47 protein-coding genes, 2 tRNA genes, 2 other RNA genes and 1 pseudogene (1 of these 52 running past the window's edge) are annotated in these 57,671 nt (G+C 54.7%); 33 read left to right on the top strand and 19 right to left on the bottom strand.

Annotated elements, in window-relative coordinates; genetic code table 11:
* The 4 genes from BL249_RS10365 to glyQ all read right to left on the bottom strand — a co-directional run.
* A partial coding sequence (locus BL249_RS10365) for an IS1 family transposase (protein WP_342633895.1) occupies positions 1-131 on the bottom strand: 131 nt, incomplete at its 3' end.
* A 9-nt stretch (positions 132-140) separates the two neighbouring features.
* Complete coding sequence (locus BL249_RS10370; RefSeq protein WP_099705719.1) at positions 141-2,039, bottom strand: pentapeptide repeat-containing protein; 1,899 nt, start codon at positions 2,037-2,039, stop codon at positions 141-143.
* Between the two features lie 756 nt (positions 2,040-2,795).
* Positions 2,796-4,865 carry a glycine--tRNA ligase subunit beta gene (gene glyS / locus BL249_RS10375; RefSeq protein ID WP_099705720.1) on the bottom strand — a complete coding sequence of 690 codons (2,070 nt, stop codon included), beginning with the start codon at positions 4,863-4,865 and terminating at the stop codon, positions 2,796-2,798.
* Positions 4,866-4,874: 9 nt separating this feature from the next.
* Positions 4,875-5,783 carry a glycine--tRNA ligase subunit alpha gene (glyQ, locus tag BL249_RS10380; RefSeq protein WP_099705721.1) on the bottom strand — a complete coding sequence of 303 codons (909 nt, stop codon included), beginning with the start codon at positions 5,781-5,783 and terminating at the stop codon, positions 4,875-4,877.
* 225 nt (positions 5,784-6,008) lie between these two features.
* Here glyQ and BL249_RS10385 point away from each other — a divergent pair, with 225 nt between their 5' ends.
* Both BL249_RS10385 and BL249_RS18995 read left to right on the top strand, forming a co-directional pair.
* A complete protein-coding gene (locus tag BL249_RS10385; protein WP_099705722.1) occupies positions 6,009-7,001 on the top strand; it encodes an acyltransferase in 993 nt (330 codons plus the stop codon).
* A gap of 138 nt (positions 7,002-7,139) precedes the next feature.
* Positions 7,140-7,234 (top strand) — tRNA-Sec (locus tag BL249_RS18995).
* 214 nt (positions 7,235-7,448) lie between these two features.
* Here the strand turns inward: BL249_RS18995 and BL249_RS18760 are convergent.
* From BL249_RS18760 to BL249_RS10425, 8 genes are all read right to left on the bottom strand, one after another.
* Positions 7,449-7,958: a hypothetical protein gene (locus BL249_RS18760; RefSeq protein WP_143354783.1), complete on the bottom strand. Its 510-nt coding sequence runs from the start codon at positions 7,956-7,958 to the stop codon at positions 7,449-7,451.
* Between the two features lie 995 nt (positions 7,959-8,953).
* Positions 8,954-9,319, bottom strand: a complete 366-nt coding sequence (locus BL249_RS10395; protein WP_099705724.1) for a reverse transcriptase domain-containing protein — start codon at positions 9,317-9,319, stop codon at positions 8,954-8,956.
* A gap of 42 nt (positions 9,320-9,361) precedes the next feature.
* Entirely contained in the window at positions 9,362-11,938 is a 2,577-nt protein-coding gene (locus tag BL249_RS10400; RefSeq protein WP_158233094.1) for a fimbria/pilus outer membrane usher protein, read from the bottom strand.
* Positions 11,939-11,943: 5 nt separating this feature from the next.
* Entirely contained in the window at positions 11,944-12,795 is an 852-nt protein-coding gene (locus BL249_RS10405) for a fimbrial biogenesis chaperone (protein ID WP_099705726.1), read from the bottom strand.
* A 131-nt stretch (positions 12,796-12,926) separates the two neighbouring features.
* Positions 12,927-13,640 (bottom strand): fimbrial biogenesis chaperone, encoded by a 714-nt coding sequence (locus BL249_RS10410; protein ID WP_099705727.1) that lies wholly within the window; start codon positions 13,638-13,640, stop codon positions 12,927-12,929.
* An 11-nt stretch (positions 13,641-13,651) separates the two neighbouring features.
* Entirely contained in the window at positions 13,652-14,227 is a 576-nt protein-coding gene (locus BL249_RS10415) for a fimbrial protein (RefSeq protein WP_099705728.1), read from the bottom strand.
* Positions 14,224-14,949: a fimbrial biogenesis chaperone gene (locus BL249_RS10420; protein WP_099705729.1), complete on the bottom strand. Its 726-nt coding sequence runs from the start codon at positions 14,947-14,949 to the stop codon at positions 14,224-14,226. Before BL249_RS10420 ends, BL249_RS10415 begins: the two co-directional genes overlap by 4 nt.
* A gap of 76 nt (positions 14,950-15,025) precedes the next feature.
* Positions 15,026-15,574 (bottom strand): fimbrial protein, encoded by a 549-nt coding sequence (locus BL249_RS10425; RefSeq protein WP_099705730.1) that lies wholly within the window; start codon positions 15,572-15,574, stop codon positions 15,026-15,028.
* A 715-nt stretch (positions 15,575-16,289) separates the two neighbouring features.
* Here BL249_RS10425 and BL249_RS10430 point away from each other — a divergent pair.
* Together BL249_RS10430 and BL249_RS10435 are read left to right on the top strand one after the other, a co-directional pair.
* Entirely contained in the window at positions 16,290-16,565 is a 276-nt protein-coding gene (locus BL249_RS10430) for a hypothetical protein (RefSeq protein ID WP_099716804.1), read from the top strand.
* 164 nt (positions 16,566-16,729) lie between these two features.
* The gene (locus BL249_RS10435; RefSeq protein ID WP_099705732.1) at positions 16,730-17,359 is read left to right on the top strand and encodes a transporter; all 630 of its coding nucleotides are present in this window, start codon (positions 16,730-16,732) and stop codon (positions 17,357-17,359) included.
* An 87-nt stretch (positions 17,360-17,446) separates the two neighbouring features.
* Here BL249_RS10435 and BL249_RS10440 read toward each other — a convergent pair.
* Together BL249_RS10440 and BL249_RS10445 are read right to left on the bottom strand one after the other, a co-directional pair.
* Positions 17,447-18,379: pseudogene (locus BL249_RS10440) on the bottom strand (GlxA family transcriptional regulator).
* Positions 18,380-18,381: 2 nt separating this feature from the next.
* Entirely contained in the window at positions 18,382-18,924 is a 543-nt protein-coding gene (locus tag BL249_RS10445; RefSeq protein ID WP_099705733.1) for a cysteine hydrolase family protein, read from the bottom strand.
* A 218-nt stretch (positions 18,925-19,142) separates the two neighbouring features.
* On the opposite strand from BL249_RS10445, the gene BL249_RS10450 reads away from it, so the two are divergent.
* The 7 genes from BL249_RS10450 (at position 19,143) to pqqF (ending at position 25,965) form a co-directional block, all read left to right on the top strand.
* Positions 19,143-20,165 (top strand): dipeptidase, encoded by a 1,023-nt coding sequence (locus BL249_RS10450; protein WP_099705734.1) that lies wholly within the window; start codon positions 19,143-19,145, stop codon positions 20,163-20,165.
* A 188-nt stretch (positions 20,166-20,353) separates the two neighbouring features.
* Positions 20,354-20,425: a pyrroloquinoline quinone precursor peptide PqqA gene (gene pqqA / locus BL249_RS10455; protein ID WP_099705840.1), complete on the top strand. Its 72-nt coding sequence runs from the start codon at positions 20,354-20,356 to the stop codon at positions 20,423-20,425.
* 55 nt (positions 20,426-20,480) lie between these two features.
* Positions 20,481-21,392 (top strand): pyrroloquinoline quinone biosynthesis protein PqqB, encoded by a 912-nt coding sequence (gene pqqB / locus BL249_RS10460; RefSeq protein ID WP_099705735.1) that lies wholly within the window; start codon positions 20,481-20,483, stop codon positions 21,390-21,392.
* Between the two features lie 8 nt (positions 21,393-21,400).
* Complete coding sequence (gene pqqC, locus BL249_RS10465; protein WP_099705841.1) at positions 21,401-22,156, top strand: pyrroloquinoline-quinone synthase PqqC; 756 nt, start codon at positions 21,401-21,403, stop codon at positions 22,154-22,156.
* Entirely contained in the window at positions 22,156-22,434 is a 279-nt protein-coding gene (gene pqqD / locus BL249_RS10470) for a pyrroloquinoline quinone biosynthesis peptide chaperone PqqD (RefSeq protein WP_099705736.1), read from the top strand. The genes pqqC and pqqD overlap by 1 nt, the downstream gene beginning before the upstream one ends.
* On the top strand, positions 22,427-23,569 hold the full coding sequence (pqqE, locus tag BL249_RS10475; protein WP_099705737.1) for a pyrroloquinoline quinone biosynthesis protein PqqE: 1,143 nt from the start codon (positions 22,427-22,429) through the stop codon (positions 23,567-23,569). Before pqqD ends, pqqE begins: the two co-directional genes overlap by 8 nt.
* Positions 23,566-25,965, top strand: a complete 2,400-nt coding sequence (gene pqqF, locus BL249_RS10480; protein ID WP_099705738.1) for a pyrroloquinoline quinone biosynthesis protein PqqF — start codon at positions 23,566-23,568, stop codon at positions 25,963-25,965. Before pqqE ends, pqqF begins: the two co-directional genes overlap by 4 nt.
* On the opposite strand, the gene BL249_RS10485 is transcribed toward pqqF, so the two are convergent.
* Positions 25,962-27,245 (bottom strand): MFS transporter, encoded by a 1,284-nt coding sequence (locus BL249_RS10485; protein ID WP_099705739.1) that lies wholly within the window; start codon positions 27,243-27,245, stop codon positions 25,962-25,964. The genes pqqF and BL249_RS10485 overlap by 4 nt on opposite strands.
* A gap of 320 nt (positions 27,246-27,565) precedes the next feature.
* Between BL249_RS10485 and BL249_RS10490 the strand changes: the two genes are divergently transcribed.
* The 11 genes from BL249_RS10490 (at position 27,566) to arnF (ending at position 40,377) form a co-directional block, all read left to right on the top strand.
* Positions 27,566-28,102: an isochorismatase family protein gene (locus tag BL249_RS10490; protein ID WP_099705740.1), complete on the top strand. Its 537-nt coding sequence runs from the start codon at positions 27,566-27,568 to the stop codon at positions 28,100-28,102.
* Between the two features lie 317 nt (positions 28,103-28,419).
* Positions 28,420-29,181 (top strand): LamB/YcsF family protein, encoded by a 762-nt coding sequence (locus tag BL249_RS10495; RefSeq protein ID WP_099705741.1) that lies wholly within the window; start codon positions 28,420-28,422, stop codon positions 29,179-29,181.
* 3 nt (positions 29,182-29,184) lie between these two features.
* Positions 29,185-30,795, top strand: a complete 1,611-nt coding sequence (locus BL249_RS10500) for a 5-oxoprolinase subunit B/C family protein (protein WP_241898876.1) — start codon at positions 29,185-29,187, stop codon at positions 30,793-30,795.
* A complete protein-coding gene (locus tag BL249_RS10505; RefSeq protein WP_099705742.1) occupies positions 30,792-32,534 on the top strand; it encodes an acetyl/propionyl/methylcrotonyl-CoA carboxylase subunit alpha in 1,743 nt (580 codons plus the stop codon). Before BL249_RS10500 ends, BL249_RS10505 begins: the two co-directional genes overlap by 4 nt.
* Before the next feature lie 475 nt (positions 32,535-33,009).
* A complete protein-coding gene (gene arnB / locus BL249_RS10510) occupies positions 33,010-34,155 on the top strand; it encodes a UDP-4-amino-4-deoxy-L-arabinose aminotransferase (protein WP_099705743.1) in 1,146 nt (381 codons plus the stop codon).
* Positions 34,152-35,135: an undecaprenyl-phosphate 4-deoxy-4-formamido-L-arabinose transferase gene (gene arnC, locus BL249_RS10515; protein WP_099705744.1), complete on the top strand. Its 984-nt coding sequence runs from the start codon at positions 34,152-34,154 to the stop codon at positions 35,133-35,135. The genes arnB and arnC overlap by 4 nt, the downstream gene beginning before the upstream one ends.
* Positions 35,135-37,117, top strand: a complete 1,983-nt coding sequence (arnA, locus tag BL249_RS10520) for a bifunctional UDP-4-amino-4-deoxy-L-arabinose formyltransferase/UDP-glucuronic acid oxidase ArnA (protein ID WP_099705745.1) — start codon at positions 35,135-35,137, stop codon at positions 37,115-37,117. The genes arnC and arnA overlap by 1 nt, the downstream gene beginning before the upstream one ends.
* Positions 37,114-38,010: a 4-deoxy-4-formamido-L-arabinose-phosphoundecaprenol deformylase gene (arnD, locus tag BL249_RS10525; RefSeq protein ID WP_099705746.1), complete on the top strand. Its 897-nt coding sequence runs from the start codon at positions 37,114-37,116 to the stop codon at positions 38,008-38,010. The genes arnA and arnD overlap by 4 nt, the downstream gene beginning before the upstream one ends.
* Positions 38,011-38,012: 2 nt before the next feature.
* Positions 38,013-39,671 (top strand): lipid IV(A) 4-amino-4-deoxy-L-arabinosyltransferase, encoded by a 1,659-nt coding sequence (gene arnT / locus BL249_RS10530; RefSeq protein WP_099705747.1) that lies wholly within the window; start codon positions 38,013-38,015, stop codon positions 39,669-39,671.
* Positions 39,668-39,991, top strand: coding sequence for a 4-amino-4-deoxy-L-arabinose-phosphoundecaprenol flippase subunit ArnE (gene arnE / locus BL249_RS10535; protein WP_099705748.1), 324 nt, complete (start codon positions 39,668-39,670; stop codon positions 39,989-39,991). The genes arnT and arnE overlap by 4 nt, the downstream gene beginning before the upstream one ends.
* A complete protein-coding gene (arnF, locus tag BL249_RS10540; protein ID WP_099705749.1) occupies positions 39,988-40,377 on the top strand; it encodes a 4-amino-4-deoxy-L-arabinose-phosphoundecaprenol flippase subunit ArnF in 390 nt (129 codons plus the stop codon). The genes arnE and arnF overlap by 4 nt, the downstream gene beginning before the upstream one ends.
* 7 nt (positions 40,378-40,384) lie before the next feature.
* Here the strand turns inward: arnF and BL249_RS10545 are convergent, their stop codons facing one another.
* A complete protein-coding gene (locus BL249_RS10545; protein WP_099705750.1) occupies positions 40,385-40,972 on the bottom strand; it encodes an HD domain-containing protein in 588 nt (195 codons plus the stop codon).
* Positions 40,973-41,035: 63 nt separating this feature from the next.
* On the opposite strand from BL249_RS10545, the gene BL249_RS10550 reads away from it, so the two are divergent.
* The 6 genes from BL249_RS10550 (at position 41,036) to BL249_RS10575 (ending at position 44,433) form a co-directional block, all read left to right on the top strand.
* Positions 41,036-41,494, top strand: a complete 459-nt coding sequence (locus BL249_RS10550; protein ID WP_099705751.1) for a MarR family winged helix-turn-helix transcriptional regulator — start codon at positions 41,036-41,038, stop codon at positions 41,492-41,494.
* Between the two features lie 103 nt (positions 41,495-41,597).
* Complete coding sequence (locus tag BL249_RS10555; RefSeq protein WP_099705752.1) at positions 41,598-42,026, top strand: organic hydroperoxide resistance protein; 429 nt, start codon at positions 41,598-41,600, stop codon at positions 42,024-42,026.
* Between the two features lie 183 nt (positions 42,027-42,209).
* Complete coding sequence (gene eptB, locus BL249_RS10560; RefSeq protein ID WP_099705753.1) at positions 42,210-43,910, top strand: kdo(2)-lipid A phosphoethanolamine 7''-transferase; 1,701 nt, start codon at positions 42,210-42,212, stop codon at positions 43,908-43,910.
* A gap of 124 nt (positions 43,911-44,034) precedes the next feature.
* Positions 44,035-44,111 (top strand) — tRNA-Pro (locus BL249_RS10565).
* Between the two features lie 33 nt (positions 44,112-44,144).
* Positions 44,145-44,272, top strand: a non-coding RNA gene (locus BL249_RS10570) — RtT sRNA.
* A 33-nt stretch (positions 44,273-44,305) separates the two neighbouring features.
* A non-coding RNA gene (locus tag BL249_RS10575) (RtT sRNA) lies at positions 44,306-44,433 on the top strand.
* Between the two features lie 83 nt (positions 44,434-44,516).
* On the opposite strand, the gene BL249_RS10580 is transcribed toward BL249_RS10575, so the two are convergent.
* Complete coding sequence (locus tag BL249_RS10580) at positions 44,517-45,149, bottom strand: DsbA family protein (RefSeq protein WP_099705754.1); 633 nt, start codon at positions 45,147-45,149, stop codon at positions 44,517-44,519.
* 726 nt (positions 45,150-45,875) lie between these two features.
* Between BL249_RS10580 and dppA the strand changes: the two genes are divergently transcribed.
* From dppA to dppF, 5 genes are all read left to right on the top strand, one after another.
* Positions 45,876-47,486, top strand: a complete 1,611-nt coding sequence (gene dppA / locus BL249_RS10585; RefSeq protein WP_099705755.1) for a dipeptide ABC transporter periplasmic-binding protein DppA — start codon at positions 45,876-45,878, stop codon at positions 47,484-47,486.
* A 258-nt stretch (positions 47,487-47,744) separates the two neighbouring features.
* Positions 47,745-48,764, top strand: coding sequence for a dipeptide ABC transporter permease DppB (gene dppB, locus BL249_RS10595; protein WP_099705757.1), 1,020 nt, complete (start codon positions 47,745-47,747; stop codon positions 48,762-48,764).
* A 9-nt stretch (positions 48,765-48,773) separates the two neighbouring features.
* Positions 48,774-49,679: a dipeptide ABC transporter permease DppC gene (gene dppC / locus BL249_RS10600; protein ID WP_099705758.1), complete on the top strand. Its 906-nt coding sequence runs from the start codon at positions 48,774-48,776 to the stop codon at positions 49,677-49,679.
* Between the two features lie 10 nt (positions 49,680-49,689).
* Entirely contained in the window at positions 49,690-50,673 is a 984-nt protein-coding gene (gene dppD, locus BL249_RS10605; RefSeq protein ID WP_099705759.1) for a dipeptide ABC transporter ATP-binding protein, read from the top strand.
* Positions 50,645-51,667 carry a dipeptide ABC transporter ATP-binding subunit DppF gene (dppF, locus tag BL249_RS10610; RefSeq protein ID WP_099705760.1) on the top strand — a complete coding sequence of 341 codons (1,023 nt, stop codon included), beginning with the start codon at positions 50,645-50,647 and terminating at the stop codon, positions 51,665-51,667. The genes dppD and dppF overlap by 29 nt, the downstream gene beginning before the upstream one ends.
* Positions 51,668-51,708: 41 nt before the next feature.
* On the opposite strand, the gene BL249_RS10615 is transcribed toward dppF, so the two are convergent.
* Both BL249_RS10615 and BL249_RS10620 read right to left on the bottom strand, forming a co-directional pair.
* On the bottom strand, positions 51,709-55,902 hold the full coding sequence (locus tag BL249_RS10615) for a two-partner secretion domain-containing protein (protein ID WP_099705761.1): 4,194 nt from the start codon (positions 55,900-55,902) through the stop codon (positions 51,709-51,711).
* 133 nt (positions 55,903-56,035) lie between these two features.
* Positions 56,036-57,671: the 3' portion of a ShlB/FhaC/HecB family hemolysin secretion/activation protein gene (locus BL249_RS10620; protein WP_446717693.1), read on the bottom strand. 101 nt of this gene lie beyond the right edge of the window; the window shows 1,636 of its 1,737 coding nt (coding positions 102-1,737); the start codon falls outside the window, past its right edge; it ends in the stop codon at positions 56,036-56,038.

The raw sequence follows: 57,671 nt of genomic DNA on the forward strand, positions 1-57,671 counted from the left end.
TAAGCGTAAGTGAGTTGAAACACGCGGTGGCAGTCACGGCAGCGAAATCTGTCATAGCCTTTAGGGTTCTGACCATGGCGGTAAACCTGAACAGACTGACAACGGGGACAATGAACGTTAACGCTGGCCATAAGAGAACCTCAAAAGCCCGCATTATACATCAGATTCAACCAATTAGAGGCATCACCAAAAATAAGATCGGAACAAGTGAAAGCATCGTTTAATCCAAGCAGCCGGGCTTTCCAGTCAGAAAAATTTTCGCCAGCCACATCTACATTTAATTCATTGGCTTTACTCATTAATGCATAGGCATAATTTCTGAGTACTTGGGGTGAGTCATATTCGGTTCCAAAACAGCTGCTGGCAGAGTATTTTGAAAAGACAGTAGCAAGACTAAACAATGTTTGCGCTTTAACCTTATTGCTGGTATCTGAAAGATAAAATGCATCAATGATGTCTTCATAGTGCTCAGGCTTTAGCATAGGCTCTTTATCATTTTTATCTGATTTAACCAGCACTTTGGAAAATATTTTTTCAAGATTTAATTGGTCATCGATTCCGACCAGTTTCATTTTTTTTGTTACTGATTCCCCTGACAAGACTGCTGTGAATTGGTCTTTGTAACTACCCAGTTCCAGCGTCGCGAGTAGATTAGAAAAACGCGAGCCTTTATTACATTCTATGAAGCTATCAGCAAAAATCTTAAAATCATCTATGAAGGTTTTTTTGTAATTAATGCTTCCTGTTGGCTGACACTCATTATTCTGATAAAGGTAAAAATGATCCCATTTCACATCATTATTATCATTACTCAACTGAAGCATTTTTGAAATGTTTACATGATCAATAATCATCGCTTTTTGATCATTTAAAAGAATGTAGTTAAGGTTTGTTTTATCGCCCCAGTAAGCTTTACCCTCACTGTTACCAAATTCGAATTTATCCACGTAAGGCTTAACTGCGTCCAGACTCAGATATCGATTGTATAAATCCCGGGCCTGTTTTTTTACACTCAATATATTATGATTGACACAGACAGTCATTAGCTGAATAAATGCCCCATTAAACTTTAACATATCATCATTTGACTGAGAAAATTTGTCTAAAAATAAAGACAGTGTTTTAGCGCTGCACTCATCCATGCTGACTTTGCTATTTGCATAGAGCATTTCACTTCTGACGAGTGCTTCAATAGTCTTACTTATTTTTTCATCTTGCTGATAGATATCTTTTGAAACAAAACTATTCAATAGAGCTATTCCTGGGATAGAACCCTGGAGCGCATGATCATTATCAAAAACAGAATCGATTACCTGATGCATAAGTTTGACTTTGATATCAGCATAGGTGTCATCTATAGAGTCTATAGTATCAAAAATGGTATTGTTTTTGTTTGCATCGTTTAACAGCCTTTCACTTCTTCTGCTATTCCAGTGAGAGGGTAAATCGAGTGTAATTACTGCATCATCAAGTTTTGCAGCTGTAAAATTCGCATTATTTACGCATATCTTTGCTCCGGCGAGGCTGCAATTAGAGAAATTAGCACCTTCAAGCATAGCGGAACTTAAATCAACTCCATCTAAATTTGACCATGAAAAATTGACAGGTTTAGAACATCGATAAATTACATCGACAGGTGAAAAATTTGCATCTGAAAAATTACATCTTCGCAAATCTTTTCTGGCGAGATCATAGCCAACTAACAATTTATTGCTGTAATCCTTTTGCTTAGGCTCATACAGGGTTGGTGCGCCAGTTCTATTTTCTACCAATCCCTGCGCCTGGTTATCTCTCACATTCTTTATGGATATTATTTTTTTCGACAACCGGCAATATTTCTTTATTGAATATTCGAAATCTTCAGATAATTCAGGATAACGTTTAAGCGTTTTCTCTGCATTAGCCATTTTTGCACGTAATAATTTCAGAGCAAAGTTAATATTATTATCTGATGGTTTTTTTTCAACCAATTTTATTGCTGCATCTGAACTATTAAAAAGATGAGATCTGAATTTATTATAAGCTATCGGGATGTTCATATATACCTTATTACTTATATACAGTTTATGTGGCTTCGTATCTGTCTGAAAAAAGCTTTATTCCAGACGATAATACCCCAGAAAAATATTTCGTGAAGAGAACTCGTGATAACCTGCAACAGCATTAAATATTGGGAGTGGTAGCGGAAGCGATCGCCCGTGTCGGCAATCACGCTCAGGTATTAAAACCGCTGAGCCATGATGCCCCCCATGATGATCACCGACCGTCATTACTTTCCCGCCAACAACGCATTGGATTATTAAATTTTTAAAATATTTATACCCTTTCTTTTCCTGGTAATCATTCCAGTTAACACAACATATGTTTTTCGTTAAAGGCACCAATGCCTTTCTCTTCACGCGCTACCGTGCGAGGGAAGCAGCGAGTTGTGCCGGCCAGTTTTTTGCCAGACACCTTGAGTACTGTAATGGTGATGGATATTTACAGGAGGCGCTATATTCAACCAATTATTTGTTGAAAGATATAAAAAAACGCGCCACTTTGCCTGGCAGGCATCGGGCGGGGGTTTAGTTTAGCAGCCCGGTTTCAGGCGGTGCGCTCCTGTTTGCCGACAGAAGAGATTTCCGCTAGTTATCCTCTGGACAGGATGCGTCGGCTGAGTCGGGTCTTTGACATGAGAGTGCACTGGACAATATTGAAGGCTGGCTTTCCACAATCATTGCTGCAGTGGCAAAAACCCCATGCCGGCGGGCATGGGGTTTTAAGCTGACGAGCCAAAGGGCCGTGGAAAGCGTTTACTGCAGAAGTGAAATATCGGCAACCTGTAAGAAAAGTGCGCGCAGTCGGGCTAGCAGCGTCAGACGATTAAACCGTATTGCCGGGTCTTCCGCATTCACCATGACATTATCGAAGAAGTTGTCCACCGCCTCACGCAGCTGAGCCAGTTCGTTGAGGGCTTCCTGATAGCGTCCTTCAGCAAATAGCGGTTCCAGCTTGCTACTTAACGCCGTGACGTAGGTGGCCAGAGTGATTTCAGCATTTTCTTTTAACAGAGAAGCCTGGACTTCCTCATTCAGCGGCTCGGTCACTTTAGCCAGAATATTGGAAACACGTTTGTTGGCTGCAGCCAGTGCCTGTGCTGCTTCCAGCGTGCGGAAGTGCGACACTGCTTTCATGCGGGCATCAAAATCTGCCGGTCGGGTGGGGCGCCTTGCCAGCACCGCCTGGATGGTATCGACGCTGTGGCCAGCTTCCTGGTACCAGCTACGAAAGCGTCCCAGCATAAAGTCGATGACATCATCAATGACCTGTTTATTGCTTAACTTATCACCGTACAGGCGAACCGCTTCTTCCGTCAGCGTCTGCAGGTCGAGAGGCAGATTTTTTTCCACAATAATACGCAGTACCCCCAGCGCGGCGCGGCGCAGTGCAAAGGGATCTTTATCGCCTTTAGGATGCTGACCAATACCGAAAATGCCGGCCAGCGTGTCCATTTTATCGGCTACCGCCAGGGCACAAGCGACCGGATTTGAAGGCAGGGCATCGCCGGCAAAGCGCGGTTGATACTGTTCATTCAGCGCCACGGCGACATCTTCGGCTTCGCCATCAAAGCGGGCATAGTGCATACCCATTACGCCCTGCGTATCCGTAAACTCAAACACCATATTGGTCATCAGATCGCATTTGCACAGCAGTCCGGCGCGGGTGGCATGATTGACGTCTGCGCCCGTTTGCGCTGCTATCCAGCCGGCCAGTGCCTGGATACGGTCGGTTTTATCGCGCAGGGTGCCCAGCTGTTTCTGAAACAGCACCGTTTCCAGTCGCGGCAGATTATCTTCCAGGCGTTTTTTACGGTCGCTATTAAAGAAGAATTCGGCATCTGCCAGCCGTGGGCGAACCACTTTTTCGTTGCCGCTGATAATTTGCTGAGGATCGGCAGAGGCAATATTAGCAACAAAAATAAAGTGCGGCAGCAGCTTGCCATCTGCATCATAAACCGGGAAATATTTCTGGTCGCCTTTCATGGTATAAACCAATGCTTCGGCAGGGACGGCGAGAAATTTCTCTTCAAATTTTGCCGTCATCACCACCGGCCATTCCACCAGAGAGGTGACTTCTTCCAGCAGGCTGTCGCTTAAATCGGCGACGCCACCAAGCTGGCGCGCGGCGTTTTCGGCATCGGCTTTTATTTGCGCTTTGCGGGCGGCAAAATCGGCAATGACGTTGCCACGCTGTTGCAGCAGCTGGGGGTATTGGTCGGCATGTTCAATGGTTAAGGTTTGTTCGCCCATAAAGCGATGACCGCGCAGGGTTCGGCCGGACGCGATGCCGAGGATGGTGGCCGGAATCAGCTCATCACCCAGCAGCAGGGTCACCGTGTGGACCGGACGAACAAACTGGACATCACTGTCGCCCCAGCGCATCAGTTTAGGAATGGGCAGCTTAGCCAGCGCGCCAGCAACCATCTCTGGCAGCAGTTTTTGTGCCGGCTCACCGTTAATTTTCGCTCGCCATACCAGCCATTCGCCTTTATCGCTGTTAAGGCGTTCGGCCTGGTCAACGCGAATGCCACAACCGCTCGCCCAGCCTTCGGCGGCTTTTGTCGGGGCGCCGCTGGCGTCAAAGGCAGCGGCGATAGCCGGACCGCGTTTTTCTACTTCGCGATCTGCCTGGGCTGCACTGAGTGCAGCGACTTTAAGCGCAAGGCGGCGTGGTGAAGCAAACCAGCTCACTTCACCGTGTTGCAGACCGGCTGCATCAAGTTCAGCCGTAAAATTGCTGGCAAAGGACTCGGCCAGATTACGTAGCGCTTTCGGCGGCAGTTCTTCGGTGCCAATTTCCACCAGGAAAGTTTTTTCAGTCATGGCTGTCTCTTACTTGTTATTGCACATCGGGAAGCCCAGCGCTTCGCGCGAAGCATAATAAGCTTCGGCTACCGCTTTCGTCAGGGTCCGGATGCGCAAAATATAGCGCTGGCGCTCGGTTACTGAAATGGCTTTACGGGCATCCAGCAGATTAAAGCTGTGCGCGGCTTTCAGAATGCGTTCATAGGCGGGCAACGGTAAGGGTTTTTCCAGCGCCAGAAGCTGCTGTGCTTCTTTTTCGTACTGTTCGAAACAGGTAAAAAGAAAGTCAACGTCCGCATACTCAAAGTTGTAGGTTGATTGCTCAACTTCATTCTGATGGAACACATCACCGTAGGTGGTTTTACCTAGCGGGCCGTTGCTCCAGACCAGATCATAGACGCTGTCGACGCCCTGAATATACATGGCCAGACGTTCCAGACCGTAGGTTATTTCACCGGTCACCGGCTTGCACTCCAGACCACCCACCTGCTGAAAATAGGTAAACTGGGTGACTTCCATGCCGTTCAGCCAGACTTCCCAGCCAAGACCCCATGCGCCCAGCGTTGGGTTTTCCCAGTTATCTTCAACAAAGCGGATATCATGCACCGTCGGGTCGATACCCAGTTCTTTTAACGATCCCAGGTAAAGTTCCTGAATATTATCGGGTGACGGTTTGATGATGACCTGAAACTGGTAGTAATGCTGTAACCGGTTGGGGTTTTCGCCATAGCGTCCGTCAGTAGGACGACGGGAAGGCTGGACATAGGCGGCGGCGATTGGCTCGGGGCCGAGTGCCCGCAGGCAGGTCATCGGATGGGATGTTCCTGCCCCTACTTCCATATCCAGCGGTTGGATGATGGTGCAGCCCTGGCGCGCCCAGTAATCCTGCAAGGTCAGGATCAGGCCCTGAAAGGTTTTAGTATCAAACTTTTGCATTTTGAATTCGCACGCGATACGGGTGGATAAAAAAGTGTGCGTCAGTATACCCTTTGAGCGGCATGTTTACCAAAGGGGGATGTTGGCGATGCAGAGAATGCCGCTGAATGACAAAACAGACCATGACCACCAGGCGCGCAGCCCGGCGGGGCCTGCAATGTTGTCGCCCGGGCGTTTTCAGGCCAGGATATGATGCAACGCAGCGGGTGGTGAGATGAGGATGACATGACGCAACGGGTTGGCTGGATTGATAATTTACGCGCGGTGGCGTGCCTGATGGTTATTATGATTCACACCACTGCCTGGTATGTCACCCAGGGGGTGAAGGCGGGTGGACATGTCTGGGAGATCGCCAATCTGCTCAATTCCGCCTCGCGGGTCTGCGTGCCGCTGTTTTTTATGATTTCCGGCTATCTGTTTTTTGGTCAACGCGGCGCCGGTCGACGCCATCTGATCCGGATTGTCTGCTGCCTGCTGTTTTATAGCATGGTGGCGCTGGCGTATATCAGCTGGCTGACACCGATCAGTGAACGCCTGGCCCTGGAAAACCTGTTGCAAAAACCGGTGTTTTATCACCTGTGGTTTTTCTTTGCCCTGCTGGTGGTTTATTTGCTGTCGCCATTGATTGAGGTCAGGCCGGCCCATGCGCGTTATCTGTTTCTGATTGCCCTTATTTTGGGCGTGGCGGCTAATCCGAACACTGTCAGCGTTTCGTTGGGACCGGTGCAATGGTTACCGCTCAACCTGTATATTGGTGGCGATACTTTCTATTATCTGCTGTATGCCTTGCTGGGGCGGGCGCTGGGTGATCTGACTATCATGTATCGGGGTTACGGCTGGCTGGCGGGCGGTATTTTTATTCTCTGTGTGATGGGTATTGCCCTCGGTACGAAACATCAGAGCACCGTAAACGGCGCGTTTGCTGACACCTGGTATGTCTACTGCGGTCCGCTGGTGTTTATCGCTGCCTGCTGTCTGTTTCTTTGCGTCAGAACGGTGTTGCCTGATGCGCTGCCTGGGCTGGCGCTGATTTCGCGTTATTCTCTGCCGGTTTACGGCTTTCATGCCTTATTTATTCACTTTTTGCGCACGCAACACTTTGATTATATTCAGCGCCCGTGGCTGGACATTCCCTGGGTGTTTATCACCACGCTGCTGGCTAGCCTGCTGCTGGCCGCAGGGCTGAAGAAAATCGACAAATATCACCTGGTCAGTTAGTCGGTTTCAGGCTGACCGCTCTTGCTGCCTGTTATGGCCGCCAGGCTGGCGCGGACAACCGCAGGATAAGGGCCGTTGGCCGCAACGGTTTATCCCGGTTGGGTTGGCGCAATCCGGCTGCTATACTGGCGTCACGATGGAAGATCGTCGTCTCCGGTGAGGCGGCTGGATTTCAAATCCGGTTGGGGCCGCCAGCGGTCCCGGGCAGGTTCGACTCCTGTGATCTTCCGCCAGTTCGCCTTGCCCTTGACCTCAACAAAACCCCGGTATTACCTGATAAATCAAGAAAAATGCCCCACCAGGTCGCCTGAAGGGAATCAGTATCCCGTCCTTGTGGGGAACATTGGAGTGATCCCTTGCCTTTATCTCTGCGCTGATAGTGGGAAGGGATTACCAGCAAAATAAACGCAATAGGGGGCATGCGCGCCACGCCCCGGCACGCCGCATTTATTGAGCGACAGCATACAGTTCCACCGTGGCATGCGCCGTGGTGCGCCCGGGGGTGACTGCCGGCGTTAACTGAACCGGTTCGGCCGATATAGATGCCGAGATAGTTGCCTGATTGTTCACAGCCGTTTGCACTACACCAATCGTTTCGGGGATGTTGAGGGGGATGGGCGTATTGTCCGTCGATGAAGTGAGTGCGAACCCGATCGATTCGTTATCGGACCCGAGCACGTTGGACGTCGCGCCGGCAACGTGCTCCCCGTTGATTACCATGTAGGGTTGATACTGGCTAATCACCCCCGAGCAGTGGGCGGTGACGACGACCTGCCGGGCCGGCGCCAGCACCCCGCCGACCTGTCCCCCCGCCTGCGGGGCTGGCACGGTTTCCCAGTCCATTGTGTTAGAGGGCAGATTGGATGACAAGGTGCAGGACGCGAAGCGTTGACCAGGGTCGGACCCCATACCCGTGAACATACCTAGGGGTTGGATCAGCAGGGTCCGTTCATGCATATCCGTTCCATAGTAGACAGACGGTGTGTTTGTCAGAACTACGCTCCCTCCAATTAAAACGTCCATCACCATATTTGTCGGTGTGGTAGAGTACGGGGTGACCGGGGCATTGCCATTATTGTAGCTCAGGCTGGTGGTGTCTGCGCCATTCGATGGAATAGATACCTGTACTATTCCGCCCCCGCTCTTCGTGAGGATCACACCGTTGTCCCCGTCGTTTTCGCACGGGATTGTGATGACAATTGCTGCCCCGACTCTTCGCGCCGATGAGTCCAGCGAGGCGGAATGGGTCCCCCCGGCGCCCGTGCACGTGATCGTCGGAAAGTTTTGGATGGTATATCGCGCGTTAAACATGCTTTGGATCCCATTGTCTGGGGCTAGCCATTGGGGCTCCACGTTGATCTCCCACGTGTGATCGTCGATCATTTTCCCGTTAATAATTGAGTTATTACTCGGCGACGCCAGCAGACCAACGATCAGAGACGCATATTTCCTTCCCTCCGGGGCCATGCAATGCAGAGTGAACCCATTATCGCCCATCAACACCGCAGTCGGCGTACCTGGAGGGAGGCTGCCATAGGTCGATTCGCCCCAGGGCGCGGTCCTACTGTACTTCAAATGTACGGTGTTGCCGTTAGAGCCGGCGCAGGAATCCAGGCCTGTCGCGCTACTGCCGGCGGAATACAGCAAGCCCGCGGCCAGCAGCAGTATCACAAGGGCCGCGTGGGGGAGGCGCCACCGGCACTGTCCATCAGGTTGCGCATTTCCCTCCCGGGATCCGTCAGCGGCCTGAGCCACGGTCCCGCCACACCCGCCACGCTGCTGCCTGCCCGGCACATTTACTGTTCCCAGCATACTTTCTCTCCAGATTGTCCATCGCTTCACATACGCTGCCACCCGCGCCCGGGCTGTCGTTTTCCCGTTCCGCAGAGCCTGCTCATAAAGCCGGCGCGCACGCTGACGATGGTTGGTCCGGGCACGGGGCGCGATGCCCGTCATGCCTGACCGGTTGAACCCTGTTCCCATCCCGTCAAATCCCTTCTCCGTTCTTCCGGTAAAGGTCTTCTGTGGATGCTGACCGTATCCCCCTGATGCAAAAAAACATTCAGGGCCCGCACCGCACGGCGAAGAGACCAGCGTGTGCGGGTTAATATCACGATGTCATCCCTGTATCTGACGTACCTCAGGTGCGGCTGCGCCTCAAAGTACGTGTCCATCCCCCGCAGACAAAAGCCCGCCAGCAGCGGACTGAGTGCACAGCCGCGACGGATGCCTTTCTCCGGGGTGTAAAAACCGTTGCCGTCCTCCACGCTGTAGTGCAGGTACTGATTTACCCGCGCCAGCAGAACCGGGTCATCCACCTACCGCTTCAGCTGACGCAGCAGCGGCCGGCGCCGCCTTGATTAACGGCAGTCCGCGTTCAGCTGAGAGAGCAGCGCACGCTCCCCGCTGACCCGGTAGGTGGTGCTGCACTGCTGGTCAGCCCCGTTACCCCACTTAACCCGTATGCGTCCTTCCGGCGGCATGCCCGCCATATACACCCGTCCGCCGTCCCCGACGATGCCACTGGCCTGTCTGTCGCGCTCATCAAGCGTCGCCATCGCCCCGAACGGCACCGGCTGACCGTGACGCTGCAGCGTCATCAGCAGCTGCTCACCCGTGGTCACCTTATAGTCCGCCAGCACCACCGCGCCGCGGGTCGGATACAGGTTGAGACTGCTCTGCTCAATATCCGCCCCCTCAGGCAGCGTGGTCGGGTCCACCGAAATACTGTTTCTGCGGTACGGCGACACCGACGGCACCACCGCATACCCGCGCCAGTCGGTGGCCACACCACTGCTGTTGACATTCACCCCTCCGGCACCCGGCGCTCTCACCAGAACGGCACCTTCCCCCAGCGAGCGGGATAACGTCACGCCATAAGGGTGTGCCATCAGCGCACCGCTCGCCCCGTAGCTGAAGTTCCTGTTGCTGCCACCATTGCTGTAACCCATCATGGCCGTGCCCTGACTGCCCATGTAGTTCAGGTACAGTGAACTGCTGTCCGGCATGCCGCCATTCCCCCAGCCCTGCTGGGCGCTCCAGCTCAGGCGGTTATCCAGCACCGACCCGCTTACCGATGCGTTTTGCGTCACCCGGCCCTGATTGTCATGGGTCATGCCATAACCGGCACTCATGCCCTGCAGCACCGGCTGCGGTCCGAAGAGGCTGAACGGTATCTGAACGTTAAGGGACAGCTGCCGGTTCTGCGGGTAGCTGCCGTGCTCGCTGATGCGGTCCACGCTGTAGTTCAGCCCCCAGGACACGCCCTTTGTCGTGACGTTATAGCCGGCATTCATGTTGGTATCCGCGCGCTGACTGTCCCAGTAACGGGTTTTCGACGCGCTGAGATAAACACTGCCCCACGCCCCCAGGCTCTGGTTCAGTGAGACCTGCGTGGTGCTGCGGCGCCTGTCCAGCGCCCAGGGAACCTGCCACTCGTTCAGGGCATAGCCGGTGCTGTTCACATCGCTGAAGCTGTAGTAGTTACGGGTCGAATAGCGGTACATGGCGAGGTCCACGGAGGTGCCGGTACTCATCAGACTCTTCGAGTAACGTACCCGCCAGTACTGCCCGGTCTTCCATTCCTCCGGTCCGGTAATCAGACCCGGCAGTTTTGCCCGCGACTGTGTGACGTCCGCCGACAGGGAGCCCAGGTCACCGAGCGAGAAGCCGGCCCCCAGCGCCGCTGACTGATAGTTGCTGGCCAGCAGCCCGCCGCCGTAGGTGGTCATGTTATACGGCAGGCCGTAAATCAGCGTGCCCAGCACAAAGTTCGGTTCACGGCTGCCCTCCGTCAGGTTGCCCCCGTGATATTTGCCGGTTGAGACTTCGTACTTAAAAGCCCCCTGACGCAGCATGACCGGCAGCGATGAATAGGCCACCGTGGAGAGGTGCGTTGTCCCGTCCGCCTCTTTCACCCGCACCGTCAGGTCACCGGCTCCGCCGGTGGCATACAGGTCAGTGATACGAAACGGCCCCGGCGCCACCGTGGTCTGGTACACCACGTAGCCGTTCTGGCTGATGGTGACCTGTGCATTGGAGTTCGCCGTCCCGGTAATCACCGGCGCAAAGCCCTGCATACTGTCGGGCAGCATGGCGTCATCCGAGACCATCTGCACGCCGCGAAACGGAATGCCGTCAAACACATCGCCGCCGGTACTGGTCTCACCGAGGGTCATCTCCCCGCGCAGAGCCTGCACGTCGCGCTGCAGATAGGTGTTTGACGTCCGCCACGTCTTCTGAGCCGGCATATCCCGCATCAGGCGGTTGTCATAACGCATGTCGCTGTAGGACCAGGTCTGCGTGCTGCGAAGACGCCAGGCACCCAGGTTGACGCCATCGCGGAAGGTGGCAAACAGACTGCGCGAGCGGGCGCCGTTTATCTGACTCTCATAGCGCCCCTCATTACCGTTCACGTTGTAACTGAGCATCAGCGCGGGGATACCCTCATCCCACAGGGACGGGTCAACCCGGCCGCGCATTTCAGGCTGCATCGACTCCTGCGGTACGCTCAGGTCAAGCCGCAACGACTGAAAGTTAAATTTGTCTGACGCCTGCGGTATCAGTGCCCCGAGGTCCGTCACTTCGCTGCTCAGCGGCCTGCCCTGCATTGAGGCAATGGCTTTCACATTCACCCCCCACTCGCTGAGCTGTGCCAGGGTCAGCACCGGTACGGTTTTGCCGCCGAGTTCCTTAAAACTGATATCGCGGGTTTCCACATGGTTCTGGTTCATAAACACATCAACCATGTAATGCCCCGGCGGGATATAACCGGCATTATCAAACGCCGACAGGTCGACACCTGCGCCGGCCGCCCCCAGAAATGCCGGGTTAAAGTACTCCCTGGCCGCGGCGGACTGCGCCCCCGCGAGCAGACACACCACGCAGGCTGCCACCGGCGTCAGTCTGAGCCTGAGATGATTGCGGTTGTTTTTCATTTTCATTAGCCTTTACTGGTGTAAATTGCCGCCCGGCAGGCGGGGCGGTGCGAACTGGCGGCCATGCTGTTATCACAGCGCTCCGGCGTGGCGTGATACACGTCTTTTTTTCCGGAGAAGGTCCACTCCACCACGCCGCTTACCGGCGCCGTGGTGGTAAAGCGGCGCGAGCCCTTCGGCACGATATAGCCCTCATACTCTTCCCGTTTCAGCGCCCGGCCGCCGATGGACAGGGTGCTGAAATGCACGAAGTACGGCGTCGGGTTGTTCACCACCAGCGTTCTGCCGTCACTGCTGAACGTCAGCTGGCGGGCCAGTACCTCATCCTTACGCGGTGCCACCTTCGCCGGGCGGTAAAAAAGCCGGATATTCATCTTCATTGCCAGCTGTAACGCCGGCGTCCCGGTGGCGGCTTTTGCCTCGCCCCCCGGGGAAGGGCGGAGCGGGGTCTGCGTACCGGGAATGGCCGTCACGGAAATAATGCTGGCGGATTCACGGTCATCGGGCAGTACGCCGCCCAGCTGGCGGATGCGGAACTGATAGCGGTCATCGCCCGCCAGCCGCACCAGGGGCGGAACGGTGACAAAAGGCGGCAGGGCCTGTCTGCCGGCCGCAATACGTCCGGTATCCGGGTCCATGGCGCTGACATTCGCTTTCAGCAGAAACGCCTTTTTCGTGCTGTTAATCACGCTCAGCGCCACCCCGCCCTTGTTGTCTGTCGCGCTGTAGCTGAGCTGCATCGGCCAGAATGTCAGGCCGTCCGCGGTGCCGGCAAAAACCGGCCCGCCGCACAGGGCGGAAACAGCAAGGCAGCAGCGGGCGAAAAAGGATGCTGAACGACACCGGTTCATGTTCATGAAATACCTTTTCTGTCTTACGCCACCCGGTATGGCGGCGCGGGTTATCCCCGGAAATGATTCCGGTACCTGTAAGTCGGTGGATTCATCTGTTGCGGCTCGTCCCTGTCCGGCGTGATATTTACGCCGGTTTATGCCGGCGCTGGCGTCACGCTGGCGTCATACCAGCCGGAGTCACCGCCATAATCATTGATGACGGACCAGCGCACCTGCCTGACCTCACCGGCCTCCGGGTAGCGTTCGCAGCTTCGCGGTGCCAGCATGGAGGGCGCGCGGTTGAGGCTGATAAGGCGGCCGTCAAACATCAGGCGGTTAAAGGACAGGTAGTACGGTGAAGGATTGCAGGCGCGGAGCACGCCGCCACGCCGGTGCCAGGTCACCGACTTCCAGTCAGCCGCTGCCGGCTCCGCCAGCGAAGCCGGACGCCAGAACAGCTTGATACGCATGCTGACCGAAATGGCCAGCGCAGAGGATGACGCTGACGTCATGGCGGATGCCGGCACGGCGCTGACCTCGACATAGCCGAGAGACTCCCTGTCGCGGGCAAAGCCGTCACCGTCACCGGTGGACAGAATGCGCAGGGTGTTACTGCCGTAAGGCTCCACTCTGAACAGGGGCGGCGTGGCAACCATACCGGCAGAGACCTTCCCCTGACTGTCCAGCGGACGCACCTGAACCAGCCACGCCGACTCCGCGCTGTTGCTGACGCCAAGCTGAACGCTTCGTGCGCCGGCGCTGAACACCACCCTTGTTTTATTCAGTGAAATGCCCGCCGCCGTGGCCTGCAGAGAGAGCAGCACCAGGCCGGACAGGGCCATCCGCGACCATCGCTTCAGCATCATCATGCCCCTCCGGCTCAGTGATAGGCGAACTGAAAGCGGATGTTTGCCTGCAGCATACCGCTTGTCACCTGACCGCCTGCCGGGTCATACAGCATGTCAACCAGGAAATGCATGTCCTGGTCCTGCGCATCAAGGCCGGTGGCGGTGGCGGCGTCGACATAACTGCCACTGGCCAGATACGCCCCGGGCTGCCCTCCCGCCAGCACCTGACGCAGACCAAACCCCACCCCGCCTTCTGCGGCAGAGGTGTAATCACGGAACAGGGTGCTGTTGCCGCTGAGCGGATTGTTGCCGCTAATCTGCACCGCCGGCATGGCGCCGTCGCGTGCTGACCCGGCGCAGTTTGCCAGATTCAGCGTGACGTTTTTCTCGCCGGCATAGGTCACATGCCCGGCCTGCGGGCCAAGCATTGCCACGCCGACGCCGGGAAAGGTGAGGGTGGCCGGGGTCTTCAGTGACAGGTCACAGGTTGACTGCTCCATGACCAGGGTCAGGGTCAGCGGTAATCCCGCCGCCCGGACCTGTTCCCCGCCGGTCGCCAGCAGCACGGCGGCCAGCGGCAGGCAACGAAAAAACAGCCCGCGCATCATATGGCCTCCCCGTTGTATTTCAGTTCACCGCCCAGGTCGTTAATGGCCGACCAGGACACTTTTGCCGGAAAGACCAGCCCGGCCTGTTTCATCACGGTGTCGGAATACGGCGCCACCATGTTAACCATCTGCCTGTTATTCAGCAGCTGCACCCCGCCAACCCGGAGGGAGGCAAAGCTGACGTAGTAAGGCGAAAGATTGCTGATTTTTATCCCCCCCGCGGCGCGGGTGAAGCGCAGCATGCCAAACCCTTTTTCCGGTGTGACCGGCAATCCCTGCGGGCGATAGATAAGCTTAATGGCCGTTCCCAGCCCAATCTGCGTGCTGCCCTTCAGCGGAGCAGACTGTCTGACCTGGTCTGTCACCTGCGGAATGGCCTTCAGGGTGAACCAGTAAAGTGACTCCCGGTCTTTCGCCAGCGCGGCCCCCGGGGTTCTGACAATGCGCACCTGATTGTGGGTCCCGGGCTCACTGCGGAACAGGGGCGGGGTGGCGACAAACGGCGCATCGCCGCCGGACGGCGTCGCAGTGACCGCCACCTGCATCAGATACACCGCGCGGGTTTCCGTGTTGCGCACGGCGGTCACCACGCTCTTTTCCTGCGCCGGGAAAATCACCCGGGTCGCATCAATACCGACGCCATCGGCTGATGCCAGCCCCGGCAGCACCGCCAGCGCCACCACCACCCGCCGTACATACTTACGAATGAATGCCTTACCCATGATACTCACCCTTACTCAGTCCGGGCCTCCCTGCCCGGCCATACCTCAGTCCCTGAGAGCCTTCACAACGTGCTGATTAGTTGTACACGTACGTAAACGTGATGGGCGCCGATACCGCGTGACCGCTTGTAATGGTCGCGGTGCTGGAGATAACGCCCGCGGTCAGCTCAAGCTTCTGGCCATCAATCGCATTGGCCGCATCGTTTGCGGCAGAAACATGCTGTACGGAATTGTTTGACAGCAGAGTGGTCGGGGCGCTTTTTAACGCCAGGCCGACAGCCACCGGGCTGCTTGCATCGTCAGAAAAGTACGTTTCACCGGTAGCGGTGGTGGGGCCGGTAATCTGCAGGCGCGCCAGAGAGGTGGTATCGTTAGTGCCTGTGCAGTTGTTCAGGGAGACTGAGAAGTCAGTGGTTTTGCCGGTGGCAAACGCCCCGACAGCCGCCACGTCAGCCGGTGTCATGTTCGGCAGCTGGATGGTCTGCTGGCTGGCTTTCACATCACAGGTCACGGTGTTAATCGCGCCTTTAATTGTCACCACCGCGCTGGAGGCGGCGTTCGCCACGTTTACCGAGCCAGCCGTCAGAGCCACAAGCATGGCGAGCTGTGCAATTTTCGCTTTCATGTTTTTTTCCATCCTTTCGTTTATCAGAGATACTGATGATTATTAAAGACATAGGTGATACTCATGCCCGCCGGATAACGAACAGGCTACCGCCTGGCCCCTCACTCACTTTGTCTTCGGTGAGTTTTACACTTAGGACCATTTTGACAAGCGCGGGGGGTAAAACAGAATTACCGGCGATAAATAGTGGTAATGACAGGTTTTTAAGCCAACATTTTCTGCTTAATGGAATTAAATGCTTTCATAAACGAGGATTTTATTGTCGGCTAAATGTAAAAATGATTATCAATAGAAAATATGTTTTTTAACAGCAGCTTGGCGAGGAAAGGTGGTGAGAAAAATAACAATATTTACATCACGATACAGAGGATTAAGAATTTTCTTAAAGAAGATATGGACAGTTTTTTACGGATATGTATAATTGTTTACAGTTTGGTCCTAATTGTAAACAATCCCGCATCTTTTTTAACCAGCCTGTTCCCTTAACGTATTGCTCATTACCCGCCGTGTGGCGCACCCTGTGGCGGATATCAGGCTGTTGCGGGCAGTGCTGTTTCAGCCGCCTGTCCCTCTCTGAGCGCCCGCGTAAAGCCGCCGCCATCACCCGATATGCGCGGATACGAAATCCGCGAAAGTCACGGGGCGTTACCGGGGCGCTTAATCCTCTGCCAGGCACCGATGGTCTTAACCTCATTATCCAGCAACAGATGGCAGGTTGAAGCGCTCATTACAGCAACTGGACGCTATCTCAACGCTGACTCACAGTATCGGCGATAACATTGACCTTGACTGGGCCATTACGCAGGACTTTGGTTGTGGCTACGGGTTGATGGAAAAAAGAGCAGTGGCGATCAACGCCATTAGCCGCAATGCCGATTGCGCTATATGGCATGGTGTGATGAAGAACCCCGCGATGCTTAACCTGATGGACGCTCAGGTTGGTAACCCGCGCTACAGAAGATGGGTTACAACCCCAATGTGGCGCCTGTGATCCCGTAACATGAATATCCCGCTTATCCCTCTGTTTCAGATGGCGTATCTGTGCTGAAACAGGCAGTTTGTGCCGCCGGTGCGCAAGGTCGCACAAAGTGGTCACTGAGGTGTGAGCGGGATTTTTATCCTGTTGCCCTTTCTTATCCTCTTTGAGTGGTACGCATGATTGTACTCAGGCGTTTTCTGTTTTTTCTTGCCGCCGCAGCGCTATCGGCCGTCACGATGCTGTGTCTGTGGATAGATGTTGGCGTATTTAAGGACGGCGTGAATGAGATCTCCTGTACTGAAATTACCCAGGAGCTGACGCTGGCGGTTATTGTGTTTCTTCACGCCCGACTGGCGAAAAAACACCCCGAGCTGCGTTATTGTAATATGCTGATTGCCGGGCTGTTTCTGGCAATGCTTATCCGGGAGCTGGATGCGTTATTTGACCTGCTAGCCCATGGTAGCTGGGTCTGGCTGGCTCTGTTTTCAACGCTGTGTACGGTTGTCCTTCCGCTGCGTCATTTTCGTCACACGCTGTGTCAGCTGGAGCAATACAGTCGCACACCTTGGTACGGCATGATAATGAGTGGCTTGCTGACCATCCTGGTTTTTTCGCGGCTATTTGGTATGCACCAGCTCTGGCAGACTATCCTGGCCGACGGGTATGCCAGAGTGGTAAAAAATATCGTTGAAGAGGGCAGCGAACTGTTTGGCTATCTGCTTTGTCTGACGGCGACTATCGGCTACTGCTGGCGATTTCCGCGTGCAATAGACAAATATAGCCATGATGCGCATCCCGTTAGCTGACGTCATCATCAACTATTCCCCTTGCGTTTTATTTCGCCGGCCTGTTCAGCGCGGTATGGGTCATGACGTTGTCGATCTGAGCATCGGTTATTTTGCTGTCTGTGATCGATCGCGTTTCTGTGCCTGACGCAGCTGGCGCGCGGAGGAAAAACCGGCGGCCAGTGCGGCCCGTTCCAGCGACTCACCCTGGGTCAGCCGTTGTTGTGCCAGCGCCAGGCGCAGTGATTGATGATAGTCATGGACGCTGATCCCCAGATGCTGACGAAAAAGGCGTGACAGATGGCGTGCGCTGACATGCACCTGGCAGGCCAGGTTGCTGACCTGCCAGTCGGCCTGTGGTTGAGACAACATCAGGTCCTGGGCACGATGAATTGCCGGATGCTGATGATTACGGTATTTCAGCCAGGGAGAAAGCTGCGGATCGTCGCCCGCGCGACGAAACCACACCACCATTTACTGAGCCACCGCCAGCGCCTTTTGCGCGCCACACAGCCGGTGGACAAGATGTAACGCCAGGTCGATGCCGGTGGTGATGCCTGCGCTGCTCCAGATGCCGCGATCCTCAACAAAAATGCGATTTTCGCGGACTCTGGCCGTCGGGGCTGCCTAGCGCAGCCGGCCAATCACCTCATGGTGGGTGGTGCATTCCACGCCGTTTAAAATGCCGGCCTGTGCGGCCAGCAGGGCGCCGGAGCAAATGCAAATCAATGTGATGTTGCCCGCGTGAATATCCGGCTGCAGGCGTGCCAGCCAGTGGCGCGCACGCTGCGCCGCTTCACTGTTGAAGTGGATTCTTGAGTCACCGACGCCAGGCACCACTAACAGACTGCCCGGCGGCAGGCGTTCAGGAAGTGGTTCTATCTCGCCAAAGGTCAGGCCGGAGGTGCCTTTGACGGCGCTGTCTGGCCCGGTATAGCGTAGGGTAAATGCCTCTCCGGCCAGCGCCAGCGTTTCTGCCGGCCCGGTAAGATCGAGTGTCAGCACGTTCGGCAGCATCAGAAACCACACCGGAATGGCCATGTTTACTCTCCACAATGAAAACAGTCTTCGACACTACAGATATCGGCAAAACGGCCGGCCAGAACAGCGCATGTCCGCTGACGTAACTCTGCCACGCTGAATGTTTGTTCACCATAGCGCAGTGGTGTGGTCAGAGTCGCTTCGCTAACAAATTTGACCCGATAGCCGAGATCGCTGGCTACCCGTGCGCTGGTTTCACAACATTGCTCAGTGCGGATACCGCTGATAATCACCTGATTGATGTCACGTTCGCGTAACCAGCGGTCCAGCCCGCTATCGGTAAAAGCATTATGCACATGTTTATGGACAGTCAGCGCGGGCTGGTGCTGCAGGAATGGCAGACGGGAGACCATGCCGGAGGCCAGTGAAAAAGGGCCTTCTGCTTCAACATGGAAAATATCCACCAGCGGAATTTGGCGCTGTTCACAATGGGCAACTAAGGCCAGCAGTCGCTGTTCAAACAACAGGCGTTCGGGTTGTTCGGCATAGCCTCTGAGTAAAAATGAACGTTGTACATCAATTAACAGTAATGCGCTACGGAACATGGCGGTTATCCTGTGTTGTCTGGCGAGGCGTTAAGTCTGCCGGATTCAGGCGGCGGGCGGCAGGTCAAAAGCGGACATATTGACAGCGTTAACGGACAGGATGTCCGGCAGGGCGGTGGCGCGTCTGACTGTGCGCGTTGGACTAATTTGTCGCCTGATGGTTGTGGCGCTGGTGATAAACTGCCAGAGTATTTGCTGGTTACAGGTGGATTCATCGCATGTTTTCTTCTTCCGTTCGTCCCTGTTTTGATGGCCATAACGATCTGCTGCTGCGCCTGTGGCTAATGGATGATCCCACGGCCGGCATTGATGCTTTTTTTCATGGTCTTGACGATGGACATATCGACTATCCACGTTGCCAGCTGGGTGGTTTTAGCGGCGGGCTGTTTGCGGTGTTTGTGCCGCCGGCCAGTTATTTCAGCGCACATGGTAACATTTCGCCGCCACAGATCGTGGCGCAACAGATTGCGCTGGCACACCGCCTGGCCGCAGGTTCTGCAGGCCGCCTGCAGCTTTGCCGCAGCGTTGCTGACATCGAATGCTGTCGTCAGAGTGGGGCGCTGGCTATGGTTTTACATATTGAAGGCGCTGAGGGCCTCGACCCACAGTTAACGTGTCTCAGTCGCTGGTATCAGGAGGGCGTCCGCAGCCTGGGGCCGTTCTGGAACACGCCGAATGCGTTCGGTGAGGGCGTCAATGGCGCCTTCCCCGGGTCGCCAGATACCGGCAGCGGATTAACCGACGCCGGAAAAGCACTGATTACTGCCTGTAACCGCCAGCGGCTGATGATTGATCTCTCACATATGAATGAAAAAGCGTTCTGGCAGACGGCTGCGCTCAGCGATGCGCCGCTGGTAGCCAGCCACTCGAATGCGCATGCGCTCTGCGCGCAGCCGCGTAACCTGACGGATGCCCAGTTAAAAGCAATTGCCGCCAGTGGCGGATTAGTCGGCGTAAATTTCGGCAATGCCTTTTTGCGCGCCGATGGCCGCCGTGATGCTGATACGCCAATAACCCGCATTGTTGAGCATATATGTTATCTGGTTGACCGGCTGGGAGAAGACGGGGTGGCGTTCGGTTCCGATTTTGATGGTACTGGCGTACCGCAAGCGTTGGGTGACGTCAGTGGTTTGCCGCGACTGCTGGCGGCGCTGTCTGCAGCCGGTTTTAGCGAAGCGCTTATTGAAAAACTGCGCTGCAATAACTGGCTTAGCCTGTTACGGCGCACCTGGGGTGAATGAGGCCGGGTGGCGTTGAAAGGGGAAGAAATTTGCCGGGTCGCATTTCTTTACCTTTAATTGATTGTTTCCCGACAAACAATGTTGCAACATTTTATCTTGAATGATGTCACAATTTAGCCTTGTTATTGTTGAACATCTGCCATCATTGCGGTGAAAGATGCCGTCGCATCCTGAAGAGGAGATAAGTTATGTGGACCAAACCTGCTTTTGAAGATCTGCGTTTAGGGCTGGAAGTAACGCTGTACATTTCTAACCGTTAATTGCGGCCTGGCCCGCCTCTGGCGGGCTTTTTGTTTTCTGCCGTTCGGGTAATTCATGTTTATCAAAGTGCTTGGCTCCGCCGCTGGCGGTGGTTTTCCGCAGTGGAATTGCAACTGTAAAAACTGTCGCGGGGTACGTGACGGCAGTATGCAAACCTCCCGACGAACCCAGTCCTCCATTGCGCTGAGCGATGATGGTGAAAACTGGATCCTCTGTAACGTTTCACCCGATATCTGTCATCAGCTGCTGGCCTCACCGGAGTTACATAATCCCCGGGTACTGCGTGGCAGTGCCATTGGCGCGATAATTTTAACCGACAGCCAGATAGACCATTGTGCCGGTTTGCTCAATCTGCGTGAAGGGTGCCCGCATCAGGTGTGGTGCACGCCGGAAGTACATGACGATCTGTCCAGCGGCTTTCCGCTGTTTACGATCCTCAGTCACTGGAACGGCGGGCTGCACTATCATCCGCTGACACCTCAGGAATCTTTTAATCCGGGGGTCTGTCCGGCCATCAGTATTACCGCCATTCCACTGCTCAGCAATGCGCCACCCTATTCACGTTTTCGCCATAAACCCCTGGCTGGGCATAACATCGCGTTATATGTGGAAGACGGACGCAGTGGTAAAAGCCTGCTTTATGCGCCCGGTCTGGGCGAACCGGACGCCGGCTTACTGGCATGGATGCGCCGGGCAGATTGTCTGCTGGTTGACGGGACGCTGTGGACGGATAACGAACTGGAGACCAGCGGTGTTAACGGCCACAGCGGCAAAGAAATGGGCCATCTGGCGCTGGGTGACGCGCAGGGGCTGGTTAGCGTGCTGACATCACTGCCTGCCGCGCGCAAAATTCTTATCCATATTAATAACACCAATCCGATCCTTGATGAGGCTTCCTGTCAGCGTCGCAGCCTGATGCAGCGCGGCATTGAAGTGAGCTATGACGGAATGATGATTACACTTTAGGTATGCCAATGACATTAACACAGCCACTGACAGCGCAGGCATTTGAACAGGCGCTGCGCGATAAAGGGGCGTTTTATCATATCCATCACCCTTTTCATAAAGCGATGCATAACGGTGAAGCCACCAGAACGCAAATCCAGGGCTGGGTTGCTAACCGTTTTTACTACCAGACCAGTATTCCGATAAAAGACGCGGCTATTATGGCCAACTGCCCGGATCCTGAAGTACGTCGCCAATGGGTACAGCGTATTCTGGATCACGATGGTTATGGTGACAGTGAGGGGGGGATTGAAGCCTGGTTGCGTCTTGGTGAGGCAGTAGGACTGTCGCGTGAGGTGCTACGCTCAGAAGCGCTGGTGCTGCCAGGCGTCCGTTTTGCCGTAGATGCCTACGTTAATTTTGCCCGGCGCGCCTGCTGGCAGGAAGCGGCCTGCAGTTCGCTGACCGAACTGTTTGCGCCGCAGATTCATCAGTCCCGGCTCGACAGCTGGCCGCAACATTACCCATGGATTGAAGCCAGTGGCTATGATTATTTCCGCAGCCGGCTCGGGCAGGCACGGCGCGACGTTGAACATGGTCTGACACTGGCGCTGACTTACTGTGATACGGCACAAAAGCAGCAGCGCATGCTGGAAATTTTGCAGTTCAAACTGGATATTTTGTGGAGCATGCTGGATGCCATGACAATGGCGTACAGCCTGAACCGTCCGCCTTATCATACCGTCACCGATCGGCCGGTGTGGCATAAACGGAGACTGATGTAATGCAGATAGGTGTTGAACAAACGCCCTGTTTTCGCCGTGGTTTTCGCCTGCAATGGGAAGAGGCTCAGCAGTGTCATGTCATCCTCTACCCGGAAGGTATGGCCAGGCTGAATGACAGCGCGGCGGCAATCCTGTTGCTGGTTGACGGTGAACGGCGTATTAGCGATATCGTGGCCAGCCTGCACAGCCGTTTTCCGCAGGTGGCGGAACTGGAAGCCGACGTGATTGAATTTTTTGCCACCGCCTATCAACAAAAGTGGATTTTACTGCGTGAGTGAGCATAAACCGACGGTAAAAGCGCCGCTGTGGCTGCTGGCGGAGCTGACTTACCGCTGTCCGCTCCAGTGCCCTTATTGCTCAAATCCGCTGGATTTTGCCAGTCAGCAGAATGAGCTGACCACCGGGCAATGGATTGAGGTTTTTCGTCAGGCACGGGCCATGGGCGCGGTGCAGCTCGGGTTCTCCGGAGGCGAGCCGCTGACCCGTACTGACCTGCCGCAGCTGATCGCCGCGGCACGCGAACTGGGGTTTTATACCAACCTGATCACTTCCGGCATTGGCCTGACGAGGAAAAAGCTGGATGTCTTTGCCGACGCCGGACTTGACCATATACAGATTAGCTTTCAGGCCAGTGACGAAACCCTGAACGCTGCGCTAGCGGGATCGGAAAAGGCCTTCCGCCAGAAGCTGGCAATGGCAAAGGCGGTGAAAGCACACGGTTATCCGATGGTGCTTAATTTTGTTCTGCACCGTCACAACATTGACAGCATTGATCGCATTATTGAACTTTGCCTGCAGCTGGAGGCGGATGACGTGGAGCTGGCCACCTGCCAGTTTTACGGCTGGGCACAGCTCAATCGTGAGGGGCTGCTGCCTACCCGCCAGCAGATAGTGCAGGCCGAAGCGGTGGTGCAGCAGTATCGCGCACGCATGGCGCGCGACGGCTGCCTGACAAACTTGCTGTTCGTCACACCGGATTATTATGAAGAGCGGCCAAAAGGTTGCATGGGGGGCTGGGGATCGATCTTTCTCAGCGTGACGCCCGAAGGCACGGCATTACCCTGCCATAGCGCCCGTCAGCTGCCGATAAAATTTCCTTCGGTACTGGAACACAGCCTGCAGCATATCTGGTATGAATCTTTTGGCTTTAACCGTTATCGCGGCGATGACTGGATGCCGGAACCCTGCCGCTCTTGCGATGAAAAACAACAGGATTTTGGTGGTTGTCGCTGTCAGGCCTTTCTGCTGACCGGCAATGCTGACAATGCCGATCCGGTATGCAGTAAATCGCCCCATCACGATAAAATTCTGGCTGCCCGCGCGGCGGCCAATCATAGTCAAATGCAGATCAGCGATTTACAGTTCCGTAACCGCACTAACTCACAGTTGATCTATCGTGGGCCGGTGGAGTGAATGAGTCCCGGCAGATAAAAGACCTGCGGCTGGCCAACGGCCTGCGGGTACAGCTTATTGCTGACAGTCACATGCGCGAAGCGGCAGCCTTGCTACAGGTGGCCTGCGGCAGTGACGATGAGCCGGCTGAACAGCCGGGATTGGCCCATTTGCTGGAACATGTCCTGTTTGCCGCCAGTGCCGGTTTCAGCGGTGCAGAAAGGCTGATGAGCTGGGTACCGGCTCAGGGCGGTATGTTAAATGCCACCACCCGCAGTGACCGGACCGCTTTTTTCTTCAGTCTGCCCCCCTTGCAACTGGAATCGGGGCTGGTGCGCTTAGTGGATATGCTGGCAAACCCGCTATTCACTCACCAGGCTATCAGTGAAGAAATCGCGGCAATTGACGCTGAATATCAGCTATTAGCGGGCGATCGAGAGCATCTTCTGGAAGTGGCGCTACGGCAGTTATTTCATGGCGCGCCGTGCCTCAGCCGTTTCCAGGTGGGTTCGGCGCAAAGCTTTGCTGCGGTTGCGCCGGCGCTGCCACAGGCATTGCGTGATTTTCATCAGCGGCATTATCATGCCGGTGCAATGACATTATGGTTACAGGCACCGCTGGCGCTGAGCTCGCTTGAGCGGCTGGTGCGGCAACACGGCACGCTGTTGCCGCCGGCTCAGCCGCTTGTCAACCCTGTCCCTGCGCGGATATATGCCCACAGGAGTATGGCATTACAGCTAAACGGTCCGCCGGTACTGTGCCTGTGTTTTGCCCTCAATGACTGGCAGGATACGGATGCAGACTGGCTGAATGTTTTTAATCAGCTGCTGTGTGATGAGGCTGCCGGTGGCTTAATGGCCTGCCTGCGGCAACAGGATCTGGTTGATGATGTTCGCCTGCGAACCTTCTGGCGCAGTCAGCATGCGCTGCTGTTTGCCGTGCAATTTACCCTCAGTCGGGATGATGCCGCGCTTTGTGGAGAGGTACTGACGCGCTTTAGCTGCTGGCTGGCACAGCTGGCTGACCCAAACGCCCGCCAGCTGGAACACTGTGTTCAGCTGGCTGCCGATGCTTTCTGGCAACAGCCCCCGCTGGATCAATTGCGTCGTCGTGCTCTCGGCCCTGGCCTGCCACAGGCGCTGTCCGTTGCCGCCTGGCAGGCGGCAATCCGTCGTTTACATTGCGCTTCACAGGCGCATTTATGGGTAAGCGGGTCACTGGCGGGACGGCGACGGCAGCATCAGGGTTTTACGCTGAAACTGGCGGCCTGGCCATCGGTGTCGCAGTCGCCTGTCCGGCAGGATTTTTGCTGCTGGCCGCAAGTGACGGTCGCGCCGCTGCCACCGCTTGCGGCAAACAGCAGGTCGATAGGCTGGCGTTATGCCAGGGCAACCCCGCGTTTGTGGTTGCTGACCCGCGCCGGTGAAAGGGAAGCCGCGTTATTAGAAACCGCGCTGCGTCCTCTGGCCGCCCGGCTCAGCCATCAGCAAGGGCAATGGCGCCACGAACGCTGGCAGGGTTACTGGCTGATGCAACTCAGCGCCGAACCGGCACCACTGGAGCATGCGGTTGCCTCCCTGTGGCCGCAGCTTTGCGCGTTATCTGCGGCGCAGCTGGCTCAGGGGCAACGGGCCATCCGCTGGGCTGCCTGGCGCGACAACACGGCAATCGCCATTCGTCGTTTGATGGCCGCGCTGATACGTGAGCTGACGCCGGCGGATGCCGCGCAATCGGCCAGCGGCGTTCGCCACCTGCGCTGGCAGGCGTTATTGCTGAGTGATTCGCCGGACTTGCAGCAGCGTCTGGCCCGGCGGCTGAGTCCGCTGCCTGAGGCCAGCAGGCCGCTGATAGCACCGGCATCCGCGCGTGTATGGCAGGGCGTTACGCTGTCTTATCCGCCAGGTGACGCGGCGTTATTGCTTTACTGCCCGCTGCCAGAATGGCAACCACATGTCCGCCTGATGTGGCGGTTGCTGGCGCTGTTCTGCCAGCCGTTATTTTTCCAGCGGTTGCGGGTGGAAAAAAAAATTGGCTACGTTGTCAGCTGCCGTTTTCAGCAATGGGCAGGTGAAGAGGGGATTATTTTTGCTTTACAGTCGCCGCATGCGCCGCTGGCGGTGTTGCAGCAGCAGTTGCAGGATTTTCTTCACAGTCTGCCTGCGGCGGTCAGCGCGCTGAGTGAAGAGGCCATTGCAGCCCTTGGCGGCGCAGTCTGGGCGCAGTTGGAACAGCAGGCTCAGACGCCGGAATGGCAGGCGTGTGAGGCTTTTTTTAGTCCCGACATTGCGCTGCGATACCCTGAAAATCAACGCTGGTTAAAGCAGCTGAGCAGGGCGGAAATCGCGCGCGGCATCGCCGCATTGCAGCAGTCGGCCCAGCACGGCTGGTGCGGCCAGGCCGGCCAGCTTGCTGACTAAATTACACGGCTACCGGCATTGTCTGTCAGTGTCTTAGCCTTTTGTTGCGGCACGGCATTACTGAGCTGCTGTCGCTGGCGCAGGCCGGGGAACCACCACATCCACAGTGCAACCACCGCCAGGGTGCCGATACCGCCCAGGGCGGCGGCCGGTACCGCACCCAGCCATGCGGCAAGCATACCGGATTCAAATTCGCCGAGTTGGTTTGAGGTATTAATAAAAATCGCATTCACCGCGTTGACCCGGCCGCGCATTTCATCAGGGGTATCAAGCTGTACCAGTGAACCGCGGATAACCATACTCACCATATCAAAGCCGCCGAGAGCGAACAGCGCCAGTAATGACAGCCACATCCAGTCTGACAAGGCAAAAACCAGTGTCGCCACGCCAAATCCTGCCACGCAAAGAAACATGATGATGCCGACGTGACGTTGCAGCGCGCGGCGGCTTAACCAGAAGCCAACCAGTAAGGCGCCAAAGGCCGGTGCACTGCGCAGCAGGCCGAGGCCAAAGGGGCCAGCGTGCAGAATATCATGGGCAAAAATGGGCAACAGGGCGGTGGCACCACCCAGCAGCACTGCAAACAGATCCAGTGAGATAACCCCCAGCACATCCGGTCGCTGGCGGATAAAATGCACTCCGGCCAGTAGCGTCTTCAACGTGGCGGGTACCCGCGGCGGCGGTGCCTGATAATAATGCAGGGTGGCTATCATCAGTAAAGAAATAAGATAAAGCAGGGCGGTCAGGCTATACACCACGTCGGCGCCAGTGGCATACAGCAAGCCGCCAAGCGCCGGCCCGACAATCTGTGCCGTTTGTCCGGCAACGGCGTTGGCGGCGGTTGCCCGTGGCAAAATAGCGTCTGGCACCAGCGCCGGCAGCATTGAAATCAGCGATGGCAGTTCCAGCGTTTTTGCCGTGGAGATAATCAGTACCAGCAGCAGGATCACCCAGACGCTGGCCGCCTGCTGCCAGCTCAGCCAGGCTAGGGTTACGATGGCTATCCATTGACAAATTTGTGCCAGTAACACCACGCGCCGGCGATCACACTGATCGGCAATATGTCCGGCCCACAGGGCCAGGGTCACCGAGGGCAAAAATTGTATCAGTCCAATCATTCCCAGCCAGAAAGCGCTGTGGGTCTGAGCATAAATCTGCCAGCCGACGATAATGGACAGCATCTGGAAACCAAATCCGGAGCTGGTGCGCGCCAGCCAGAAGGCAACAAATCCCCGGTTCTGTAACAACCGCTCGCTATTGCCTGATAACACAGGTGCCATGTCTCTATCCCATTGAATCAGCCCGGCCAGCAGATGTGGATAATTGAGGCGCCGTTGCCAGCAGCAATCGACCCAGGCCGGAAAAAGTAAAAAATTATACTGCTAATTATTGCTGGTGGCAGTATTGGGGGCCGGTCGGTTTATTTTCTGTAACAAAATGGTTAATTTTCGTTGTGGGGTGAAGTCTGTCTTGTCAATTTCTGTGTCGGGTTTGTGTGAAAAAGTGAAACCGTTGCGTTGTTGGCTGGCAGGGTAAGCCTGGGTCTCCTATACCTTAAGGTGACAGGCTGACGCCGGCCATAGCGAGAACAGGAGGGCGTATGAGCACGCTAAAAGTGCTGCTGGTAATTGATATGCAAAACGGTGTTTTTGCCGAACCGTTATTTGATCCTGCCGGGCGTATTGCTCACGTTAATCAGCTGATTGATGCGGCAGACGAGGTGGTGTTTATTCAGCACACTGATGGCTGGATGAGTGAAAACAGCGAGGCCTGGAAACTGATTGATGAATTGCATCAGCCGCAGGGCGCACACTATCTGAGTAAAACCGCCTGCGACGCTTTTTTTGATACGCCGCTGATGCAGTTACTGCAACAGTTTGCCGCGCCCAGGGTAACGCTTTGTGGCTGTATGACGGATTTCTGTCTTGATGCCACTATTAAAAATGCTGCCAGTAAAGGTTTACATCTGCTGATTGCGGGTGATGCGCATACGACGGTGGACTCACCCTTTGCCAGCGCTCAGCAGCTGATTGCGCATCATAATCAGGTCTGGGCAACGCTGACGGTTCCTGGCGTTGAAATTCAGGTTAAGACCAGCGGTGAAATTGTTAAGCTATGGCAGGAGGATGTCCGCTAATCCTGCCATATCTACCGGCCTGACTGCTGCGCCGCGATTTGTCGTCCGGGCGCTGGATCTAAGGCGGCTATCTCCGATCATGTTCACTTTTTTGTGCCTGCTGTCAACCTAAAGGCCTCTCCGGGGAAGGTCTGTCTGCATGAGGGTGACGATCCGCGACATGGCGGATTGAGGTTGATCCTGTTTCCCGGCTATAGCTATTTTTTAATAATCATGATGCTATTGTTTTTTGACCCGGGCGAGGGTTCATCACTGGTGCCGGCATAGCGTCATCGCCAGGCTGGCGTGGCGACAGCGTCCGGAGCGGAGGGGCCGTAGTGAAACATATCGATTTAAACAGCGATCTGGGTGAAAGTTTTGGCGCCTGGCGAATGGGTGATGATCAGGCGATGCTGGCACTGGTGTCCAGTGTAAACGTCGCCTGTGGCTTTCATGCCGGCGACCCGGCTGGCATTCTGCAAACCCTGCGAGCGGCGCAAAAGCATGGGGTGGCAATCGGCGCCCATGTCTCTTATCCCGACCTGGTCGGTTTTGGCCGCCGGCAAATGGAGATAGCCAGTGCTGATTTGACTGCCGATGTGATTTATCAGATTGGTGCATTGCAGGGGCTGGCCACTGCTGCCGGCACCCGGGTCAGCTATGTAAAACCCCACGGCGCGCTTTATAACACTATTGCCCATCACCGCCAGCAGGCGCAGGCGGTGATAACGGCAATAAAAGCGCTGGATGAGCGTCTGGCATTGATGGTGCTGGCCAATTCACCGCTGGAGGAGCTGGCGCGTCAGGCCGGCATTCAGGTCATTAGCGAAGCTTTCGCCGATCGCGCCTATAGCCCGGAGGGCACCCTGGTGCCACGCAGTGAGCCTGAGGCAGTGCTGCACGACCCTGCTCGGGTGGCCGCGCGAATGGTGCAGCTGGCCACCCGCGGTACGCTCACCGCTTGCGACGGCAGTGTGTTAACCCTCAAGGCGCAGTCAATCTGTATTCACGGCGATTCACCGGGCGCGGTCGCGATGGCCACTGCGGTGCATGATGCGCTGATTGCCGCCGGGGTTTCTTTGTCGGCGGCGGCAGGCTAAGTGATGGCGATACGTTTTTTACCGGTTAATCATGATGCGCTGTTGATTGAGCTGGCATCGCTGGAAGAGACGCTGGCGCTGCTGGACAAATTACAGCATGCGTCATTGCCGGCGGTGGATGAAATGGTGCCAGCGGCACGGACGCTGTTGCTGCGTTTTCAGCCGCAAAAAATGTCGGCGCAGTGTCTGGCTGATCTGATTGGCGGCTGGCAGCTTAATGGACGCCAGCATGCAACCGGCAAACTGATTGAGATCCCGGTGTGCTATGACGGCGAGGATTTACCGCAGGTTGCCGGCATGCTGGGAATAACGGTGGCGGAGGTGATCCGTCGCCATAGCGAAACGGAATTTAGCGTGGCTTTTACCGGTTTTGCCCCCGGCTTTGCTTATCTGTGTGGCGACAGTGGCCTGACGGTTGCGCGACGTCCTGCGCCGCGGCCACGCATTCCCGCCGGCTCGGTTGGCCTGGCCGGTGAGTTTACCGGTATTTATCCCAAGGCCAGCCCCGGTGGATGGCAGCTGATTGCGACCACCAGAATGGCAATGTGGGATTTGTCACGGGCCACACCGGCGCTATTGCAGCCGGGTATGCGCGTGCGTTTTCATCAGAAAAGTACCCGCCACACGGTATTACCGGCTGTCGGTGCAGAAAAACCGCAAAAACCGGCGCCCGGCGACGCCACGCTGGAGATTGTGGCGCCGGGCATACAGATGTTGTTTCAGGATGAGGGACGGGCGGGTAAAGCCGGTCAGGGGGTTTCTACCAGCGGCGCGCTCGATCGTGGTGCGTTGCACAGCGCTAATCGTCTGGTTGGCAATCCGGCGTCGGCGGTTTGTCTTGAATTGTTGCCGGCTGGGGTAGTGATTGAGGTACTGGCGGATTGTGTGATTGCCCTGACCGGTGCCAGTTGTGCTATCTCGCTGACCACGGCCAGCAACACGCAGCATCAGCTGTCTGGCTGGCAGCCGCTGGCCTTACTGGCGGGTGATCGGTTGCAACTGGGCGCGGCACAGCAGGGCGCACGCTGTTATCTGTCTTTGCGCGGAGGATTTGCCGTTATCCCGGTGCTGGACAGTGGCTCAACGGATACGCTGGCGCAATTGGGGCCAGCCGCGCTGTGTCAGGGCACTATTCTGCGGCGCCAGCGTGCGGCAGCGGTGTGTGCGGTTGCTATCAATGAAATGGCGCCCGACAGGCTACCCTGCGCCGGTGAAACCATTACTCTGGACGTGGTGATGGGACCGCGCACCGACTGGTTTACGCCGCAAGCGGTGGCGTTGTTTGCCAGGCAGCGCTGGCGGGTGACGCCCCTTTCAAACCGCACCGGCCTGCGGCTGGAAGGTGATAGTGCCCTCAGCCGGTCACAACCCGGTGAGTTGCCAAGCGAAGGTATCCGGCCTGGTGCGATTCAGGTGCCGGCTAATGGCCAGCCGGTGTTGTTTCTGGCTGATCATCCGCTCACTGGCGGCTATCCGGTGATAGCCAGCGTAGCGGACTGGCACCTTGATTTGGCCGGACAGCTGTCAGCCGGCGTGTGGCTGCGTTTTAACCCGGTGCTGCCTTTTAATCCCCTGAGACCGGCCAGGTCAGCCGGTGATGAGAGAATGGAATGAAAAAAGTTCTGATAGCAAACCGGGGTGAAATTGCGGTACGCATTATTCGCGCCTGTCGCGATTGCGGTATCGCGTCGGTTGCGGTTTATGCCGACTGTGACAGCGACGCGCTGCATGTGCGGCTGGCCGACGAAGCCTGGGCGTTGCCCGGTAATCACCCACAGGAAACTTATCTCAATAGCGAACAATTAATCGCTCTGGCGAAAAAATCCGGGGCCGATGCTGTGCATCCTGGTTATGGTTTTCTTTCCGAGCAGGCAGACTTTGCCCAGGCGGTGATAGACGCCGGGCTGTGCTGGATTGGACCTGAGCCGAAAACCATTGCCATACTGGGCGATAAAGTTAAAGCGCGTCAGCTGGCGCAGCAGATTGGGGCACCGCTGGTGGCGGGAACGTCCGCTCCGGTAACCGGTGCTGATGAGGTACGCGCTTTTGCTGAGCAGCATGGTCTGCCGGTAGCCATCAAGGCGGCCCACGGTGGAGGTGGCCGCGGCATGAAAGTGGTCTGGCGCATGACGGAAGTGCGTGAGCTGTATGACCAGGCGGTACGAGAGGCAACCGCAGCGTTTGGCCGTGGAGAATGCTTTGTCGAACAGTTTCTCGATCGTCCGCGCCATATTGAAGCGCAGATCCTGGCAGACCGCTATGGCAACGTTCAGGTACTGGGCAGCCGTGACTGTAGCCTGCAGCGCCGTAATCAGAAGCTGATTGAAGAAGCGCCGGCCCCTTTTTTGAGTGACCAGCAGCGCGACCGCATTCATCAGGCCGCCCATGATATCTGTGCGCAAGCACAATACTGCGGCGCGGGCACAGTAGAATTTCTGTTGAGTAAAGAAGGTGTTATCTCGTTTCTTGAGGTCAATACCCGTCTGCAGGTTGAACATACCGTAACCGAGGAGACCACCGGCATTGACCTGGTGGTGGCCCAGATGAAGCTTGCCGGCGGTGAGCGGTTGACCGATTGCAGTACGCCATCCCCCCGGGGTCATGCCATTGAATTTCGCATTAACGCTGAAGATCCGGCGCGTGGTTTTTTACCGGTATCCGGTACGCTGAGCGCCTTTCTGCCGCCTTCCGGCCCCGGTATTCGCCTTGATAGCGGCGTGATCAGTGGTTCACAGGTGCCGCCGGTTTTCGATTCCCTGATGGCGAAACTGGTTGTCTGGGGACGCGATCGTCCCCAGGCACTGGCGCGTGCCCGTCGCGCGCTGGCCGAATTTACCATTGATGGCGTTGCCAGCGTGCTGCCGTTTCATCGTCAGGTACTTGAACAGGCGGATTTTATTGCCAGCGATGGCCATTTTGCCGTACATACCCGCTGGATTGAAACCGACTTCAGCGCCGTTCTGCCGGCAGCGCCGCGCATTTTGCCGCCGGCAGCGCTGACGTTAACCCGGACGTTTATTGAAATTGATGGCCGGCGGGTACAGCTGGGGTTGCCGCCCGCTCTGCTGGTCAACGCGCGGCACGGAGACGTCATATCGCCAGCAGCTACCCCGCTGCCACAACCTCATCCCGGCGAGATTGAAGCGCCGGTTGCCGGCCTGCTGCAAAGATGGCTGATGGCAGAGGGGGCCCGGGTGAATGAAGGCGATATTCTGGTCACACTGGATGCGATGAAGATGGAAACACCATTGAAAGCACCGTGCGGCGGTGTGCTACAGCGGTTGATAGCCAGCGGTGAGATGGTGGATGCCGGTACCCTGGTTGCCCGAATCGTTGCGCCGCAATCGCAATAAAGCCGACAGGTGATAGCATCCTGTTGTCGTCTGACGTGATGTTACTGGCTGGCGATGGGATCCTTCTTTATTTCTTCACCTTGCGGTAACCTTGACCTGCTTTGCGCCAGCCTGTCATCTTGTTCACATCCTTATGTCATTTTGTATGATGAATATTTTAAAAGTTGTGAAGGAGTTGCTGTTAGCACGCCGAATGTTTATCGTGCATCAGTTCCCGGCCCGGCAGGTGGATGGCAGGGCTTAAGCCACAATTAAGCATTAACCGTTAATCTGCATATTATAAGGGTTTGGCTAGGATTTATCGGATACGGTTTGTCTGATGTTTAAACTTCATCGCGTATTATAGGCAGCGGGCGCTTTCCCTGTTTTTCATGGGAGAAGGATCATAATCGGTTGATATTTGTCGCTTCACCGCTTGACAGCCCGCACAAAAGGTTAAAAATTTAATCAGTGTTCGCTTAGGGAAATTGAACTAATGTCTGAGTTTCTCCCCTTTTCCCGCCCTGCGATGGGTGAGGAAGAACTGGATGCGGTCAAAGAGGTGTTGTTATCTGGCTGGATTACGACTGGCCCAAAAAATCAACAGCTTGAAGAGGCATTTTGCCAGCTGACCGGCAACCAGCACGCGATTGCGGTTAGCTCCGCAACCGGCGGTATGCATGTCATGCTGATGGCACTGGGCATTGGCCCCGGCGACGAAGTCATCACGCCTTCTCTGACCTGGGTTTCGACCCTGAATATGATTTGCCTGCTCGGCGCCACCCCGGTGATGATTGATGTTGATCGCGACACGCTGATGGTTACTCCGCAGCAGGTAGAAGCGGCGATTACGCCACGTACCCGCGCAATTATCCCAGTGCACTATGCCGGCGCTCCGGCCGATATCGATGGCCTGCATGCGCTGGGTAAGCGCTATGGCATCCCGGTCATTGATGATGCTGCCCATTCGGCCGGTACCTATTACAAAGGCCGTCACGTGGGTGCCAGCGGCACCGCTATTTTTTCCTTTCACGCCATTAAGAATATGACCTGTGCTGAAGGCGCGCTGATTGTCACTGATGACGAAGCGCTGGCGAACAAAGTTCGCAGCCTGAAGTTTCACGGACTTGGCGTGGACGCGTATGACCGCAATCAGCATGGCCGTGCGCCGCAGGCGGAAGTGATATCACCGGGCTTTAAATATAATCTGGCAGATATTAATGCGGCCATTGCGTTGGTGCAGCTAAAAAAACTGCCCCAGTTAAACGCGCGCCGGGCAGCGATTGCCCAGCGCTATCTGCGCGAACTGGCGGATACCCCGTTTCAGCCGCTGAAGCAGCCGGACTGGCCGCATCAGCATGCCTGGCATCTTTTCATCATCCGCGTTGACGAAGAGCGTTGTGGTCTGAGCCGTGACGCGCTGATGCAGGCGCTCAAAGAACGTAATATCGGTACCGGTCTGCATTTCCGCGCGGCCCATACACAGAAATATTACCGTGAACGCTTTCCGCAGGTGGTGCTGCCTAATAGCACCTGGAATAGCGAGCGTATTTGTTCGATACCGTTATTTCCCACTATGAGCGATGACGATGTTACCCGCGTAATAAAGGCTCTGCATGAGCTGGCAGGAAAAAGCGCATGACCAGTAATGAACCCATAAAAAAAGTTTCGGTTGTCATTCCGGTATTTAATGAGCAGGAGAGTCTGCCTGAGCTGATGCGTCGTACCCGCGCAGCCTGCGATCTTCTTTCACTACCCTACGAAGTAGTGCTGGTGGATGATGGCAGTAGCGATGATTCGGCACAGCTGCTGGAAGCGGCAGCAAGCGAGCCGGGTAGTCCGGTGGTGGCCATTCTGCTTAACCGCAATTATGGTCAGCATTCTGCCATCATGGCAGGTTTCAGCCATGCAAGCGGTGATCTGATCGTGACGCTGGATGCTGATTTACAGAATCCACCGGAAGAGATCCCGCGGCTGGTTGAGAAAGCGGCGGAAGGGTATGACGTGGTGGGCACGGTGCGCCAGAATCGTCAGGATACCTGGTTTCGCCGGCGGGCGTCACGGGTGATTAATGGCCTGATTCAAAAGGCGACCGGTAAATCCATGGGCGACTATGGTTGTATGCTGCGGGCTTACCGCCGGCCAATTATTGACGCCATGTTGCATTGCCATGAACGCAGCACTTTTATTCCGATTCTGGCTAATACCTTTGCCCGTCGTACCGTGGAAATTCCGGTATTACACGCAGAGCGTGAATTTGGTGATTCAAAATACAGTCTGATGAAGCTTATCAATCTGATGTATGACCTGATCACCTGCCTGACTACCACGCCACTGCGATTGCTGAGCATTTTCGGCAGTATCACCGCGCTGGCTGGTTTTGCGCTGGCGGTGTTGCTGCTGTTGCTGCGTCTGTTTTTTGGCGCAGAATGGTCAGGACGCGGTGTATTTACTTTATTTGCCCTGCTGTTTATGTTCATCGGGGCTCAGTTTGTGGGTATGGGCTTGCTCGGTGAGTATATCGGGCGCATTTATAATGACGTACGAGCCCGTCCGCGTTATTTCATTCAGCGTGTTGTTAGCAGTGAATCCGCTGCTTCTTCTTCACAGGAAAAAAATTGATGAAAGCTGTTGTTTTTGCCTATCACGATATGGGCTGCGTTGGCGTTGAAGCCCTGATTAAGGCTGGCTTTGAGATTGAAGCTGTTTTCACCCATGCCGACAGCGCAGGCGAAACCCCTTTCTTTGCCTCCGTGGCGCGCACTGCGGCGGCGCACGCGATTCCGGTTTTTGCGCCGGAAGAGGTGAACCACCCGTTATGGATCGATCGTATTCGTGCCATGAATCCGGATATGATTTTTTCTTTTTATTACCGCAACCTGCTGAGCGAGCCTTTACTGGCCTGTGCCAGTAAAGGCGGTTTTAATCTGCATGGTTCATTGCTGCCGAAATATCGCGGCCGTGCGCCGCTGAACTGGGCGCTGGTTAATGGTGAAAGCGAAACCGGTGTGACGCTGCATCGTATGGTGGCCAAGGCGGATGCTGGCAATATTATCGCCCAGCGTTCTCTGCCGATTGACGACGAAGATACGGCGCTGACGTTGCACCGTAAGCTGTGTGATGAAGCAAAACGCTTGCTGGATGATACGCTGCCGTTGTTGTTAAAAGGGCAATTTAGCGAGCAGCCGCAGGACCTCAGTAAAGGCAGCTGTTTTGGGCGGCGTACCCCGGATGATGGCCGCATTGACTGGTCTTTGCCCGCCAGCCAGATCCGCAATCTGGTGCGTGCGGTCAGCGAACCCTGGCCCGGCGCATTCAGCTATGTTGGCACGCAGAAATTTATTATCTGGCAGGCAAAAGTCCGTCATGACCAGGCCGCCGCGCGCCCTGGTACCATTTTGTCGGCCAATCCGTTGATCGTTGCCTGTGGCAAGGATGCGCTGGAAATTGTTACCGGTCAGGGTGAAAACGGTATCTATATGCAGGGCGGTCAGCTGGCGCAGACGCTGGGTCTGGTGACCAGTGCGCTGCTGAATAATAAGCCGTGGACCGCGGTGAAACGCCGTACCCGCGTACTGATCCTCGGGGTGAATGGTTTTATTGGTAACCATCTCACCGAGCGGTTGTTGCAGGATGATAACTTCGAAATTTATGGCCTTGATATCGGTTCCGACGCTATTAGCCGCTTTATTGATAACCCTTATTTTCATTTTGTCGAAGGGGATATCAGCATTCATTCCGAGTGGATTGAATACCATATTAAAAAATGCGATGTGGTGCTGCCGCTGGTAGCAATTGCCACGCCGATTGAGTATACCCGTAACCCGCTGCGCGTGTTTGAGCTGGATTTTGAAGAAAACCTGAAAATCATTCGCGACTGCGTGAAGTACAAAAAGCGCATCATCTTCCCGTCAACTTCGGAAGTGTACGGTATGAGTACCGACCCGGTGTTTGATGAAGACCATTCCAATCTGATTGTTGGTCCGATTAACAAGCAGCGCTGGATTTACTCGGTCTCTAAACAGCTGCTTGACCGGGTTATCTGGGCTTATGGCGACAAAGAAGGGCTGCGCTTTACCTTGTTCCGTCCATTTAACTGGATGGGACCGCGTCTTGACAACCTGAACGCCGCGCGTATTGGTAGTTCACGTGCGATTACCCAGCTGATTCTTAATCTGGTGGAAGGTTCTCCTATCAGGCTGATTGATGGCGGTAAGCAGAAGCGCTGCTTTACCGATATTAAAGACGGTATCGAAGCGTTGTTCCGCATTATTGAGAATAAAGATAACAATTGCGATGGACAGATTATCAATATTGGTAATCCCACCAATGAAGCCAGTATCCGTGAACTGGCTGAAATGTTGTTGAAAAGCTTCGAAAAACACCCGTTACGCCACCATTTCCCACCGTTTGCGGGTTTTCGTGAAGTGGAAAGCAGCAGCTATTACGGCAAAGGTTATCAGGATGTCGAGCACCGCAAACCGAGTATCCGTAACGCACAGCGCCTGCTGGGCTGGACTCCTGACATTGAGATGAGCAAAACCATTGATGAGACGCTGGACTTCTTCCTGAAAACGGTGGATTTAACTGAGACTGGCAAATGATCAAAGTGGGTTTGCGTGTTGACGTGGACACCTGGCGCGGCACCCGGGACGGGGTGCCACGTTTGCTGGAGATTCTCAGGCGTCATCAGATTCAGGCCAGTTTTTTCTTCACCGTCGGCCCGGATAATATGGGCCGTCATCTCTGGCGTCTTATCAAGCCAAAGTTCCTCTGGAAGATGCTGCGCTCTGGTGCGGCGTCACTCTATGGTTGGGATATTTTGCTGGCGGGTACCGCCTGGCCCGGACGGCGTATCGGGCGGGGTCATCAACAGATTATCCGTGATACTGCCGCCGCCCATGAAGTGGGCCTGCATGCCTGGGATCATTTTGCCTGGCAAACCTGGGCTGGGGTGTGGCCGGCGGAAAAGCTGCATCAGCAAATTGAACTGGCACGCGCGTCATTGACGGAGATTTGTGGCGCTGCGGTCAGCTGTTCTGCTGTGGCGGGCTGGCGTGCCGATCAGCGTGTGGTGGAGGCAAAAGAGCCTTTTCATTTTCGTTACAACAGTGATTGTCGCGGACAGGCTCCCTTTTTACCGCTGCTGGAAAACGGCACAACCGGAACGGTACAGATCCCGGTGACCTTGCCAACCTGGGATGAAGCCGTTGGCACCCTCACCAGCCGGGAAAATTACAATGCGTTTATCCTTGAGCAAATGCTTCAGGATCAGGGGACGCCGGTTTATACCATTCATGCGGAGGTAGAAGGTATTGCTTTGCATCAGCAATTTGAACAGCTGCTGGTGATGGCGCGTGAGGCAGGCATTCACTTCTGCCCGCTGAGTGCGCTATTACCGGATGATGTTTCGCAGTTACCGGTAGGTAAGGTCGTGCGCGGCAGTCTGACCGGGCGCGAAGGATGGTTGGGTTGCCAACAGGTTATGAGTAATTAACGATGTCGACAAATCAAAAAGGCTGGTTGTTACTGCTGCTTTTCGCTCTTTATTACCTGGTTCCCCTTGAGTTTCGTCAACTCTGGCAGCCGGATGAAACTCGCTATGCTGAAATTAGCCGTGAAATGCTGGCCAGTGGTAACTGGATTGTGCCGCATTTTCTGGATGTGCGTTATTTTGAAAAACCGATCGCCGGCTACTGGATTAATAATCTCAGCCAGCTGCTGTTCGGCCATAATAATTTCGCCGTACGCTTTGGTTCAGTGTTCTCTATTACGCTGAGTGCGATTGGCGTTTACTGGCTGGCCAGTCGCATCTGGCAAAACCGCGCGACCGGGCTGATAGCCGGTGTGATCTACTTGTCGACGTTGCAGGTATACGGTATTGGTACCTATGCAACGCTCGATCCTATGATTACCTTGTGGATGACGGCTGCCATGTGTTTCTTCTGGCTGGCGGTTACCACGCCTGACACCCGCTGCCGCCTGCTGAGCTGGCTGCTGCTGGGTATTGCCTGCGGCATGGGCTTTATGACCAAAGGCTTTCTGGCGCTGGCGGTGCCGGTGATTGCTATCCTGCCCTGGGTGGTGATACAGAAGCGCTGGAAAACCTTGTTGAGCTGGGGCTGGCTGGCTATTTTCGGCGCGCTGGCTGTGAGTCTTCCCTGGGTTCTGGCGGTAGCGCAGCGTGAGCCGGACTACTGGCATTACTTTTTCTGGGTTCAGCATATTCAGCGTTTTGCTGAAGATAATGCGCAGCACAAAGCGCCGTTCTGGTACTATCTGCCGGTGCTGATTGCCGGTTCGCTGCCCTGGCTGGCGTTGTTGCCTGGGGCGTTGAAGCTCGGCTGGAAAGGGCGTGAAGGCAACGGTGCACCGTTCTATCTGCTTGGCTGGATGGTAATGCCGTTTTTGTTTTTCAGCATTGCTAAAGGCAAGTTGCCAACTTATATCCTGCCCTGTTTTGCCCCGCTGGCCATTCTGATGGCGCACTATGCCAGTACCTTGCTAAATAGCTGCAGCAAGGTTTTTAAAATCAATGCAATAATTAACCTGGTTTTTGGCCTGGTTTGCATGCTGGTGCTGCTAGTGGCGCTTGCCCCCTGGGGTATAGAGAAGCATTCGCTGTACGCCCATTATGAAATTCCCAAGGTGTTGCTGGGCACGCTGACGTTTGCCGTTTGGGCACTGATGGGATGGCTAAGTTTGCAGGATCCTCGCCGGCGCTGGCAGTGGGCGGCCGTCTGCCCCCTTGGTATTGCGTTACTGTACAATTTTGCCTTGCCGCAGCATATCAGCAGCAAACAACCGCAACACTTTATCACCGCGATACATGAAGAGCTGTCAGCCAGTCGTTATGTGCTGACTGACTCCGTAGGGCTGGGCGCGGCCTTAGCCTGGGAGCTTAAGCGCGGTGACGTGATGATGTACAGTGAAAAAGGTGAGCTGGATTATGGTCTGGCCTACCCGGATGCGAGCCATCAGTTTGTCAGTGACCCGGATTTTCCACAATGGCTGGAAAATGCCCGCCATCAGGGTAATGTATCGCTGGTGCTGCAACTGGATCGGGATCAGGATATCAGTACCATTAAGCTACCTCATGCTAATTTCACCTGGCGTCAGGGGCGTTTAATCCTGTTCTATTATCAGAAACAGCCATGAGTTATCTGCTGTTAATGCTGGCCAGCCTGCTTAGCTGTGCTGGCCAGCTGTGTCAGAAACAGGCCGCACACCAAAGGCGGCGCGGGGACATGGTGCGCTGGCTGATGCTGGCGCTGTTTTTATTGGGCTGTGCGATGCTGGTCTGGCTGCAGGTGTTGCAGCGTCTGCCGGTGGGGATAGCGTATCCGATGCTCAGCCTGAATTTTATTCTGGTCACTCTGGCTGCACGGCTGGTATGGCAGGAAGAGATCGATCGCCGTCATCAGGCAGGAATTGTCTTGATTGTTATCGGCATTGTTCTGATGGGGATGAGCGAATGATCGGCTATCTGTGGGCGGCGGCTAGCGTGCTGCTGGTCAGCGTAGCGCAGCTGCTGATGAAATGGGCGATGGTCCAGCTGCCACCGCTTAGTTCACCGTTACTCTGGTTGCAGTCTGCGGCGCTTACCGCGCTGCCCGGTCTGGCATTGCTGGCGGGGCTGATGGCGTATGCCGCCTCAATGTTATGCTGGTTCGCTGCGCTGCGTCTGTTGCCGTTAAGCCGGGTTTATCCGTTGCTGAGTCTCAGCTATGTACTGGTCTGGCTGGCGGCGCTGTGGCTGCCGGGGTTTCATGACCGCTTCAGCGGGCTACAGCTGCTGGGCATGGCGGCGATTGTTGCCGGACTGCTGCTGATTTGCTCGCACCGCCGCACCGGTCGGGGCTGACGCGTCGTTAGCGGTATTTCTGCTCCTGATGTGAAAACCAGCTCAGCGGTATGTTATGGGGCGGTCTGGTGAGCTGCTGAATGCCGTTTTCAATTATGTCTGACGCTGTTTGCCTTAGCGTGGCGTTTCCGGCGTTAAGCTGGGCAACCTGCAGGCGTTTCTCCAGCAGATAAATCCGGGCAAATTCCGCATCGTACTGAATCAGTTCGCGGGTGTTATCAATAATATCAGCCAGCTTGATGGTCTGGGCGTCGGCTGAAGCTTCGGCAGTATGCCGGAAATGTGCCGCTTTGCGGGCGGCGCGGCTTTGACATTGTGTTGGCAGCGCGTTTTCGGTCAGCATCGCCACCAGACGTGCGACCGGCTCCCCAAAACGGCGGCGTATATCGTTAAGCGTGGTGTCGGTGTCTTCCACCGTGTCATGTAGCCAGGCGGCGGCCAGCATCACTTCGTCATCACTGACGCTGCGGACAATGTCCGCAACGGCTGCGGGGTGAACAATATAAGGTTCATTGGTGTATTTACGGCGTTGTTGGCTCTGCGCATGGGCTTTGGTCGCGTAGCGTTGCGCCCGTTGTTCCAGTGAATATTTCATTCTGCTCACCTTTTACAATAGTATCGCTTGCAATTAAGTAGTGCGCTACGTATATTCTGTTCTATGACCACATCACAACATGACAAAAAAAGTCAACATTCGCCACTGTTGCTTGATCAACAGCTGTGTTTCGCCCTCTATTCGGCGAATCTGGCCGTGCACAAGCTTTACCGGCAGCTGCTGGCTAAGCTCGGCATCACCTATCCGCAATATCTGGTAATGATGGTGTTGTGGCAGCGGGATGCGCTGACCGTGTCGGCCATTGGTGAACGTTTATTTCTTGATTCAGCCACCCTGACACCGCTGCTCAAGCGTCTGGAAAGCGGCGGTCTGTTGCGCCGGCAGCGCGCGCGTGAAGACGAACGGCAGGTGGTTATTACGCTGACGGACAGTGGACGCGCTTTGCGCAGCCAGGCTTTAGGTTTTCCACAGGCGGTTCAGTGCGCAGCGGCTTGTGATAGCGCAACGCTGCTGGCTCTGAAACAGCAGCTGGAAACCTTACGTAATAATCTTAATGGCTGAAGCACGCTGAAGCCGGTGAACGGCAGCATCAACACATAGCGGTCATTAAAATAGCGCACTATTTAATAGTGTAAAATGTTAATTCATCACTAAGGAAGTCATTATGTCTTTAGAAAACGTTGTTTATCGTGCCAGAGCCAAAGCAACGGGCGGTCGTGATGGTCGTGCGACTTCATCAGATAATGTGCTTGATGTGAAGCTCGGTGTCCCGAAAGAGATGGGCGGTGCCGGAGGGGAGGTGACTAATCCTGAGCAGCTGTTTGCTGCGGGCTATGCCGCTTGTTTTCTCGGTGCCATGAAGTTTGTCGCCGGTCGTGACAAAATTGCGCTGCCAAAAAATGCCTGGATTGAAGGTGAAGTCGGCATCGGTCCGATTCCGCACGGTTTTGGTATTGAAGTACAGCTGAATATTCACCTGGAAGGAATGGACAATGCTGAAGCCAGAAAACTGGTGGATGCGGCACATATTGTCTGCCCTTACTCTAATGCGACGCGTAACAATATTGACGTGACGCTCAATATTATCCCGTAAGCGCCCGGGCGGCAGATCCCTTGCTGTTTACATATGGCATCGGCTTGCCGCTCTGTTTCGGATTCCTCTCTAATCAGCAAAAAACCACCGGGTTTATCAGTGCTGACAGAACTATATCGTCACGATTCAGTCTGAAAAGTGTGTAGAAATTGTTTGTTTTTTTTCAGGCGGAACCCGGTAGTAATGAATTATATAAAATCACTGACACAGCAGAAACTCTCTGTTTTCCTGGCCTTATATATCGGTCTCCTGCTTAATCTGCCAATATTTTATCGACGCTTCGAACCGATGCTGTCACATTTCAGTTTCACAAAGTTGCTTTCGGCGGTGGTGGAGGTCAGCGCCGTCGTGCTGTTAACCTTTGCACTGATGCGCGTGATATCGCTGGGCGGCAAACTGGTTTACCGTATTCTGGCGACGATCCTGGTGCTGGTCTCGGTCGCCTCCAGCTTCTATATGACGTTTTTTAATGTGGTGATTGGCTACGGTATTGTGGCGTCGGTACTGGCAAAAGATGACCTCTCTGGTGAAGTGATTGGTTACCACTTTTATATCTGGATGGTGCTGGTGAGTGCCTTGCCGTTGGTTATGATCTGGAGTAACCACCTGCGCCTGACTTTGCTTGAACAGATACGCACCCGGGGACAGCGCTGGCGTCCGCTGTTGGTGCTGGTGCTGGCTGTCGGACTGGTGTGGTTGCCAATACGCTATCTTGACATGCACCAGTCGTCGCAGGAAACCCTGACTAACGTCGATCTGCCTAGCTATGGCGGCGTGGTAGCGCATTCGTATTTGCCTTCTAACTGGCTGGCTGCCACCGGATTGTTTGCCTATACCCGGCTGGATGAGGCGCTGAATAGCCATGAACTGCCCGACCCGGCGAAGAAATTCACCTATCAGGCACCGGCGGGGCTGGATAATAGCTATGTGGTTTTTGTCATTGGTGAGACCACCCGCTGGGACCATATGGGTATGCTGGGCTACCCGCGCGATACTACCCCTGAATTATCAAAGGAGCCGAATCTGGTGGCATTTAAAGGTCAGTCCTGCGATACCGCCACCAAGCTTTCCCTGCGTTGCATGTTTGTGCGTGAAGGGGGAACAGATGATAATCCCGGACGAACCCTGAAAAAGCAGAATGTTTTTTCGGTGCTGAAGAAGCTGGGGTTCAGTTCTGAACTGTTCGCGATGCAGAGTGAAGTCTGGTTTTATAACAACGCCGATACGGATAGCTATGCTTTCCGCGAACAGATTGGCTCTGAAAAACGTAATCAGGGTAAACCGGTTGATGACATGTTGCTGGTCCCTGAGCTCAAAGATTCAATTGAACGTCATCCTGGCGGTAAGCATTTAGTTATCTTGCATACGAAAGGATCGCATTATCTCTATTCCCGACGCTATCCCCGAAGCTTCGCCCGTTATCAGCCGGAATGCGCTGGGGTGGATGATGTCTGTAGTAAAGAGCAACTGATTAATGCTTATGACAACTCGGTGCTGTACGTCGATACAATGCTGGATAGCGTTATCGATCAGCTGCGTGATAAAAAGGCGATTGTCTTTTATGCTGCCGATCATGGTGAATCCATCAGTGACAATATGCATTTACATGGCACGCCGCGTAATATGGCGCCGCCGGAGCAGTTCCGCGTGCCGATGATAGTCTGGGTATCTGATAGCTGGCTGGCAGATGGAAACAATAAAGCGGCTTTTGAGCGGCTGAAAACGCAGCAGCAAGCCGGCGTGACTCATCGTCATGTTGAGCTGTTTGATACCATTATGGGTTGTCTGGGTTATACCTCGCCGGATGGGGGGATTAACCAGAAGAATAACTGGTGTGCCGCAGCGCCCGGCAGTCAGCCAAAACCATCGGCAAGGCAGTTGTAAATCTTGCTCCGGCCGGCGCTGTTTGCTGTTCTGGCCGGATGCGATGTGTTTCCAGGCAAACGGTGAAAAGGAGCGCAAAAAGCCTTGACGGGCCAGCCTGGCAGGCAGTAAGATTCGCCCCCATCGGTGAGTGGCGCAGCCTGGTAGCGCACTTCGTTCGGGACGAAGGGGTCGGAGGTTCGAATCCTCTCTCACCGACCAGATAAGAAAAACCTGCTTAACAAAGCAGGTTTTTTTGTATCCGGAGCAGACAGGATGAGAACCTCCGAAGGAGGTTTGAGCCGAGCGAAGCGAGACAACGTTGCCTGCAACGGCCCGAAGGGCGCGTCCCGCAGGGATGCGTCATCCTCTCTCACCGACCAGATAAGAAAAACCTGCTTAACAAAGCAGGTTTTTTTGTATCCGGAGCAGACAGGATGAGAACCTCCGAAGGAGGTTTGAGCCGAGCGAAGCGAGACAACGTTGCCTGCAACGGCCCGAAGGGCGCGTCCCGCAGGGATGCGTCATCCTCTCTCACCGACCAGACAAGAAAAACCCGCTTAACAAAGCAGGTTTTTTTGTATCCGGAGCAGCGGTAACGTCGTAGCAGGGCGGCTGGCAGCTTAATTAACCCGCTTCTTTTTTGCGCAGTTTGTTAACCAGCGCAGCAAAGGTCGCGACAAACTGATCCGGTGAGTCTGCTTTTATCTCTGCATTATTAATCAGGTAGCGGCCTTTAACGTAAACCGATGGTGTTGAGGTGACGCGGAATGCGTCCGCCAGCGCCTGCTGGCGGGCGACAAAAGCATGGACGAGCAGACTGTGGCGTGCGCTGTCATACTGCGCAGGGTTCACGCCAGCCTGCTGAAAAATAACCTTAATGTCATCGGCACTGTGCAGGCTGTGATCGCGCTGCACGGCAATAAAAAGCGGTTTTTCCACCTTGTCGGCGATGCCCATCACAGTTGCCACTGCCCAGGCTTCGCTGAGTTCATGCCCCAGTTTGCCCATTGCGCTGATATGGTATTTCGCAACCTTCTGCCCTTGTGGCAGGCTCTGGTTGATTTTATCAATCACCGGATAATCCCCGGCAAAGCGAAAACAGGGAGCGCAGTAAAAAGAGAAAAATTCTACCACTTCCGGTGCTTCTGCCACCGGTTTACTGAGGAGACTGAATGGCTGACTGCTTGCGCTGACTGTGCCCGGCAAACAGACAAAAACAAGCAGGCACAGAGTGAGCGAGATTTTTTTAAATGTCATAATTGGAAACCGGCATCCTTTGTATAGTTATTTGATTTTAAAGGTAAATAATTTGTTAATCTGTTGTATGGTTCGCATAATACCCAGTGGGTATGTAACAAAAGTTAAACGCCGGTTTTCTTTCGACGTCGCTTGTTGTCGCCGATGGCGTGATTGCGCCGTCAGATCGGCTATAGCCGTCTGTGCTGTTATCCTCCCCCGAACCGCCTGGTCACTTTATTTATAGCAGGAAAATAACTTGCCGGTAGCGCCGCAGGTTAGCAGATTGTTGGCGTTTTATTATTCATCTGTTGCGCTATTATTCGCTGGCGCGCGGCTGAATTTGCCCTTTTATTGTCTGAAAAAAGAGCAGTTAGTGGTAAACAACAATTCTTTTTTTGCGACGTGAAATGCGGGTTATTTTGCTAATCAATAAAATAATTAGCTGATAAATTGTTGTTTTAATGGCGAATGACACTGTATTTGTGGCAAAAGTGTGTGTTTATTGTTTGCTTGCTGTTTCTCACACATTGTGTAAATACTTTACAGTTGTATTGACGTTAGATGAATCTGTTGACAAATTTATCCCTTAGTGCCGGCTTGCAGACTTTTCCGAACGCCGTGATGCAATCAGAAAAACCATCGCCTGCATTGCAATTTTGCCGAACGGCATTGCGCCAGAACTCAATTAAAAAAATAACGTTCTGGCGTACGCACACAACAACACATCACATTTGGAGCATAAGCATGAGTATGACCCTGGCGAAAAAAAGGGTGCTTAAGGTGGGGCTGAGCCTGATCGCTCTGACCATTGCCGCAGGCGTCCAGGCGAAAACCCTGGTTTACTGTTCAGAAGGTTCCCCGGAAGGATTTAACCCGCAACTGTTTACCTCTGGCACCACTTTTGATGCCAGCTCGGTGCCCATCTATAACCGGTTAGTTGAATTTAAACTGGGTACCACGGAAGTGCAGCCGGGACTGGCTGAAAAATGGGACGTCAGTGATGACGGTAAGACCTACACTTTCCATTTGCGTAAAGGCGTGAAATGGCAGACCACTAAAGATTTCAAACCGACACGCGAATTTAATGCCGACGACGTGGTGTTCTCATTTGAACGTCAGCTGGATAAAAATAACAAATATCATAATGTCTCCGGCGGCAGCTATGAATACTTTGAAGGCATGGATATGCCGAAGCTGATCGGCAAAATTGAAAAAGTGGATGATTACACCGTTCGCTTTACCCTGACCCGTCCGGAAGCCCCGTTCCTTGCCGATCTTGGTATGGATTTCGCTTCAATTTTGTCGGGGGAATATGCTGACAAAATGCTGGCTGCCGGTACGCCGGAGAAGTTAGATCTCAATCCGGTTGGTACCGGTCCTTTCCAGCTGCTGCAGTATCAGAAAGACTCGCGCATTCTCTATCAGGCGAATAAGAACTACTGGGGCACGAAGCCGAAGATTGACCGCCTGGTGTTCTCCATTACTCCTGACGCCTCCGTGCGCTATGCCAAGTTGCAAAAGGGTGAGTGTCAGGTGATGCCTTTCCCGAATCCGGCCGATTTGGCCAGCATGAAGCAGGATAAAAATATTAATCTGATGGCGCAGCCTGGGCTGAACGTCGGCTATCTGGCTTACAACACCGAAAAGAAACCGCTGGATAACGTTAAGGTGCGTCAGGCACTGACGCTGGCCGTTAATAAGAAAGCCATTATTGATGCGGTTTATCATGGTGCCGGCGTGGCAGCAAAAAATCTGATTCCGCCAACTATGTGGAGTTACAACGACGCAGTACAGGACTATCCTTACGACCCGGCCAAAGCCAAAGCACTGTTAAAAGAAGCGGGCCTGCCGGATGGTTTTACTATCGATTTGTGGGCGATGCCGGTTCAGCGTCCTTACAACCCGAATGCCCGTCGTATGGCGGAGCTGATTCAGGCTGACTGGGCAAAAATTGGCGTAAAAGCGAAGATTGTTACCTTTGAGTGGGGTGAATACCTCAAGCGCGCGAAAGCCGGCGAACATCAGACGGTGATGATGGGCTGGACCGGCGATAATGGCGATCCGGACAACTTCTTTGCCACCCTGTTCAGCTGTGCGGCGGCGAAAGACGGTTCTAACTATGCCCGCTGGTGTGATAAATCGTTTGAAGACCTGATCCAGCCAGCCCGTTCTGAAGCTGACCACAATAAGCGTATTGAGTATTACAAACAGGCGCAGGTGTTGATGCACGATCAGGCGCCGGCGCTGATTATCGCCCACTCAACGGTCTATGAACCAGTCAGTAAAAAAGTGACCGGTTATGTGGTGGATCCATTAGGTAAGCATCACTTCGATAACGTCGACATTCAGGAATAACAATAAGGGCCAGCACTGACTGGCCCGGTCGGCATTTCCCACAGGCGGGTACTGCCCGCCGACAGGCGGCAGCGACGCGGCCTGGCTGCGGCCGCTACCGGTCTGGCGGATTCGGTGGCGGTATGCGGTTGACATTTCCTGGGAATAAAAAGGTAAAGGCGCAGTTTTCCTGCGTCGCGATTGGCTTCACCCGATTGCAAGATGTGAGCAAAAGCGCCTGAGGTTACGCTCAGCAGCGTACAGAAGAGAATCCGGAATATGTTGCAGTTCATACTCCGACGTCTGGGGCTTGTCATCCCGACGTTTATTGGTATCACCTTGTTAACCTTCGCGTTTGTCCATATGATCCCCGGCGATCCGGTGATGATTATGGCCGGAGAACGCGGAATTACACCCGAACGACACGCTCAGCTGATGGCCGCGCTCGGCCTGGATAAGCCCTTGTGGCAGCAATATCTCAGCTATATCAATGGTATTTTACATGGCGATCTCGGCCTGTCGCTGAAAAGCCGCATTCCGGTCTGGCAGGAGTTTGTGCCGCGCTTCAAAGCAACCCTGGAGCTGGGTATCTGCGGCATGATTTTTGCCGTAGCGGTGGGAATTCCGGTAGGCGTGCTGGCGGCGGTAAAACGTGGCTCGATATTTGACCATACCGCCGTTGGCCTGGCGCTGACCGGCTATTCCATGCCGATTTTCTGGTGGGGCATGATGCTTATTATGCTGGTTTCAGTCCAGCTGAACCTGACCCCGGTTTCTGGTCGCATCAGCGATACCGTATTTCTGGATGATAGTCAGCCACTCACCGGTTTTATGCTGATTGATACTCTGATCTGGGGAGAGCCGGGCGACTTTAAAGATGCAGTAATGCATATGCTGTTGCCTGCCATTGTGCTGGGCACCATTCCACTGGCGGTGATCGTGCGGATGACGCGCTCTTCAATGCTGGAAGTGCTGGGTGAGGATTACATTCGTACCGCACGAGCTAAAGGGCTGACGCGTCTGCGCGTCATCGTGGTGCACGCGCTGCGCAATGCTATGTTACCGGTAGTAACGGTCATTGGTTTACAGGTCGGTACCCTGCTGGCGGGCGCTATTCTCACCGAAACGATCTTCTCCTGGCCGGGCCTCGGGCGCTGGCTGATTGAAGGGTTGCAGCGTCGCGATTATCCGGTGGTGCAAGGGGGGGTATTGCTGGTAGCGACCCTGATTATTCTGGTCAACCTGCTGGTTGATCTGCTGTATGGCGTGGTTAACCCACGCATTCGTCATAAAAAATAAGGGGGGCGCATGTCTTTTCAGGTCACTCCGGAGAGCCTTAGCGTCGCTCCGGCCCCTATGACTCCGCTTGAGGAGTTCTGGCACTATTTTAAACGTAACAAAGGTGCGGTAATTGGCCTCGCGTACGTTGTTATTATGATTCTGATTGCACTGCTGGCTGGCTGGCTGGCTCCCCATAGCCCAGCAGAGCAATTTCGTGATTCGCTGTTGCATCCGCCGGTGTGGCAGGATGGTGGCAGCTGGACGTTTATCCTTGGTACTGATGATGTAGGCCGCGATGTGCTGTCGCGTCTGATGTATGGCGCCCGGCTGTCACTGCTGGTTGGTTGTCTGGTGGTGGTACTGTCGCTGATCCTTGGGGTGATCTTTGGCCTGCTGGCTGGTTATGTCGGAGGTGCCGTGGACGCTACCATCATGCGGCTGGTCGATATTATGCTGGCGCTGCCGAGCCTGCTACTGGCGCTGGTGCTGGTGGCCATTTTTGGCCCGTCAATAGTCAATGCTTCGATTGCTCTGACCTTTGTAGCGTTGCCGCACTATGTGCGTCTGACGCGGGCGGCGGTACTGGTGGAAGTGAACCGTGATTACGTCACTGCATCCAGCGTAGCGGGTGCCGGCGCGTTGCGCCAGATGTTCGTTAATATTTTGCCAAACTGCCTGGCACCACTGATCGTGCAGGCATCGCTGGGTTTCTCTAATGCCATTCTCGATATGGCCGCGCTCGGCTTTCTGGGGATGGGTGCACAGCCGCCGACGCCGGAATGGGGCACCATGCTTTCAGACGTTTTACAGTACGCGCAAAGCGCCTGGTGGGTAGTGACGTTCCCAGGGGTAGCTATTCTATTGACGGTACTGGCATTTAACCTGATGGGCGACGGTTTACGTGACGCCCTCGATCCGAAACTCAAGCAGTAAGAGGCCACCGATGGCGTTATTAAATGTAAACAAGCTTTCGGTGCATTTTGGCGATGAAAAAGCACCGTTCCGCGCCGTAGACCGTATCAGCTATCAGGTTGAGCAGGGCGAAGTGGTTGGCATTGTCGGCGAATCGGGTTCCGGGAAATCGGTCAGTTCGCTGGCTATCATGGGATTAATCGATTATCCCGGTAAGGTGATGGCGGAAAACCTCGAGTTTAATCATAGCGACCTGAAAAATATTTCTGAAAAGCGGCGCCGTCAGCTGGTGGGTTCTGAAGTTGCGATGATTTTTCAGGACCCCATGACCAGCCTCAATCCTTGTTACACCGTTGGCTACCAGATCATGGAAGCCATTAAAGTGCATCAGGGCGGTAACCGCCGCACCCGTCGTCAGCGGGCGATTGATTTGCTAACCCAGGTGGGTATTCCTGACCCGGCTTCGCGACTGGATGTGTATCCGCACCAGCTTTCCGGTGGCATGAGCCAGCGCGTGATGATTGCCATGGCGATCGCCTGTCGGCCGAAATTGCTGATTGCCGATGAACCGACCACGGCACTGGACGTGACGATTCAGGCACAGATTATCGAGCTATTACTTGATTTACAGCGTCAGGAAAATATGGCGCTGATTCTGATTACCCACGATCTGGCACTGGTTGCAGAAGCCGCCCAGCACATTATTGTGATGTATGCAGGTCAGGTGGTGGAAAGCGGCAAAGCGGCGGATATTTTCAGCGCGCCGCGCCATCCCTACACCCAGGCACTGCTGCGGGCGCTGCCGGAGTTCGCTGCAGATAAGGCACGCCTGGCTTCATTGCCGGGGGTGGTACCCGGCAAATACGATCGTCCGTCAGGCTGTCTGCTTAACCCACGCTGTCCCTATGCCAGCGATCGCTGCCGTGTGGAAGAGCTGGCGTTACGTGATATCGCTGGCCGTCAGTCGAAATGCCATTTCCCACTGGATGATATCGGGAGACCCACCTGTGCCTGAACAGAACAATGCATCCCTGCTGCTGCAGGCGATTGATTTAAAAAAACATTATCCGGTTAAATCCGGTATGTTTGCCCCCGAACGTCTGGTTAAAGCGCTGGATGGTGTTTCTTTCGATCTTGAACGCGGGAAAACCCTGGCGGTAGTGGGTGAGTCTGGCTGCGGTAAGTCGACGCTGGGCCGTTTGCTGACCATGATCGAAACCCCGACCGAAGGGCAGCTTTACTGGCAAGGGCAGGATTTGCTCAAACGCGATCCGCAGGCGCAGAAGCTGCGCCGCCAGAAAATTCAGATTATTTTTCAGAATCCTTACGGCTCGCTGAATCCCCGCAAAAAAATTGGCCAGATCCTCGAAGAGCCGTTAAAAATTAATACCGCCCTCAGCCACGCGGAGCGCAAAGAGAAAGCGCTGGAGATGATGGCAAAGGTTGGTCTGAAAACCGAGCACTATGATCGTTATCCGCATATGTTCTCCGGTGGTCAGCGTCAGCGTATTGCCATCGCCCGTGGGCTGATGCTCGATCCTGATGTATTAATAGCGGATGAACCGGTCTCAGCGCTGGACGTGTCGGTACGTGCTCAGGTGCTGAATCTGATGATGGATTTACAGCAGGATATGGGGCTTTCTTATGTCTTTATCTCGCATGATTTGTCGGTGGTGGAACATATTGCCGATGATGTGATGGTTATGTACCTTGGGCGCTGCGTGGAGAAAGCCAGCAAACAAGCGCTGTTTGCCAATCCGCGTCATCCTTACACTCAGGCGCTATTGTCAGCCACGCCACGTCTTAATCCGCACGACCGTCGCGAGCGTATAAAACTCACCGGCGAGCTGCCGAGTCCGTTAAATCCGCCACCGGGATGTGCATTTAACGCCCGCTGCCGGCGTCGTTTTACCACCTGCACTCAGTTTCAGCCGCGGCTGAAAGAGTATGCAGACCAGCAGATTGCCTGTTTTGCCGTTGATCAGGACGAAGGCCAGCAGCTGCTCTGAGATAAAAAACCGGCCTGTGGCGGCCGGTTTTACTGCTGTTTTTAGCGTTGACTATCGGACTTAACATCAAGTCTGACCAGCTTATTCGCCCCCAGGTTGCCGTTGTTATCAAGCTCTGCCTGATTGACCTTAAGATAAACCTGTGGAACCAGCACTTTCTGCCAGCTACCATCGGCTAAGCGGACCTTTTTTTCTACCATCCACACAATATCTGAAGTGAGCTGTGCCATCTGTTTTGCGCTCAGCGCAACGCCAGGCTGTAGCCGGTGCTGCTGTGAAAAACGGATACCGGCATCCATTAGCGCTTTAAACTGCTCTTCGTCATTTTTGTAACCGGCTAACAGCTGATGACCAGTGAGTGCGATTAACTGATTACGTACCAGATTCTGTTGATAGTAACCCTCGCTCAGGCGTTTATGCACATTACCCGGATCGCTGACAAACTGTTTCATCATGTAGTCACTGCTCAGCCAGCGTTTTTCATCAGTAAAGCCGGGATCGGTTTCCACCACATAGTGGGCAGAAGAGGCCGGCGGTGTGATAAACAGATCATCGTCAGGCAACCGTGTTTCTATGCCGGCGGGTTTAATCACCTCATCAGGACCGGCGCCTTGCACATGGGCTGGCGGGCTGATTTCCCAACGTTGTCCGGCGGGGATCACCACCGGCGGGTTATCGCTGTAGGAGGGGCCGATATCGGGAACATGATCGCCGGGCTTCGCGGCGTCCGGGTTGTGACTTTGCCACACCAGCGTATCCAGCGAAAACGAATGCGATTCTGGCGTCGGATTGTAGTCGCTGGTTGTCGTCCCCTGTGATGCCGAAGCCTGACCGACCCAGCGCGAATCATCCCGGGCAAACCAGTGGGTTTGCGTGCCACTCTCTGTCACCACCCTGACGCCATGGGTTTCTTCATTATTCAGATTACCTAAGGTGCCGTCAAAACTGCCGCCGGCAATGACATGACTGTCGCTGTTGTGGATGTTTTTGCTGTTAAACGTGATATCGCCGCCGGCGGCTATCAGCCCAGGATCACTCGACCTGAGCCGGGTAACGTCGGTGGTGCGTGTATAGTTGTATTCGTAAAAATCATTACTGCTGGACCCGTCCGGCATCGATGCTGTATGAATGCCATCTTTATCGACCTGGCTGATGTCTACCCGGCTCCAGTCATAACGCCGGCCGGATCCGGATAGCCTCGCTTCATGATAATAGGAGTGGCTGCTTGAGGTGCTCAGTTCCAGCTTGTTATTGAGATTGTTAATCTGCGCCATGCTAAGTTGCAGATGGTCGCCGGCCTGAATCGTGGCGCCCCGGTTGGTTAGCGTAATACCGCGTCCGATTGCCTGCCAGGCAGTGTCCAGACTGGCTCCCATTGCGATATTACTTACGCTGTAAATCAGGGAGTGACCAAGGTTACTGAGTGTATTGACGCCAATATCCAGGCGGTTGCGGGCGGCAAGGGTCGCGCTGCGTTCATCTTCAGCCTGATTAGTTAAGCTGTCGGCGGAGAGCGCAATGTGATCGCCGTACAGGCGTCCGCCGCTATTGATAATATTTGCTGCGTTAATATGCGTCAGCTGGCCATCAATCAGTCCACGATTCGTTGCGTCGCCGCTCAGTAGCAGATGCGCGTGTTCGGCGCGTATTTCACCGGTTTGCTGGTTATCCAGCGTCTGTGCGTTCAGCGTCAGCGCTTTACCGGCATGGAGTACGCCGCTGTTGGTGACCGTCCCGCCGCTCTCTATCGCAAGTGATCCGGCGGCTTTGACTTGCGCCTGATTATCAAAATTCTGCTGCAATTTTACCTGAATATCGTTATTTGCCAGCAGGTTGCCATTACCACTGAGTGCCAGGGCCTCGACCGTCAGATTTCTACCGGCTGCCAGATTACCCTGATGATTATTGATAGTCAGCGCGCTGGCACCCTGTATCCCAAGGTCTGTTCCGGCGCGGATCAGGCCTTGCTGATTGTTCAGGCTATCAGCACGCAAGTCCAGACGGGATAAGGCGTTAATTTCACCCTGCTGATTATTCACTTCGCTGCCGGCAAAGTTCAGCGTAAGGTTTTGCGCCCCCAGCAGGCCAGACTGATTATTGAAACCGCCACCGCTGATCAGCGCCTCGTGGTTGGTTAAAATCTGACCCTGGTGATTAAGCAGCTGCCGGGCAGCATGCAGACGGAGGTTACCGTTACTGGCGGTAATTTCACCACTATCCCGATTATCCAGGCTATCGGCGCTCAGGATAATATTGCGCGCTGCCGCCAGCTGACCATGGCGGTTATCCAGCTGCCCGGATATGCGGCCGCTCAGGCTGCCGTTTTCACTGCTGGCTATCCTGCCATACTGATTATCAAGCTGTGCGCTATTCAGGGTAATGTCGCCATTGGAAAGCAACGCACCATACTGGTTATCCAGTGTTTGTCGGGTGGTGATCGCCATGCTTCCCGGACTAAACTGTTTCATCTCGCCATGGCGATGAGACAGCGAGCCGGTTTCTATATCGATTGCTGCCGCCGTGGTTTGCGCATTGTCGAGCTGCAGGATATCGCCACGATAAACCAGCTTGCCGCCGGTTTGTAAGCGACCGTGTTCACCCTGCATCCGCGGACTGTTAATGTGCAGCTCGCCTTTACCCGCATGGCTAATATTGCCTGCTCTGTTATTTATTTCTGCCGCGCTCAGCGTCAGATTATGGCTATTGGTAGCCAGGGTTCCATGCTGGTTATTCAGTGTGCTGGCCAGGGTGATATTCAGGTCATCATCGCCGGTCTGTTGCACTGTTCCTGCACGGTTGGAGAGACTATTTGCAGCGATTGTAAGCTTACTGGCGGATAACGTGCCGCGATCATTATTCAGTCGATCACTATTTTTCAGCACCAGATTCTGGTCGGCCAGCACGCTGGCACCGTCTGTACGCAGATCGGCACCGTTAGCATCGGCGCTGATATTTTTTGCCATGGTTAAACTGTCCGCCAGGGTGACGCCTTTACCGCTAAGGATGATTTTGCCGCCTGATAAATTTTGTCCTCTGGCACTCAACGCTTCACGACTACTGAGGATCATTTCCCCCTCGCTTAGCGGAGCGCCTTTCTGTTTCAGCCCGGCCACCAGGCGGCTGCTGTGGCTGCTGTGAATGCGCTGTGCCTGGGCGATCAGTTTGCTGCCGGCACTCAGCGAGCCGCTATTGTCGAGATCGGCGTGTGAATGTATTGCCAGCTGTTTGCTGGCGTAAACGGTGCCGCTATTTTTTATACTGCCGTCGGCGGTCAGAATAATGTTACCGGCTAACGCGCCGATTTCGCCGGCATTATTTACTCCGACACCGCGTTCAGTACCAATCATGCGGATTTTACCGGCGTACATACCGCCGAGGCTGGAGACGTCGAGCGCCATTTTCGGCTTTGCCGAACCATCATTCTGTAAGGCTTTAATTCTCTGGTTAGCCGCGTCGACCTGATTACGTCCGGTAGTGATACGCAGGTCACTGGCCATCAGGTGGGCATTTATTTTGACCGAGCGTGCAATAATATCGGTATAGTCCTGCCTGCTGCTGTCCATACCTGCGCCTTCTATGGCGATGCCACCCCGTTCGACCTGGTAGCCGAGTAGTTTGCCGTTTTGTAGCAGGGGTTGACCGGTAGTGAGGGTTGCGCGATTGGCATTAATAAAGCCACAGCCGTTACAGGTGATACCCGCCGGATTCGCAATAATGACTTCTGCCTTACGGCCGGCAACTTCGATAAAACCATTTAACCGGCTGGGATCGCGTGAATTAACTTCATTGAGGATGATGCGGGCTTCGCTTTTGGCCAGCCACGGATTTTTGGCTACCATACCGGCAAGTTCGGTGCGGACGTTCTTATGTGAGTTATTCAGGATCATGCCACGTTGTCCGACATCGAACTGACTGAACCGATTGTGCGACACGCCGGCGGCGCTGGGCGCCTGTATATTGACCTGGGGTATGCCGTTGGCGCTGTTAATAATGGTTGGCTGCTGGCTGCCCGGAGCGGCACCGTTAGCGACAACCCCTGCCTGCACCTGGCTGATTGCACCTGCTGCCAGCAGCAAGGCAAAACTGACTGACGTAAGGCGGCTGATCAGGGTTTTGCTTCGGTTTTTACCTGTTATCGCCGGCGCGCTGCGCTGGCAGACCCGGGCGGTCTCTGCCACCACCATCAGCTGGCTGCGGGCTTTGTTGAAAATCACGCGGTAGCGGTTTTTGTTCATAATAATGTCCTTATTATTCCTGCAACATCCTTTAAAGGGCGTTGTCAGCCCCGGCTGCTGTCCAGCGCGGGGATGATTTCACACCCTGAATCCACGAGGTAAGGCACGGCGGCAATCTGATTTTGCCGGTGCGTTAGTAACTCCAGGTCAGGGTAAACCCGAGAGTCACCGGGCTGGTGCGATAGCCGGCAGGTTTGGAGACGGGCATACCGGCAAACAGGTCATAGCCGACGCGTGAAATCGCACCACGCAGGCCGAGCACACTGCCAGCCAGATGATGGCCGATGAGATTGGCATCATTGCCACCCACCTCACCATAATCGACACCAAGATAAAGCTCCTGCTGTTGCAGCGGCGTACGCCAGGCAAAATCATTACGCACGAACCAGCCCTGGCTGGCGCTAAGTGAGCGCTCACCGTCAAAGCCACGCACCGTCCAGCGATTACCGATGGCGAACTGGTCCTGAGGCGTCAGCATGGTATGACTGGTTTGCCGCAGGTACTGCACGTTATAACGAAACTGTTCATTGACCAGATTAAAGGGCAAATCAAGCTGCAGGTTGTATTGAATAATGCGACTTAAGGCGGTGGCCTCGCCGAATGATTCTTCCGGCGCATCCATCGCGCCAAACCAGCGGGTACCACGTTGATAGCTGATTCCGGCATCCAGCGTGGCGCTGCCAATATAATGGCGATGCTGCAGTCCGACACGCCAGCTTGTTGTTCTGCGGTGCTGACTTTCAATTTCGGTATCAGCAATGTAGTTACGGGATTCGCGCGCAACAAGATCAACACTGGCGCTGGTTTTCTGGCTGCCGTTACGATGCAACACACGGCTTATCTGTGCGTCGAGGTTACGGCTGGTCCCGCTGTATTGATAGTCATTATTCAACCCGGCCACCGTCTGATGATAGTGGTAATCATTGGCGGTTATCCCGAACATCCAGTAGCCAAACGGTAGCGAATAGTGGCCGAGCAGATTATGGGTACCTTTGCCTCCACCGCGGTTCAGGTCATGGCTACCGGAAATATAAAAGAGGTCGCTGAGCGAAAAAGGATTATCCAGAAACAGCGTCAGTGCCCCCTGATAATGGCCGGTTTCTTTGGTGCCGGAATCATCGACCGAGGCGGCAAGGCGCCAGATTTTTTCCTGTTTCCAGCGCAGGTCAATATCACTTTCACCGGGCTTACTGCCGGGTACGATCTCCATTTCGGCCTGGACGGTGGGCAGACGCTGCAGATTTTCCAGTCCTTGTTCAATATCCCGCAGATCCAGCAGGTTGCCTTCATGTGCCGGGAAGGCGCTGTAAAGCGTGACCCAGCTTCCGCTATCTGCGGTAGTACCAACGTGGCGGATAGTGCCGGGTAAAATGCGTAAATGTAAGCTGCCGCTTTTAAGATTTTGTGCCGGTGCCAGTACCCGCGTAGTGACATAGCCGTGGTCAATCAGACGATTTTGCAGCTGGCGCATCAGCAGATTAATCCCTTTGACGCCAAGACACTGGCCGACGGCCTGATTGGCCAGGCGTTGCAAGGGTAACCAGTGCGGCATCGCGCTTGCCCCTTCCAGCACCACGTTATTGAGATGAAAGCAGGGTTTTTCAACCGGGAACGTCAGATGACCAAAGCTGCTGGTGCGTGGCGAAAGGCGTACATCCGGGGTTTTTGGCGTCAGCCTTTGCTCCAGGGCTTTTTGCTGTTCCTGCTGATGAATAAACTGATTATTCATCCGTTCAGCGGCGGATGAGGGATGGATTGCTGTTACTGAA

The sequence above is a fragment of the Erwinia sp. OLFS4 genome (genome assembly GCF_002752165.1).
Taxonomy (GTDB): Bacteria; Pseudomonadota; Gammaproteobacteria; order Enterobacterales; family Enterobacteriaceae; genus Izhakiella.

Coding starts and splice junctions, on each gene's coding strand:
- glyS (WP_099705720.1), bottom strand. CDS start 4,865: ATGACTGAAAAAACTTTCCTGGTGGAAATTGGCACCGAAGAACTGCCG.
- BL249_RS10485 (WP_099705739.1), bottom strand. CDS start 27,245: ATGGCACCTGTGTTATCAGGCAATAGCGAGCGGTTGTTACAGAACCGG.
- BL249_RS10420 (WP_099705729.1), bottom strand. CDS start 14,949: ATGGGTAAGGCATTCATTCGTAAGTATGTACGGCGGGTGGTGGTGGCG.
- BL249_RS10550 (WP_099705751.1), top strand. CDS start 41,036: ATGACCACATCACAACATGACAAAAAAAGTCAACATTCGCCACTGTTG.
- arnD (WP_099705746.1), top strand. CDS start 37,114: ATGATCAAAGTGGGTTTGCGTGTTGACGTGGACACCTGGCGCGGCACC.
- arnE (WP_099705748.1), top strand. CDS start 39,668: ATGAGTTATCTGCTGTTAATGCTGGCCAGCCTGCTTAGCTGTGCTGGC.
- BL249_RS10415 (WP_099705728.1), bottom strand. CDS start 14,227: ATGATGCGCGGGCTGTTTTTTCGTTGCCTGCCGCTGGCCGCCGTGCTG.
- dppC (WP_099705758.1), top strand. CDS start 48,774: ATGTCTTTTCAGGTCACTCCGGAGAGCCTTAGCGTCGCTCCGGCCCCT.
- BL249_RS10405 (WP_099705726.1), bottom strand. CDS start 12,795: ATGAACATGAACCGGTGTCGTTCAGCATCCTTTTTCGCCCGCTGCTGC.
- BL249_RS10500 (WP_241898876.1), top strand. CDS start 29,185: ATGGCGATACGTTTTTTACCGGTTAATCATGATGCGCTGTTGATTGAG.
- BL249_RS10425 (WP_099705730.1), bottom strand. CDS start 15,574: ATGAAAGCGAAAATTGCACAGCTCGCCATGCTTGTGGCTCTGACGGCT.
- BL249_RS10545 (WP_099705750.1), bottom strand. CDS start 40,972: ATGAAATATTCACTGGAACAACGGGCGCAACGCTACGCGACCAAAGCC.
- dppB (WP_099705757.1), top strand. CDS start 47,745: ATGTTGCAGTTCATACTCCGACGTCTGGGGCTTGTCATCCCGACGTTT.
- dppF (WP_099705760.1), top strand. CDS start 50,645: ATGATATCGGGAGACCCACCTGTGCCTGAACAGAACAATGCATCCCTG.
- BL249_RS10580 (WP_099705754.1), bottom strand. CDS start 45,149: ATGACATTTAAAAAAATCTCGCTCACTCTGTGCCTGCTTGTTTTTGTC.
- BL249_RS10615 (WP_099705761.1), bottom strand. CDS start 55,902: ATGAACAAAAACCGCTACCGCGTGATTTTCAACAAAGCCCGCAGCCAG.
- arnC (WP_099705744.1), top strand. CDS start 34,152: ATGACCAGTAATGAACCCATAAAAAAAGTTTCGGTTGTCATTCCGGTA.
- BL249_RS10505 (WP_099705742.1), top strand. CDS start 30,792: ATGAAAAAAGTTCTGATAGCAAACCGGGGTGAAATTGCGGTACGCATT.
- BL249_RS10450 (WP_099705734.1), top strand. CDS start 19,143: ATGTTTTCTTCTTCCGTTCGTCCCTGTTTTGATGGCCATAACGATCTG.
- pqqC (WP_099705841.1), top strand. CDS start 21,401: ATGACATTAACACAGCCACTGACAGCGCAGGCATTTGAACAGGCGCTG.
- pqqD (WP_099705736.1), top strand. CDS start 22,156: ATGCAGATAGGTGTTGAACAAACGCCCTGTTTTCGCCGTGGTTTTCGC.
- BL249_RS10385 (WP_099705722.1), top strand. CDS start 6,009: ATGACGCAACGGGTTGGCTGGATTGATAATTTACGCGCGGTGGCGTGC.
- BL249_RS10400 (WP_158233094.1), bottom strand. CDS start 11,938: ATGAAAAACAACCGCAATCATCTCAGGCTCAGACTGACGCCGGTGGCA.
- BL249_RS10555 (WP_099705752.1), top strand. CDS start 41,598: ATGTCTTTAGAAAACGTTGTTTATCGTGCCAGAGCCAAAGCAACGGGC.
- eptB (WP_099705753.1), top strand. CDS start 42,210: ATGAATTATATAAAATCACTGACACAGCAGAAACTCTCTGTTTTCCTG.
- arnF (WP_099705749.1), top strand. CDS start 39,988: ATGATCGGCTATCTGTGGGCGGCGGCTAGCGTGCTGCTGGTCAGCGTA.
- BL249_RS10490 (WP_099705740.1), top strand. CDS start 27,566: ATGAGCACGCTAAAAGTGCTGCTGGTAATTGATATGCAAAACGGTGTT.
- dppA (WP_099705755.1), top strand. CDS start 45,876: ATGAGTATGACCCTGGCGAAAAAAAGGGTGCTTAAGGTGGGGCTGAGC.
- BL249_RS10435 (WP_099705732.1), top strand. CDS start 16,730: ATGATTGTACTCAGGCGTTTTCTGTTTTTTCTTGCCGCCGCAGCGCTA.
- arnB (WP_099705743.1), top strand. CDS start 33,010: ATGTCTGAGTTTCTCCCCTTTTCCCGCCCTGCGATGGGTGAGGAAGAA.
- glyQ (WP_099705721.1), bottom strand. CDS start 5,783: ATGCAAAAGTTTGATACTAAAACCTTTCAGGGCCTGATCCTGACCTTG.
- dppD (WP_099705759.1), top strand. CDS start 49,690: ATGGCGTTATTAAATGTAAACAAGCTTTCGGTGCATTTTGGCGATGAA.
- BL249_RS18760 (WP_143354783.1), bottom strand. CDS start 7,958: ATGCATGAACGGACCCTGCTGATCCAACCCCTAGGTATGTTCACGGGT.
- BL249_RS10370 (WP_099705719.1), bottom strand. CDS start 2,039: ATGAACATCCCGATAGCTTATAATAAATTCAGATCTCATCTTTTTAAT.
- arnA (WP_099705745.1), top strand. CDS start 35,135: ATGAAAGCTGTTGTTTTTGCCTATCACGATATGGGCTGCGTTGGCGTT.
- BL249_RS10445 (WP_099705733.1), bottom strand. CDS start 18,924: ATGTTCCGTAGCGCATTACTGTTAATTGATGTACAACGTTCATTTTTA.
- BL249_RS10410 (WP_099705727.1), bottom strand. CDS start 13,640: ATGATGATGCTGAAGCGATGGTCGCGGATGGCCCTGTCCGGCCTGGTG.
- pqqB (WP_099705735.1), top strand. CDS start 20,481: ATGTTTATCAAAGTGCTTGGCTCCGCCGCTGGCGGTGGTTTTCCGCAG.
- arnT (WP_099705747.1), top strand. CDS start 38,013: ATGTCGACAAATCAAAAAGGCTGGTTGTTACTGCTGCTTTTCGCTCTT.